General features: G+C 68.1%; 52 protein-coding genes, 1 pseudogene and 1 riboswitch (1 of these 54 cut by a window edge). Of the genes and pseudogenes, 37 read left to right on the forward strand and 16 right to left on the reverse strand.

What is annotated here, in order from left to right; genetic code table 11:
• Positions 1-30 precede the first annotated feature (30 nt).
• Entirely contained in the window at positions 31-1,227 is a 1,197-nt protein-coding gene (locus ASG63_RS06860) for a hypothetical protein (RefSeq protein WP_056213454.1), read from the reverse strand.
• Positions 1,227-1,457, reverse strand: coding sequence for a hypothetical protein (locus ASG63_RS25085; protein ID WP_156394101.1), 231 nt, complete (start codon positions 1,455-1,457; stop codon positions 1,227-1,229). Before ASG63_RS25085 ends, ASG63_RS06860 begins: the two co-directional genes overlap by 1 nt.
• Here ASG63_RS25085 and ASG63_RS25090 point away from each other — a divergent pair.
• On the forward strand, positions 1,440-1,877 hold the full coding sequence (locus ASG63_RS25090) for a hypothetical protein (RefSeq protein ID WP_156394102.1): 438 nt from the start codon (positions 1,440-1,442) through the stop codon (positions 1,875-1,877). The two genes, ASG63_RS25085 and ASG63_RS25090, sit on opposite strands and share 18 nt — an antisense overlap.
• Positions 1,878-2,036: 159 nt before the next feature.
• The gene (locus ASG63_RS06870) at positions 2,037-3,119 is read left to right on the forward strand and encodes a tyrosine-type recombinase/integrase (RefSeq protein WP_056213459.1); all 1,083 of its coding nucleotides are present in this window, start codon (positions 2,037-2,039) and stop codon (positions 3,117-3,119) included.
• A gap of 269 nt (positions 3,120-3,388) precedes the next feature.
• Here the strand turns inward: ASG63_RS06870 and ASG63_RS25095 are convergent, their stop codons facing one another.
• Positions 3,389-4,354, reverse strand: coding sequence for a hypothetical protein (locus tag ASG63_RS25095; protein WP_156394103.1), 966 nt, complete (start codon positions 4,352-4,354; stop codon positions 3,389-3,391).
• Between the two features lie 58 nt (positions 4,355-4,412).
• Positions 4,413-5,960, reverse strand: coding sequence for a DUF3696 domain-containing protein (locus ASG63_RS24015; RefSeq protein WP_200957531.1), 1,548 nt, complete (start codon positions 5,958-5,960; stop codon positions 4,413-4,415).
• Positions 5,961-6,400: 440 nt separating this feature from the next.
• Here ASG63_RS24015 and ASG63_RS06875 point away from each other — a divergent pair.
• The 4 genes and pseudogenes from ASG63_RS06875 (at position 6,401) to ASG63_RS06885 (ending at position 8,333) form a co-directional block, all read left to right on the forward strand.
• Positions 6,401-7,221: pseudogene (locus ASG63_RS06875) on the forward strand (IS5 family transposase).
• A gap of 297 nt (positions 7,222-7,518) precedes the next feature.
• Positions 7,519-7,683 (forward strand): ribosome modulation factor, encoded by a 165-nt coding sequence (locus ASG63_RS06880; RefSeq protein ID WP_056213461.1) that lies wholly within the window; start codon positions 7,519-7,521, stop codon positions 7,681-7,683.
• Positions 7,683-7,808, forward strand: coding sequence for a hypothetical protein (locus ASG63_RS26800; protein WP_274534723.1), 126 nt, complete (start codon positions 7,683-7,685; stop codon positions 7,806-7,808). Before ASG63_RS06880 ends, ASG63_RS26800 begins: the two co-directional genes overlap by 1 nt.
• Before the next feature lie 144 nt (positions 7,809-7,952).
• Positions 7,953-8,333: a hypothetical protein gene (locus ASG63_RS06885; RefSeq protein ID WP_056213463.1), complete on the forward strand. Its 381-nt coding sequence runs from the start codon at positions 7,953-7,955 to the stop codon at positions 8,331-8,333.
• A gap of 32 nt (positions 8,334-8,365) precedes the next feature.
• On the opposite strand, the gene ASG63_RS06890 is transcribed toward ASG63_RS06885, so the two are convergent.
• Complete coding sequence (locus tag ASG63_RS06890) at positions 8,366-8,542, reverse strand: hypothetical protein (protein WP_156389778.1); 177 nt, start codon at positions 8,540-8,542, stop codon at positions 8,366-8,368.
• Positions 8,543-9,587: 1,045 nt separating this feature from the next.
• Positions 9,588-9,776 (reverse strand): DUF2934 domain-containing protein, encoded by a 189-nt coding sequence (locus ASG63_RS06905; RefSeq protein WP_056213470.1) that lies wholly within the window; start codon positions 9,774-9,776, stop codon positions 9,588-9,590.
• Positions 9,777-9,947: 171 nt separating this feature from the next.
• A riboswitch (cobalamin riboswitch) is annotated at positions 9,948-10,163 on the forward strand.
• Positions 10,164-10,502: 339 nt separating this feature from the next.
• Between ASG63_RS06905 and ASG63_RS06910 the strand changes: the two genes are divergently transcribed.
• The 3 genes from ASG63_RS06910 (at position 10,503) to ASG63_RS06920 (ending at position 18,922) form a co-directional block, all read left to right on the forward strand.
• The gene (locus ASG63_RS06910; protein ID WP_082559205.1) at positions 10,503-12,725 is read left to right on the forward strand and encodes a TonB-dependent siderophore receptor; all 2,223 of its coding nucleotides are present in this window, start codon (positions 10,503-10,505) and stop codon (positions 12,723-12,725) included.
• A complete protein-coding gene (locus ASG63_RS06915) occupies positions 12,725-14,158 on the forward strand; it encodes a peptidase (protein WP_056213476.1) in 1,434 nt (477 codons plus the stop codon). Before ASG63_RS06910 ends, ASG63_RS06915 begins: the two co-directional genes overlap by 1 nt.
• A gap of 258 nt (positions 14,159-14,416) precedes the next feature.
• Positions 14,417-18,922, forward strand: a complete 4,506-nt coding sequence (locus ASG63_RS06920; protein WP_056213478.1) for an SdrD B-like domain-containing protein — start codon at positions 14,417-14,419, stop codon at positions 18,920-18,922.
• Between the two features lie 58 nt (positions 18,923-18,980).
• Here the strand turns inward: ASG63_RS06920 and ASG63_RS06925 are convergent, their stop codons facing one another.
• The 3 genes from ASG63_RS06925 to ASG63_RS06935 form a co-directional block, all read right to left on the reverse strand.
• Complete coding sequence (locus ASG63_RS06925) at positions 18,981-19,196, reverse strand: hypothetical protein (protein WP_056213480.1); 216 nt, start codon at positions 19,194-19,196, stop codon at positions 18,981-18,983.
• 364 nt (positions 19,197-19,560) lie between these two features.
• The gene (locus tag ASG63_RS06930; protein WP_056213482.1) at positions 19,561-20,436 is read right to left on the reverse strand and encodes an SDR family oxidoreductase; all 876 of its coding nucleotides are present in this window, start codon (positions 20,434-20,436) and stop codon (positions 19,561-19,563) included.
• An 84-nt stretch (positions 20,437-20,520) separates the two neighbouring features.
• Positions 20,521-21,129, reverse strand: coding sequence for a phosphatase PAP2 family protein (locus ASG63_RS06935; protein WP_244479573.1), 609 nt, complete (start codon positions 21,127-21,129; stop codon positions 20,521-20,523).
• Positions 21,130-21,482: 353 nt separating this feature from the next.
• Between ASG63_RS06935 and ASG63_RS06940 the strand changes: the two genes are divergently transcribed.
• Positions 21,483-22,145: a DUF2147 domain-containing protein gene (locus ASG63_RS06940; protein ID WP_056213487.1), complete on the forward strand. Its 663-nt coding sequence runs from the start codon at positions 21,483-21,485 to the stop codon at positions 22,143-22,145.
• Positions 22,146-22,224: 79 nt separating this feature from the next.
• Here the strand turns inward: ASG63_RS06940 and ASG63_RS06945 are convergent, their stop codons facing one another.
• The gene (locus tag ASG63_RS06945; protein WP_056213489.1) at positions 22,225-23,451 is read right to left on the reverse strand and encodes a serine hydrolase domain-containing protein; all 1,227 of its coding nucleotides are present in this window, start codon (positions 23,449-23,451) and stop codon (positions 22,225-22,227) included.
• A 271-nt stretch (positions 23,452-23,722) separates the two neighbouring features.
• On the opposite strand from ASG63_RS06945, the gene ASG63_RS06950 reads away from it, so the two are divergent.
• Positions 23,723-24,841 (forward strand): metallophosphoesterase, encoded by a 1,119-nt coding sequence (locus ASG63_RS06950; protein ID WP_056213491.1) that lies wholly within the window; start codon positions 23,723-23,725, stop codon positions 24,839-24,841.
• 81 nt (positions 24,842-24,922) lie between these two features.
• Here ASG63_RS06950 and ASG63_RS06955 read toward each other — a convergent pair whose 3' ends face one another.
• Positions 24,923-25,417 carry a DUF427 domain-containing protein gene (locus ASG63_RS06955; protein ID WP_056213493.1) on the reverse strand — a complete coding sequence of 165 codons (495 nt, stop codon included), beginning with the start codon at positions 25,415-25,417 and terminating at the stop codon, positions 24,923-24,925.
• 159 nt (positions 25,418-25,576) lie between these two features.
• Here ASG63_RS06955 and otsB point away from each other — a divergent pair, with 159 nt between their 5' ends.
• From otsB to ASG63_RS26375, 11 genes are all read left to right on the forward strand, one after another.
• Positions 25,577-26,332 (forward strand): trehalose-phosphatase, encoded by a 756-nt coding sequence (otsB, locus tag ASG63_RS06960; protein ID WP_056213495.1) that lies wholly within the window; start codon positions 25,577-25,579, stop codon positions 26,330-26,332.
• 61 nt (positions 26,333-26,393) lie between these two features.
• Positions 26,394-27,404, forward strand: coding sequence for a glucokinase (locus tag ASG63_RS06965; protein ID WP_056213498.1), 1,011 nt, complete (start codon positions 26,394-26,396; stop codon positions 27,402-27,404).
• A 14-nt stretch (positions 27,405-27,418) separates the two neighbouring features.
• The gene (locus ASG63_RS06970) at positions 27,419-28,171 is read left to right on the forward strand and encodes a DUF2459 domain-containing protein (RefSeq protein WP_082559206.1); all 753 of its coding nucleotides are present in this window, start codon (positions 27,419-27,421) and stop codon (positions 28,169-28,171) included.
• Between the two features lie 86 nt (positions 28,172-28,257).
• A complete protein-coding gene (locus ASG63_RS06975; RefSeq protein ID WP_056213500.1) occupies positions 28,258-29,787 on the forward strand; it encodes a Do family serine endopeptidase in 1,530 nt (509 codons plus the stop codon).
• 267 nt (positions 29,788-30,054) lie between these two features.
• Entirely contained in the window at positions 30,055-31,350 is a 1,296-nt protein-coding gene (locus ASG63_RS06980) for an aminotransferase class I/II-fold pyridoxal phosphate-dependent enzyme (protein WP_056213502.1), read from the forward strand.
• A gap of 122 nt (positions 31,351-31,472) precedes the next feature.
• Positions 31,473-31,904: a hypothetical protein gene (locus tag ASG63_RS06985; RefSeq protein ID WP_244479838.1), complete on the forward strand. Its 432-nt coding sequence runs from the start codon at positions 31,473-31,475 to the stop codon at positions 31,902-31,904.
• Between the two features lie 39 nt (positions 31,905-31,943).
• On the forward strand, positions 31,944-32,453 hold the full coding sequence (locus ASG63_RS06990) for a hypothetical protein (RefSeq protein WP_056213504.1): 510 nt from the start codon (positions 31,944-31,946) through the stop codon (positions 32,451-32,453).
• Positions 32,454-32,513: 60 nt separating this feature from the next.
• On the forward strand, positions 32,514-33,347 hold the full coding sequence (gene kdsA / locus ASG63_RS06995) for a 3-deoxy-8-phosphooctulonate synthase (RefSeq protein ID WP_200927193.1): 834 nt from the start codon (positions 32,514-32,516) through the stop codon (positions 33,345-33,347).
• Positions 33,348-33,535: 188 nt separating this feature from the next.
• Positions 33,536-33,865, forward strand: coding sequence for a hypothetical protein (locus tag ASG63_RS24025; RefSeq protein ID WP_082487217.1), 330 nt, complete (start codon positions 33,536-33,538; stop codon positions 33,863-33,865).
• Positions 33,866-34,074: 209 nt separating this feature from the next.
• Positions 34,075-34,626 (forward strand): hypothetical protein, encoded by a 552-nt coding sequence (locus ASG63_RS26370; RefSeq protein WP_244479839.1) that lies wholly within the window; start codon positions 34,075-34,077, stop codon positions 34,624-34,626.
• A gap of 190 nt (positions 34,627-34,816) precedes the next feature.
• Complete coding sequence (locus ASG63_RS26375; protein WP_244479840.1) at positions 34,817-35,998, forward strand: Hint domain-containing protein; 1,182 nt, start codon at positions 34,817-34,819, stop codon at positions 35,996-35,998.
• Between the two features lie 28 nt (positions 35,999-36,026).
• On the opposite strand, the gene queF is transcribed toward ASG63_RS26375, so the two are convergent.
• Positions 36,027-36,491 (reverse strand): preQ(1) synthase, encoded by a 465-nt coding sequence (queF, locus tag ASG63_RS07005; protein WP_056213513.1) that lies wholly within the window; start codon positions 36,489-36,491, stop codon positions 36,027-36,029.
• Between the two features lie 132 nt (positions 36,492-36,623).
• On the opposite strand from queF, the gene ASG63_RS07010 reads away from it, so the two are divergent.
• The 4 genes from ASG63_RS07010 to ASG63_RS07025 all read left to right on the forward strand — a co-directional run bounded on the left by ASG63_RS07010 (position 36,624) and on the right by ASG63_RS07025 (position 39,543).
• Positions 36,624-36,827 carry a hypothetical protein gene (locus ASG63_RS07010; RefSeq protein ID WP_056183260.1) on the forward strand — a complete coding sequence of 68 codons (204 nt, stop codon included), beginning with the start codon at positions 36,624-36,626 and terminating at the stop codon, positions 36,825-36,827.
• A gap of 206 nt (positions 36,828-37,033) precedes the next feature.
• Positions 37,034-38,323, forward strand: a complete 1,290-nt coding sequence (eno, locus tag ASG63_RS07015) for a phosphopyruvate hydratase (protein WP_056213515.1) — start codon at positions 37,034-37,036, stop codon at positions 38,321-38,323.
• A gap of 103 nt (positions 38,324-38,426) precedes the next feature.
• A complete protein-coding gene (locus ASG63_RS07020) occupies positions 38,427-38,837 on the forward strand; it encodes a thiol-disulfide oxidoreductase DCC family protein (RefSeq protein WP_056213613.1) in 411 nt (136 codons plus the stop codon).
• A 52-nt stretch (positions 38,838-38,889) separates the two neighbouring features.
• Entirely contained in the window at positions 38,890-39,543 is a 654-nt protein-coding gene (locus ASG63_RS07025) for a DUF1345 domain-containing protein (RefSeq protein WP_056213518.1), read from the forward strand.
• Between the two features lie 21 nt (positions 39,544-39,564).
• On the opposite strand, the gene ASG63_RS07030 is transcribed toward ASG63_RS07025, so the two are convergent.
• Positions 39,565-40,608 (reverse strand): endonuclease/exonuclease/phosphatase family protein, encoded by a 1,044-nt coding sequence (locus ASG63_RS07030; RefSeq protein ID WP_056213520.1) that lies wholly within the window; start codon positions 40,606-40,608, stop codon positions 39,565-39,567.
• Positions 40,609-40,721: 113 nt separating this feature from the next.
• Here ASG63_RS07030 and ASG63_RS07035 point away from each other — a divergent pair, with 113 nt between their 5' ends.
• The 4 genes from ASG63_RS07035 to ASG63_RS07050 all read left to right on the forward strand — a co-directional run bounded on the left by ASG63_RS07035 (position 40,722) and on the right by ASG63_RS07050 (position 47,095).
• On the forward strand, positions 40,722-42,098 hold the full coding sequence (locus ASG63_RS07035) for a pentapeptide repeat-containing protein (RefSeq protein WP_056213522.1): 1,377 nt from the start codon (positions 40,722-40,724) through the stop codon (positions 42,096-42,098).
• A 31-nt stretch (positions 42,099-42,129) separates the two neighbouring features.
• Complete coding sequence (locus tag ASG63_RS07040) at positions 42,130-42,900, forward strand: potassium channel family protein (protein WP_056213524.1); 771 nt, start codon at positions 42,130-42,132, stop codon at positions 42,898-42,900.
• A 192-nt stretch (positions 42,901-43,092) separates the two neighbouring features.
• Positions 43,093-46,077 carry a response regulator gene (locus ASG63_RS07045; RefSeq protein WP_056213527.1) on the forward strand — a complete coding sequence of 995 codons (2,985 nt, stop codon included), beginning with the start codon at positions 43,093-43,095 and terminating at the stop codon, positions 46,075-46,077.
• Between the two features lie 73 nt (positions 46,078-46,150).
• Positions 46,151-47,095, forward strand: coding sequence for an aspartate carbamoyltransferase catalytic subunit (locus tag ASG63_RS07050; protein ID WP_056213529.1), 945 nt, complete (start codon positions 46,151-46,153; stop codon positions 47,093-47,095).
• A 22-nt stretch (positions 47,096-47,117) separates the two neighbouring features.
• On the opposite strand, the gene purN is transcribed toward ASG63_RS07050, so the two are convergent.
• Together purN and purM are read right to left on the reverse strand one after the other, a co-directional pair.
• A complete protein-coding gene (gene purN, locus ASG63_RS07055; protein ID WP_056213532.1) occupies positions 47,118-47,792 on the reverse strand; it encodes a phosphoribosylglycinamide formyltransferase in 675 nt (224 codons plus the stop codon).
• Positions 47,792-48,859 (reverse strand): phosphoribosylformylglycinamidine cyclo-ligase, encoded by a 1,068-nt coding sequence (purM, locus tag ASG63_RS07060; protein WP_056213534.1) that lies wholly within the window; start codon positions 48,857-48,859, stop codon positions 47,792-47,794. The genes purN and purM overlap by 1 nt, the downstream gene beginning before the upstream one ends.
• 252 nt (positions 48,860-49,111) lie before the next feature.
• Between purM and ASG63_RS07065 the strand changes: the two genes are divergently transcribed.
• From ASG63_RS07065 to ASG63_RS26385, 7 genes are all read left to right on the forward strand, one after another.
• Positions 49,112-50,203 (forward strand): AI-2E family transporter, encoded by a 1,092-nt coding sequence (locus tag ASG63_RS07065; RefSeq protein WP_056213542.1) that lies wholly within the window; start codon positions 49,112-49,114, stop codon positions 50,201-50,203.
• A complete protein-coding gene (locus tag ASG63_RS07070) occupies positions 50,204-50,968 on the forward strand; it encodes a hypothetical protein (protein ID WP_056213544.1) in 765 nt (254 codons plus the stop codon).
• A 120-nt stretch (positions 50,969-51,088) separates the two neighbouring features.
• Positions 51,089-53,509, forward strand: a complete 2,421-nt coding sequence (locus ASG63_RS07075; RefSeq protein ID WP_156394106.1) for an RNA degradosome polyphosphate kinase — start codon at positions 51,089-51,091, stop codon at positions 53,507-53,509.
• 22 nt (positions 53,510-53,531) lie between these two features.
• Positions 53,532-55,079: an exopolyphosphatase gene (gene ppx / locus ASG63_RS07080; RefSeq protein ID WP_082559207.1), complete on the forward strand. Its 1,548-nt coding sequence runs from the start codon at positions 53,532-53,534 to the stop codon at positions 55,077-55,079.
• 52 nt (positions 55,080-55,131) lie between these two features.
• A complete protein-coding gene (locus ASG63_RS07085) occupies positions 55,132-55,461 on the forward strand; it encodes a hypothetical protein (RefSeq protein ID WP_056213546.1) in 330 nt (109 codons plus the stop codon).
• A 413-nt stretch (positions 55,462-55,874) separates the two neighbouring features.
• Positions 55,875-56,168 carry a methyltransferase domain-containing protein gene (locus tag ASG63_RS26380; protein ID WP_244479841.1) on the forward strand — a complete coding sequence of 98 codons (294 nt, stop codon included), beginning with the start codon at positions 55,875-55,877 and terminating at the stop codon, positions 56,166-56,168.
• Entirely contained in the window at positions 56,152-56,499 is a 348-nt protein-coding gene (locus ASG63_RS26385) for a hypothetical protein (RefSeq protein WP_244479842.1), read from the forward strand. The genes ASG63_RS26380 and ASG63_RS26385 overlap by 17 nt, the downstream gene beginning before the upstream one ends.
• A gap of 19 nt (positions 56,500-56,518) precedes the next feature.
• On the opposite strand, the gene ASG63_RS07095 is transcribed toward ASG63_RS26385, so the two are convergent.
• Positions 56,519-56,983, reverse strand: the 3' portion of a protein-coding gene (locus ASG63_RS07095) for an acetamidase/formamidase family protein (RefSeq protein ID WP_056213548.1). The gene runs 981 nt beyond the window's last position; only the last 465 of its 1,446 coding nucleotides appear in the window; its start codon lies off the right edge, out of view; its stop codon occupies positions 56,519-56,521.

Below are 56,983 nucleotides of genomic sequence, written 5' to 3' on the forward strand. Positions count from 1 at the left end.
TGCGCCATCACGCGCAGGCTGCCTAACCTCTCACCCCAGATGGACCAGAGCCTCCGCTCCTGAACACCGCTGAATGTCCCAAATCATCTGACGACGGACAAGGAAGACGGAGCCGCTCGTTGTCGGAGCCGAAGGCGACGCAAACCGCGTGACGATATCCCCTTTAGAGGAAGGGATTCCGTCACACGCGAACTCGCGCATCTCGCTCCTGACCTGCGCCATGAAGCGCGGATAGGCCGACAAGGCGAACGAGTTCCCGTTGATCAGGTCGAGTTGCGCCAGGAGATGGCGCTCTTGGTCGAGCCGGTAAGCCCTGGTCCTGGCAGCGGCATCGGAGTGCTCGCGCGGCCGACCCGCCTTGCCCTTGCGCGGCAACACGCCCATCCCCGGAAGCGGCATGACCTGGGCACCGGGGAACATGGCGGCCAACCACTCGGCCGTATCCCGGTCCATGACGATCACCCGCTTGGGCGTCGTGTCGTCCGGGTTGCGGATCGAGCAGCGCATCACCGCCTGATAGACAGCGGTTCGGTAGCAGCCCGTGCGCAACTCCTCGCCAGAGACGCCACGCCCCTCCATGAAGTGGAAGTGCGCGGGCGGCGGGTTGAGGGCAGAGAGCACCACCACGTTGTGGTAGCCCTGGAACGAGTTCAGTCCGTGCGGCGTGTTGGGCAGGCGCTTCGCACCGCCCCGTCCGAAGAAGGCGTCGTCGAGGTCCTTGTTGCCCATCCACACGAAGGGCTCCTCGCCGAGCAGGCCGACGACGGCTTCCTTCACACGCCGCAGGACCGTCGTGGGCAGGCCCGCGTCGTCCGTCACGGACCGATCACGGTAGCGCTTCGACCACGCTTCCTCGGCCGCGTAGAAGATGGTGATGCAATCGCCATGCTCGTGCTGGGTGTAGCGCAGGTCAGCCCGGAGGCTCTCTGCGACCGGCTCCATCACGATGTCCTGGGCCGTGAACAGGCGGAAGAACGTCGTCTCCGTCATGCAGGCGGAGGCGAAGGTGGCGCTCGCGAAGCCCGAGAACAGGGACGGTTCCATCAGCGAGTAGGTCGTGAGGGCCGCCCCAGCCTTCTTCCCCTGAGCCCAGCGCTCGTACTGATCCAGCTTGGCGTAGACCGTCCAGTCCTTGGACATGATGCGATGCGCCAGCCCCTCGAAGAGGCTCAGGACGTCATCCCCGTTCCCGTTGCGCGCAATCGCCGACAGGCTCTTCATGCTCATCACGCGTCCCCCTCGTCCGAAGCCATGTTCCGACGAACCGCTTCGAGGCGGCCGTAGATCGGCCCAGCCGGGGCAAGGGCGAGATGGGGCAGGAGCAGGTCACGCGTGTCGGGAAGGTTCAACTCCTCGAAGACGTCCGCCTGCGGCACCTCGTCCATGATGAGATGCCAGTGCCACTTCTCCGACAGAAAGGGGACCCGCAGGAGGGCAGCATGGGTGATGAACAGCACCTCACCCCGCCCAGGGACGGCCTCTTCGAAGTGCCGGACGATCTCGGCAACCACGGAACCGTCGAGGTCGGCGTCCCCGTGGATGGCACGGAGGGGATAAGGGGGATCGAGAAGGCGGAGTTCGTCCTCGACCGTCCGCTCAATGAGGTGCTTGGTCGGTTGAGCGAAGAGAACCTTGGAGCCGCACCGGGCGATCTGGTCAGCGTGTCGAGCAAGCGCGCGGGTCTTCCCGGCGCCAGCCAGGGCGTCAAAATAAAAGTATCCCATTATAGAAACCGTAAAATCTGCCTTGAACGGTCCCTGGCGGCTGCGCGGATTGCAGCGCCTGCGACAACGCCGAGCAGAAAATTGCTCGATCGCGATGCGTCGCAGGCGGATACGATCCGCCGCCAAGGGCCTGGAGCACCAAACGCGCTCTGACCTCGTTCTCTCAAAGGGCAGGGACCGGGGTCAATAAATCCGTGATGGCTGATTCGAGGATCGGGCCAGGGCCTTCTCAGACGCCCCGCCGCATTCGCTTGCGTGATTCCGGGATCGTGCTTCGCTGATCGTCATCAACGACCAGTGTGAGGGTTCCGAGTGGCGGGGGTCTACAAGCGCGGCGACGTCTGGTGGGTTCGATTCCGGATGGACGGCGTCCACGTTCGGCGCTCGGCAAGAACCCCGAAGAAGGCAGAGGCTCAGGTCTTCCTCCACCGCTTGATGGAGGAGCACGCCGAAGCCCTCCGTGGTGAGACGGTGCCCCGGCGTTTGCTGACCGAAGCGATGGATCGCTTCTTCGAGGAGGTCTCGCTCAAGCCAGGAACGATCGAGACCTACCGCTTCAACAGCAGGGTCGTCACCCGTCTCCTCGGCCACTTGCATCTCGATGAGATCGACCGACGCTCACTCTCCGAGTTCGTTGCAACGCGGAAGCGGACCAGCGTCACAGACGCAACCATCCGCCGCGATCTTGCCTTCCTCGGCTCAGTCTTCACGGCGGCGATCCGATGGGGCTGGGTGGACACATCGCCGGTCACGCGGTTCAGCAAGAAGTCTCTGAAGGAGAGCAGCCCACGGACGCGCTTCCTGACACGTCAGGAGTTCATGTGCCTGCACGAGTCCGCATCCCACGATCTCAGGCCGATCCTGGTGCTGGCCGTCGAGACCGGCATGCGTAAGGAAGAGCTTCTCGGCCTGAAGGTGAGCAGCATCGACCTGCGCCGTCGCGAACTTCACCTGACCGTCACAAAAACCGGCCGCCCGAGGCAGGTACCGTTGTCACCAGGAGCACTGCTGACGATAAGGGAGCTTCTGGAGCGACGCGGGCGCCCCCGCTCCTCCTTCCTGTTCTGCAAGCCTGACGGCACACGGATTGGTGATCCGAAGAAGGCGTTTGCAGGCGCGTGCCGCCGGGCGGCCATCACAGACTTCCGCTTCCATGATCTCCGGCACAGCTTCGCAAGCTGGTTCGTGCAAGATGGCGGTGACCTCTACCGGTTGAGCCGCATCCTGGGCCACGCAACGCTGCAAATGACAGCGCGGTACGGCCATCTCCGAACCGACGACCTCCACGAGGAGATCGAACGCGTGGGGCGTCGGCGGTCACACGGACGGTCACAGGAGCACCAGATCGAGGCTCCAAACACATCGAAAGAAGGAGGAAGACGTCATCCGCAGTGACGGAGTAAAGCGTTGCCCCGTAACGACTTTGCGTTCTGTAAGATGATGAAAAATAGTGGCGCGCCCGAAAGGATTCGAACCTCTGACCCCCAGATTCGTAGTCTGGCCCCCTCGTTTGCCCTGAGTTACTAAACCTTGCGATTTCAGTGTGTTAGCACAATTCATCATGCGTTTTGTGAATGGCGCGATCGAGCGTTTTGGTCACAATGCGCTGCAAGCTGCCCATACACCCTGGATATAAGAACCGGGCAGAATCACGGATCGGAATTTCATATCAACTTAAATGATGTCGAAACCAGCTTAAGTTCTGCCTCCACGACCTTACGTGCAGGCGAGTCATTTTTGATCGTAAAATCGGAAGCGCGATACGAACTATTGCCCTGAAATATTTCCAGGCCGGTATCTATAACTGCAACAAAGTCCTCGAACCTGATGTATCTGCCATGCTGAATTCTAGAAAAATCCTGGTCGGAAGCAACATGTACAACAGCAGACTGAACACTACCCCAATTTGAAAAATCAGCGGATATAGACTGGCTAATTGCTTGCGGGCTGCTTGAGGAACAACCCGTATATATGTGTACCGAATGCTTTTTTCCATCCAGAGCTAATTTATCTAAAACAAATTTTAAGCCGCTCAATCGATCCGCTCGATTTATATAATTTTCGCCACAGTACCGATCAACAATTGCTATATGCCGTGATGTTGCTGAGAGCATTCTTAGTCTTGAGTTCCAAGTATCGAGCGGAATGCTTCCAGTCGCGACGGTCTTATTTTTTAAAGCAATAGCTGCACGTATTTCAGCAGACTGCTCGGCGCAATCTACTCGGCAAAGCTCAACTGTGCAGGGCGGACAGCGACCACAAGCACTTTCATGATGAAGGCCAAATACAACAGCTTTGACGTCTTCCAAAAAAACAACCTTTGCAGGTGGGGAAGCACTTTGAATCCCTGATAAATCCTTAAAGACCTCTGGAGAACTCTTACTTAACCCAAGGCTTACGGTCCTTAGTGTCCTGATAGCAGCCAGCCATGGAGTACGGTAGCGTATAGGCATAGCCTGTACGACCGCCAAAAGGCTACTTGCCTCCACACCGGCCTCCGGAAAAGCTAGAATTCCCCCTTCGGCCCAAACTTGAATGAGCCGCTGATATGCTGAAGTAGTACGAGTTATGTCAGGATCATTGGCAGTCGAGACTAGCGACTCGGGGTCAACTAAAAATGGCACTAACATTCAAACACCTAGACGCATTAGCAGAACAATTAGGTTGGCCTAAAGGCGGATATTTAACCTAATCTATTTGAGTGAGTTTTTCTGTCGTTGCTTCCGTGGGTATGCGAGGAAATATCTCGCGGTAGGTTTCTTCAAAGAAACCATCAGGCCACTCATCTATGAATTCGCCATCATTATCGAGCCTGAGATGCAAAATTTCGCTTCCCATAGATTTCTGCACTGGATTTACGTATATTACCGAGACAGCATCAGGCGATAATTTTCCTTCTCTTATGCGCCGTTGAAGTCTTAACATGAGGGCTTCACTATGTGTCTCAACTATCCATTGATTTCCGTAACCCTTTTTGGAAATCTTCTCTGCTCCCTCTCCGATCGTAGTATCTACAAAGTAATCTGCGAGGTGACCTTGCAGGCGCGGATGAAGATGTATTTCTGGCTGTTCAACACATATTGTACGTTGCTGTGAGACCAATCCCTCGACAATAATTGGCAACAACTGGCCTATGCCGAACCCAACGTCGGACGGCGAGAATTCTAACTTTGTCCGTACATCGGTAAGGTTTATGGAAACTATTTCCCCGGAAGTTTCATTACCAAAATGTCGTGGAGTAAGTTTGTAGGGTATACCAAATCGTTCAAACCAATTATTGATTCGGCTTTTGATTTGTTTTTCTTGTGAGGCAATGACCTGTGGAGTGTTCTCTCCCTGTGTGCCCACAGTTTGGATGGTTCCTCCCTGCCTTACATAATGACGAGCAGGATGGCTTCTGAGCGGTCCAAGGTAGGAAATACTTGTAAGAATCCCAACAAATTCGCGCGATAGATAGTCGAGTGTTCCGGACGATGGTCCTATGAGACCACCAGCCGTTGAATACCTGATACCTTCCCCATCTTCCGAGACTATGGTTCTTGGAAGCTGACCGTCACCGACAATGAAACTGGAACTAACTTTTTCCAAAGCGCGCGAGTACAAGGGAGCATTCTCGATATTCCCAAGTCCGAGGCGTGTCTGGAGAAACTTGCTAGCGTTGAGCCTACGCCGCTCGATTGCAAACTTTAAAAAATTTTCTGCTGATTGAACACTTGACCATGAGAAAATGTCAGCCTCTGACCCATTTGTTTGACCGCTTTTGACCGATCTGGGGGGCTTCAATGCGCGACCTAACTTGATATCAAATCCAATAGTGCTTTCGGAGGACTGTAAGCCGTAAGTTATAGTGTCTAGTTGGCTCGAAGTCTGCCGCCCAGAGCCTCGTTCGCGCGCTGACTGAAAGATCATTTCTACACTTCGATCGGCATCATTCGGTAGAATAGCATTCATCCTCTCAGGGTTCGGCAGGTCTCTACTATACTTCACCCCGATTCTCAGCTTCGCCTTTGTGTTATGCCCATGGATGATTGACTTGAAAGTCCCAAGATCAACAAAATCACCGCGCGGGATAAGTTTTGTTGTTTGAAGCGTTTTGTCCGAAAAGGACTGTTTTAGAAGGATTAGGGATTGGATGATTGAGCTTTTTCCCCCTGAATTTGGTCCATAGATCAGTGTTATAGGAGCCAGCTTAATTGTATCTACTGAGCCAAAAGCTTTGAAGTTTTCGAGCTTCAATTCTTTTATCACTTGTCATCCCTATCTTGGAATTAGATTTTATTGGAACTTGGATTTACTTATTGATGCTAGGTGTCCCAGGATCATGCAGATAGAAGGTGTCCGGAAGGACTTCAATTAGGCTTATCGAGATTTTATAGCTAATTCAAGATGATGCCGATTCGAAGAGTAGTTCGCCCACTCAAATAGTCTTGCGAAGGAGTCCGCTAATAAATATTGAGCGATGTAATTTATGCAGAATGATAATTAGTTAATATCATTCTTAATCCACGCAGATCACGCATTTTTTGTTTCGAATCTATAAAAATATACCTGCTCCGTCCTTAGGGCATGTTTCAGAATGTGTAGAACAGTCCAGCTTTTGGGGTGAGCGACTAGCATTGCGGGCGTGGCGAGGGTGTCTGACGTTCACTCAGGAATCCGGATGTGGACGCCCGCCGATCTGTGATCGACCCGTCGCCCGCGCCGAGCTTGCGCGCGAAAGCCTGCCTTACGCAACCAGCCTCAGTGATGCCGAGTGGGCCGTCGTTGTCCCTCGGCTGCCCGCTCTGGCCAAGAGGGGCCGTCCGCGCTCTTAGCCGATGCGCTCGTTGCTCGACGGGATTCTTTACGTAGTCAGGATGGGCGGCGCGTGGCGGCACTTGCTGCACGGGTTTCCGCTCTGGCCCACGGTGCATCGCTGGTTCTTGCGCCTGTAGCAGGCGGGCGCGTTCGAGCAATTCCCCCTTGTCTTGACGATAGCGGATCGCGAGCGAGCCGAGCGCGAGGTTAAGACCGAGTGGTGCCATCATGGATGTCGAGGTCGCGCGTTTAGGCGGCGCGGGCGTCGAAGCTAGACGCGGCTACGATCCCGCCCGGCGCGTTGTCGGGCGCAAGCGCCACGGGCTCACCGACACGGACGGTCGTCTTCCGATCGCCGCCGTCTCACCCGCAAGCCTTCACGACAGTCATGGTGGCATCGCGCTGCTGCGCGCCTCGCGCCGTCTGTGGCCTTCCTGGCGCATTGCTTTCCCGACCGCGCATATCGAGGCGAGCGCGTCGGCACGGCGACCGCCATCACCGTTAAGATCGTCATTTTCCGGCAGGGGCAGAAAGGCTTCTCCGCTCAGCCCCGGCGCTGGGTATCGAACGCACCTTTGGTTGGATCAGCCGCTGCCGTAGACTGGCCCGAGATCACGAAGCGACGCCATCCTCCGCACTCGCTTTCTTCGTCTTGGCTGCCGCCATGATCCTCGTCAGACGGCTGGCACGAATGTTATGAAACGGTTCTTATATCCAGGGTGTATGGGCAGCTTGCAGCGCATTGTGACCAAAACGCTCGATCGCGCCATTCACAAAACGCATGATGAATTGTGCTAACRAGGGGCCAGACTACGAATCTGGGGGTCAGAGGTTCGAATCCTTTCGGGCGCGCCATTTCTTTCCAAAGCCTTTGCTGGGAAAGACAAATTCTCCACCTGACAGCGTGATGCGGATGCCGGCGGGACTCCGTCGCGCCGATGAGACGTGGACGCGTCGGGCCCTTGGAGGCCCTTTCGCGCGCCCTATCTTCCCGCCCATGACAGAGCCCCCGGACGACAACCTGGATCACTACGCGCTGGGGTTCTACGCCCCCGGCAAGGGCCTGCGCCGGGAGGACTGCCCCTATGCCGAGGGCACGCAGGCGCACGCCCAGTGGATGGCGGGGTATGACGCCGCCGTGAAGGCGGGGGAGGGCGCGTGATGGTCTTCCGCCTCCTCCACGTCCTGCGCCTCTGGACCCTCCTGTCCGTCCCGGCCGGCATCGTGATTGGCAAGCTTCTCAAGGCGAACCGCCGGGCGACCACCCGGCCCGTTGACCGCCCGTAGGGGCGCAGCGGCACCGGACCCCATCGGGAAAAACGCGCGCCCGCGTCGGCGCCGGCTGGCGGCAGGGTCCCGTCGTCCCCGGCGCCCGCCCCGGGGACGGCCCGTGGGGGTAGGGGGGACAGATCGGAAAGGTTCGAAACGCGCATGTCGCCACGTCTGACCGCCCTTTCGAGGCTCGTCCGCGCGGCGGCCTGGCTGAGCGTGGGGACCCTGGTCTGGCTCTCCTGGATTCCGCGGGATTGGGAGGCGCGCACCTCCCTGCCGGGTCAGGTCGAGCACGCCATCGCGTATGGCGGGACCGCCGGCCTGTTCGTCCTCGGCTACGGTGCCGGGCTGCGCTGGTGGCGGATCGGCGTGCCGCTCACCGTCCTGGGGGTCGTCATGGAGATCGGCCAGCGCTGGGTGCCCGGCCGGACCGCGCAGGTCATCGACGCTATGGCCAGCGGATCGGGCGCGCTCCTCGGCGCGCTGGGCGGCACGATCGTCGCCCGCCATCTGCTCAAGCCCGAGCCCCCGTTCCGGTAGGGCGCGCCGGCTCAGCCGGACGCCCCGAAGGTTCACGCCTTCCGGGGTTCGGCGGGCGAGGCCTCGGACGTCCAGAGCAGCGAAGCCGCGACATAGGACGCCTCCACCGCCACGAGCATCCAGACCGCATCGGTCAGGACGATCGCGAGGGCACGCTGCTCCAGGGCCCCCTCGATGCCGATCGCCACCGCCAGCAGCGATACGATCACCAGAAGACCCGGCAGGCGCACGGCCTGGCTTGCGGCAGCTCCAAGCGAGGCAAAACAGATCAGAAGCATTTGCGCACCAACGACACCGGAAGCCAGACTACCTAGGTATTGAGAGGACACAAGCGGAAATAAACAGCACTTTTGTGCTTTGCACAATTTCAGCTGCACTGCGGTCGTTAGTCCATTATCAACCTTAGCACTCCGTGAGCGACCCAACAGAGGAAGACGACCCAGGCTAGAGCCAGTCCGAACCCCAGCCCCAGGACCATGAGGGTCGAGACCCCGTGCCCGGCGCGGCGGAAGGCGGCCCGCCGCGGCGGGATCGCGGGCCCGTCGACACGCGGTTCGGGATCGTTGGTTTTCTCCGGCAATCGCTCGATAAAGAACCCGAAGGCGATCGCCGTCGCCCGCACGGGCCGTATCGCGCCCTAAGCCGTCGCTCAGCACCGACCGCGTCGCCCGCGCCCTCATGGCGCGCGGCACATCCGGTGCGGGCGCAGGCGACGCGGGAACGGAGCGTTCCCGAACGGGAAGTCCCGATCCACGGATCACGGCGCAGTCCGGGCTGTTTCCGACTAGCCCGGCGGCGCCGCCGGATCTGGCGCGTCGAACGGCGCCCCCGCCCGCGGCGTCGCGACGGCGCCGGCCGGGCCTGCGCCCTCCCCATGCTGTCCGAGGGGGGATGTCCCACGTGTCCGCTCACCGCCAACGCCCGGATTCGGCGGGGGTGTCGGAACCGGGCCGGGAGGGCGGTCGCTTCCTGAAGCCCCTGCGCGCGGCGCGCGGCCTATGCCGGCGCCCGCTCGCCAATGTGGTCGGGGCCGAATACGACACTGTCCTCTCGCAGCTGGAGACCGGACGGGGACGGGTCCCACCGAATTGCTACCGCGCCTGGGCGGCCGTCCGCGACGTCCCCGCCTAGGCCCTCGTCCGGGACCTGATGCGCGTCGACGGCCCGTTCACCCACGCGATCCTGTTCGCGGACCACGACGCGGTGGCGGCGAGCGGCTGAGGCGACCCGCCCCCGAGCCCGTCCCCGGCGCCGTCAGGGACAGGCGGCGTCCTCCTGCGCCGGTGCGGCCGACTTCGGGGCGTTGCGGGCGCGCTCGGCCCGCAGCTCCCGCTCGGCCATCAGCCAGAACTCGACCTCGAACCCCTCGGGGCGGTGGTTGCGCTCCCAGATCTCATGGGCGCGCTCGCGGATCCGCTCGAACGTGATCCCATCCTCGGACATCGTGCTCTCTGCTCCTTCAGTCTCGGTCACAGCGTCACAGCCCGGTTCTCCCTGCGGGGCCAACGCTCCACGGCGGGATTTGTCCCCCGATCCGCGTGAGGCCGCCCCGGTCGCCCCCTTCGCCGGGCAGGCTGCCGAACCCCGGGGGATTTGACGGCGGCGCCGGAAACGGCCTAGCTTACCCGCGACGGTTCCTCTTTAACGAGGATCAAAAGGGAACGCGGTGAGGGCGAGAGTCCGAGGCCGCGGCTGCCCCCGCAACTGTAAGCGGCGAGCTCCTCATCAACACGTCACTGGGTGAACGGTCCGTCAGGACCCGGGCCTGGGAAGACGATGGGAGGGCGGTGACCCGCGAGCCAGGAGACCTGCCGTCAGTCGTGGTCACACGCGAAACGCATCGGGCGGGGTGTCCTGGTGGGTGTCGGGGCGTTCGCTTGCCGCGAACGGACCGACCTCTTCGCGGTGACGTGCCACTCCGCGCGACTCGTCGCGTCAGCCGTCCCGTCGATGCCCGTCCTCGCCCGCAAGTCTTGCTCCCGCATGCTCCCTCCGGCCGCCCCGCGCGGCCCGGTGACGGCTGCGCCGCGGACACGCCGGCCCCGGGCCCCGCTTGCCAATTGTAATGTTATAACATTCAGTCTAGCGGAGACGGCAGGTCGGCCCCGACCGATGCCCGCGCCCTTGTTCGGTTGCCCCATGTCCGGTTGCCCCACATCCCGTTACCCTATGCCCGTCGCCCCCATCCCGTCCCGAACCGCGAACGCGCGCGGGTCGCGGCGAGGCCCGACCTTGCCGTCGCGACACGTCCTGCCCCTGGCGGCCCTGCTCGGCGGCCTGCTGCCGATCTCCGCCGAGGCCGAGACCCGGGAGGTCCCGCCGGCCGTCACCCTGGAGACCCTGGAGGTCGCGGGCTCCGGGCGGGGCGGCCCGGCGCCCGCCGAGGGGCTCAACCTGCGCAGCCCCGGCCGCAGCGCCAGCCGCCTCGGCCTGACGGCCCTGGAGACCCCCGCCAGCGTCGACGTGATCGCGGGCGAGACCACGCGGCTGCGCGGCCAGAACACGGTGGCGGAGGCCGTCACCCAGAACGCCACCGGCATCACCACGGTGGCGGCGCCGGGCAACGGCAACGGCGCCTTCACGGCCCGGGGCTTTTCCGGCCCGAACTCGATCCAGCAGCTCTACGACGGCACCCGCCTGTTCGTGGGCGCCGGCACCGTCACCTTCCCGTTCGACACCTGGAACGTCGAGCGCATCGAGGTGCTGCGCGGGCCGGCCTCCGTGCTCTACGGCGACGGCGCCATCGGCGGCGTGATCAATGTCGTCACCAAGAAGCCGGTCTTCACGCCCCTCAACGAGGCCCGCGCGGCGGTCGGCTCGGACGGTCTGGCGCGTCTGGCCCTGGATTCCGGCGGCCCGATCGGGGAGGCGCTCGCCTACCGCCTCAACATCAGCGGCAACCGGGCCGAGGGCTGGATCGCCCCGGACGGGAGCTTCCGCAACCTCGCGGTCTCGGGCGCCCTGACCCTGCAGGCGACGCCGGACCTCGCCGTCACCCTGAGCCACGATTTCGGCTATCAGGAGCCGGCCCGCTACTGGGGCACGCCCCTCGTCGACGGGCGCATCCGCGACGCCCTCCGGTTCAACAACTACAACGTCCGCGACGCCCAGATCCTCTGGACCGACAACTGGACGCAACTGCGCGCCGAGTGGACGCCGAGCGCCGACGTCACGGTCCGCAACACCGCCTACCGGCTCCAGAGCCGGCGCCAGTGGCGGGACGTGGAGCAATACGCCTTCAACCGCGGCACAGGCCGGATCGACCGCTCCGACTACCTCGAGATCTACCACCAGCAGGAGCAGATCGGGAACCGCCTCGACGCCACCTTCCGCGGCACCCTGTTCGGCTTCCGCAACGAATTCCTGGCCGGGTTCGACGTGAACCACATCGCCTTCCGGCACACCAACAACTTCTATTTCGACACCACCACCAGCGTCGATCCCTTCGCCTACGACCCGGGCCTGTTCCCGGCCGAGGGCCGCGCCCGGCCCGCCTACGCCACCAGCACGCGCCAGGCCTCGGTCTTCGCCGAGAACCGCCTGATCCTGTCCGACCAGGTCTCGCTCCTGGCCGGCGTGCGCTACGACGCGCCGGTGCTGCAGCGGACCGACCTCGTCACCGGCAACACCTTCGACCGCGACTTCCGGGCGCTGAGCTACCGCTTCGGCGCCGTCTACAACCCGACGCCGCTGCTGGCGCTCTATGCCCAGTACGCCACCGCCACCGATCCGGTGGGCAGCCTGATCTCCCTGTCGCAGAGTCTCGCCAGCTTCCGGCTCTCCACCGGCGAGCAGGTGGAGGTCGGCGCCAAGGGCGTGGCCTGGGACGGCCGGGCCGAGTGGACGCTGGCCGGCTACCGCATCGTCAAGGACAACCTGATCTCGGCGGTGCCGGGCCAGCCGACGCTCTCGACCCAGGTCGGGCAGCAATCCTCCCTCGGCGTCGAGGCGGCCCTGAGCCTGCACCTCTCCGAGGCCTGGCGCATCGACGCCAACCTGGCGCTGCTGCACGCCCAGTACGACACCTTCGACCAGGCGGTCGGCGGGGCGGTGGTGTCCTATGCCGGGCGCCAGCCCATCGACGTGCCGGAGCGCGTCGGCAACCTCTGGGTCACTTACGCCTTCGCCCCGGCCTGGGAGGCCCGGGTCGGCCTGCAGCACGTGGGCGAGACCTTCAGCGACTTCGGCAACCAGGCGAAGCGCCCGGCCTACACCCTGGTCAATGCCGGGCTCGACCACCAGGTCACGCCGGATTCGCGCCTGTCGCTGCGCGCCTACAACCTGTTCGACACGATCTACGCGATCAGCGGCAACGCGGTGAACGGGGTCGGCACCAACTGGCTGCTGGGCCGGCCGCGCTCCGTCGAGGTCGCCTACAGCGTCCGGTTCTGATGCGGGCCTCTCCGAAACGGGCCTTTCTGAAGCCCCTGAAGCGCGGGCTGATCCTCGGTCACCGCTGGCTCTGCATCGCCACGGGGCTGTTCCTCGCCGCCTGGGTGCTGTCGGGGCTGGTGATGCTCTACGTGGCGTTTCCGGCCCTGACGGAGGCCGAGCGCCTGTCCCGCCTCGCGCCCCTGGCCTGGGACCGGGTCCTCCTCGGCCCGGACGCGGCCCTGGCCCGGGCCGGGCTCGACCCGGCCCCCGGCGGCCTCAGCCTGTCCATGCGGGGCGGGGCGCCGGTCTATCAGGTCACCACCCGCGACGACGCCCGGCACGTGGTCTCGGCCGAGACCGGGCAGGCCCTGGGCGAGATCGACGGGGCGGCCGCCCGGGCGTCGTTCGGCGAGGGCGCCACCGTGCGGGCGGTGAGCCGCGACCCATGGACGGTGCGCGACCGCTACGACCCGGTGCGCCCCTTCCACGTGGTGGCGCTCGGGGACGCGGCCGGCACCGAGCTCTACGTTTCGGCCCGTACGGGCGCGGTCGTCCTCGACACCACCCGCCGGGAGCGCCTGTGGAACTGGCTCGGGGCGATCCCGCACTGGTTCTACCCCACGCCCCTGCGGGCGCGGGGCGAACTCTGGCGCGGCACCGTGCTCTGGGTCTCCGGCCTCGCCACCGCCGGGGTGCTGAGCGGCCTCGCCCTGGGGATCTGGCGCCTGCGCCTGCGCCGGCCCTACGCCGCGGGGGTGAGCCCCTATCGCGGCCTCGGGCGCTGGCACCACCTCCTCGGCACCCTCGGGGGCCTGAGCCTCCTCAGCTTCGTGGCGAGCGGCTGGCTCTCCATGAACCCGAACCACTGGTTCTCGCCCCGCACGCCCCCGGCGGCCCTGCAGGCGGCCTATGCCGGGCCCCCGGCCGCGGTCGGCCGCGCGGCCCTCGACGGCCTGGCGCGGCCGGGGATCGTCGAGGTCCGGTTCACGCAGGTCGGCGGCCAGCCCGTGCTGGTCGCCGCCGATGCCCGGGGCCGCCGGGTCGCGGTCCCGCCGCCCACGGAGGCGATCTTGCGCGCCGCCGCCGCCCGCGCCCGGCCGGAGGCCCGCATCGCCGCGACCGAGACGCTGACCGCCTACGACGCCTACTGGTATCCCCACCACGACACCCGGCCGCTGCCGGTGCTGCGGGTGCGCTTCGACGACCCGGCCGCGACCTGGCTCCACCTCGACCCCGAGACCGGCGCGCTCCTCGACCGCCTCGATGCCAGCGGCCGGCTCCAGCGCTGGCTGTTCGAGGCACCCCACCGCCTGGACTTCGGAAACCTGTTCCAGGCGCGCCCGGCCTGGGACGCGGTGATGTGGCTCCTCAACGGCCTCGGCGCGACCATCGCCCTCTCGGGCGTGGTGCTGGGCTGGCGCCGCCTGCGGCGCAGGGCGCGGCTCGGGTAGGGGCGCCGCGCCCCCCGCGACGCGATCATCGCCGCCGGATCTTCCACGCCCGCGCCGACATCCTCGCGCCCTGCTCTTGAGGCCCGGACGCGCCTGTGCTGATCGATGGGCCGGGCTCTTCGGAGCTATGGCAACATGACTCCGATAAATAGAGCGCCTTGTCACTATAGTCCATTGCCTCCAGGCAATAGACGCCTCACCCTAGACTGATAAAGCGGCGACGCGGCAAAGCGTCGTCAGCGATCAGGGGGGAAGGGCATGGCTGGCGCAACGCTGTCCGGGGCGGTCTTTACCGATGCCAACGGCAATGGCACGCGGGACGCCAACGAGACGGCCCTCGCGGGCGTCTCGGTCGACCTGCTCGCCGCCGACGGGAGCGGGGCCGCCCTGGAGACGGTCCGCACCGATGCGACCGGGGCCTACGCCTTCACCGCTCTCGCCGGCGGCGCCTACGCGATGCGCTTTACGCCGGCCGCGGCCGGATACCGGGGCAGCGCCGGGACGACGAACGCGAACGGCCAGACGCTCGTCACCAACGTGAGCGTCCCGAGCGACGCGAAGACGACCGTCGACGAAGGGTTCTACAAGACCGGAAGCATCGCGGGCATCATCTTTAACGACACGAACGGCAACGGCGTCTTCAACGCGGGCGAAGTGCTGACGAACGGCGTCTCGGTCGATCTGTACAACGACATCGGCGTCCTCCTGGCCAGCACGACGTCGAGCAACAAGGACCCCTTCAAGCCGGGCACCAACGGGGTCTACAGCTTCCAGAACCTCGCCCCGGGGACCTATACGGTCGCGGTGACCGCCCCGGACGGCAAGCTCACCAGCGGCGTGACCACGCTGAAGGAGGTCGTCACCAGCGGCGCGGTGATCGCGTCGCAGAACTTCGGTGTCCGGAACAATCCCCCGACGGTCAGCCTGTCCGGGACGATCTTCGCCGACGGAGACGGGAACGGACGCCAGGGCCCCGGCGAGGCGGGCCTCGCCGGCACCAGCGTGCTCCTCAGCGATGCGGCCACCGGATTCGCGCTCAAGACCACGGTCACCGACGCCGCCGGGCATTACAGCTTCGGGACGACGGCCGGGAGCTATCGCGTCACCGTGGCGACCCCGGAAGGCCTGAAGGGCACCACCACCACGACCCTCGCGACGGGCAGTCTCGCCAGCGGGGCCGCGAACGCGCAGCTGAATGTCGGGTTCGCGCCGGATCCGGTCCTCGACAAGACCGGCGCCATTCCGGCCGCCACGGTCCTCAACGTCGTCCTGCGCGGCCAGTCGAACACCTATTTCCCGACGCTGTACGGCGACCTGCCGAAGCTCGAGGCGGCCATCGAGGCGCAGCTCGGGTTCGACGGCGTCCGCCAGAAGGTCAACGTGATCGGCACGCGCGACAACGCCGACGGTGCCAACACGGAATGGCCGGGTACGGGGATGCTCACCGACTGGCTGAGCCCGGTCAACGGCGACTACCGCAACGGATGGACGGCGAACGCCCAGGAAATCGGCCTTCTCAGCACGATCGGGCAACGGTCCGCGGCGCAGAAGGCCGCGCCGACCGCGGTCGTCTGGCTGCACAACGAGAACGACAGCCAGAACGCGGCTCTCACGCCCGCCATGTGGGAGAGCGCCGTGCGCTACGAGGCCGGCCTCGTGCGCGGCGTGCTCGGCCAGGATGCCGCCACCGTCCCCTACCTGTTCGTCAACGCCATTCCGTTCCCGGCGCAGACGCCCGCGGTGCAGTCCACGCAGCCGGTCCAGAACCAGGCCATCCGGGTCGGGCAGGCCGAGCTGACGGAGGACAAGGGCTTCAACGCCGGCTACGCCGCGCGCCAGGCCAGCGACGTCGACATGGACGTCGATGGCCACGGCATCACCCGACAGCCGGGGAGCGTTCACTTCAGCCGCGCCGACGCGACTCAGATCTTCGATCGGATCGCCCTGTCGGTCGCCGAGACGTTCCGGGCCTCGGCGCTGCCGGGCTCGCCCCTGGCGCTCGCCTCCGGCGACATTGACGACGACGGCCCCCGGGTCGTGCGCGCCGAGCGCGTGGCCGGCGCCCCCGACCAGCTCCTGCTCACCGTCGCGTTCGACCAGGCCACGTCCCTGAAGGCCCTCGGCAGCGTCGCCGCCGCCGGCACCGGCTGGAGCCTGCGCCCCGACTGGAACGCCGCCGCCAGCCAGGCGCTCGCCACCAGGGCCGAGATCGTCGACGCCAGCCATCTGCGCCTCACCTTCGACCGCGACGTCCCCGCCGCCACCGAGCTGTTCTACGGATGGGGCGGCGCCCGCATCGCCCTGCCCGGACAGCCCGGCATCGGCGCCGCCATCTACGACGACAACGACCTGCCCCTCTGGGTCGACCCCCGCGGCCTCGCCGTCTCCCAGGCCGTCACCCAGGCGGGCCCGATCGCGGTCCAGTCCATCGCGGACAGCGGGCCCGGCATCGACGGCGGCGGCAACGGCCTGCTCAAGGCCGGCGCCGCCGTCACCCTCGCGGTCCAGTTCACCGACGCCGTCGCCGTGACGGGCACGCCCGTGCTGACCCTGAACACCGGCGCCACCGCCGCCTATGCGGGCGGCTCGGGAACCGGCACCCTGCGCTTCACCTACACCGTGGCCCCCGGCCAGACCGCGCAGGACCTGGCCGTCACCGGCATCGACCTGACCAACGCCACCCTGGCCGGGACCGACGGCAGCCCCGTCACCCCGGCCGGATTCGCCACGGCCATGCCCGGCACCCTCACCGTCGACACCACAGCCCCGTCCCTGGCCCTGACCCAGATTCCGGCGGCCACCATCCAGGCGACCTCCGCGGCCGGGGCCGCCGTGACCTTCGCCGCCACCGCCACGGATGCGGTCGACGGCACCGACCCCGTGACGTTTCGCGAGGGCACGACGGTGGTCGCCTCGGGGCAGGTGTTCGCCGTCGGCGCCCACACGGTCGACGCCACCGCGACGGATGCGGCCGGCAACGCGACGACGCGCAGCTTCAGCTTCACGGTGGCCGACACCACCAAACCCGTCATCGCCGTCACGGCCCCGGCGACGACGATCCAGGCGACCTCCGCGGCCGGGGCCGCCGTGACCTTCGCCGCCACCGCCGCGGATGCGGTCGACGGCACCGACCCCGTGACGTTTCGCGAGGGCACGACGGTGGTCGCCTCGGGCCAGACCTTCGGGCTGGGCCCCCACACCCTCACCGCCACCGCGACGGATGCGGCCGGCAATTCCGCCGATCCGGTCGGCTTCAGCTTCACGGTGGCCGACACCGCCAAACCCGTCATCGCCGTCACGGCCCCGGCGACGACGATCCAGGCGACCGCCGCGGCCGGGGCCGCCGTGACCTTCGCCGCCACCGCCGCGGATGCGGTCGACGGCACCGACCCGGTGACGTTCCGCGGGGGCACGACGGTGGTCGCCTCGGGCCAGACCTTCGGCCTCGGCCCCCACACCCTCACCGCCACCGCGACGGATGCGGCCGGCAATTCCGCCGATCCGGTCGCCTTCAGCTTCACGGTGGCTGGCACCCCGATCGCGGCGGCGGATACGGCCGCCCTCGACGCCCACACCTTCGCGACGGGGAACGTGCTCGCCAACGACGTCGATCTCGGCGGTGCGGCCCTGCACGTCACGGCCGTGCGCACGGAGGACGGCGCGACCACCGCCGTGCCGGCCAGCGGCACCGTCACCCTCGCGAGCCCCCACGGGGCCCTGACGATCGGCGCCGACGGGCGCTACGCCTATCTCGGGCGGAGCCCAGGGGCCGATTCCTTCGCCTGCACCATCGCCGACAGCGACGGCGCCACCGCCTCGGCCACCCTCACCACCGGCGTCGCGGCGCACGGCCCCGCTGCGGAGGCGACCTTCGCCTTCGCCTTCACGCAGGCGATCCTGACCTATCAGAACGGGGCGGCGGTGCTGACGGGGCCGGATGGCACGGTCCAGGACGTGACCGGCATCGGCCGCCTTCACTTCACCGACGGCACGATCGACGAGGCCGACGGATCCCCCCTCGTGGACGATCTGTTCTACCTCGCCCAGAACCGCGATGTCTGGCAGGCGCGCGTCGATCCCGATCGGCACTTTGCCGAATGGGGCTGGCGCGAAGGACGCGATCCCAACCCTCAGTTCTCGACATCGGGCTACCTGGCGGCCAATCCGGACGTGGCCGCGGCCGGTGTCGATCCGCTCACCCATTACGATCGGTTCGGCTGGCAGGAGGGACGCAATCCCTCGGCGGCGTTCGATACGGAGGCGTACCTGGCCGCCAACCCGGATGTCGTGGCGGCGGGGATCGACCCCCTCGCCCACTACCTGGAATACGGGCAAGTCGAGGGCCGCACGGCCCTGCCCGTCCCGCCCGCGGGGCCCGCCGCCCACCACCTCGATGGCGCGTTCGATGCCACCTACTATCTCGCGCAGTACCCGGACGTGGCCCGCGCGGCGGCGGCCGCCGGCGGTGATCCGGACAGCTTCGCCTTCGCGCATTATCTGCGGTACGGGGCCGTCGAAGGGCGCGACCCGGACGCCTACTTCTCGACGACGGGCTATCTGGCGGCCAATCCGGACGTGGCCGAGGCCGGGATGAATCCGCTGCTCCATTACGAGGCCTACGGCTGGCGGGAGGGCCGCAACCCCTCCGCCCTGTTCGACACGAAGGCGTACCTCGCCGCCAACCCGGACGTGGCCGCCGCGGGGATCGACCCGCTCGCCCATTATCTCCAGTACGGCCTCGCCGAGCATCGGGACCTCGCCTGACGGGGCACACGGCGTTCGGGCACCCGACGCCCGGGGAACACGGCCTCGTCGAGCCGGATCAACCCGGTGCGCGCCCCCGCGTGTCGCGGCAGAGGGCGGCCGCCTCGGCCATGGCCTCGCGGCCCTGGCGCAGGGCGGCCTCCGCGTCGGGCAGGGAATAGAGGGCGCTCCGCACCACCTGGTCCGCCTCCCGCACGGTCCAGCGGTACCGGGTGGCGTCCTCGGGGCAGCTCTCAACCTCCAGGGTGAGGGGACCCATCGCTTCGCGCGCCATCGTGACCTCCTGCGGTGCCGGGTTCGACGCCCGCGGCGGCGGGCGGACACTCGGGGAAGTCCATCCAGTCCGTGAAGGCCTCCGCCGGGTAGCTGTGCTGGCAGGAGGCGACGTGCCACGGCCGGGGATCGCCCAGGCCCGCCGGGTCCCAGCGGATCACCGCGCGCCGGTCCGGGTCGGACCGGTGGATCGCGATGATCCAGCGACCGTCATGCGGGGCCCGGTCCATCGCCCTCCAGGTGCGCATCCTGCTTCTCCCCCTCCGAGGCCACAGGAACGCGCGAACCGGCCGAACCGTTCGGCGAACCGTTGGGCGAACCCTTCGGAACGACCCCGGCGCCGAGGCCGGGGTCGGCAGGGTCCCTCAGAGGACCGGCATCGCCCCGGCGACGGTGACGAGGGCGCCGGAGGTGTAGCTGCTCTCGGCCGAGGCCAGCATTACGTAGGCGGAGGCGAGCTCCGCCGGCTGGCCCGGACGCCCGAACGGGACCTGGCTGCCGAAGGACTTGACCGCGTCCTCGCTCATCCCCGCGGGGATGAACGGCGTCCAGATCGGCCCCGGCAGCACGCCGTTCACCCGGATGCCCTTCTCGGCCAGCAGCTGCGCCAGGCTCAGGACCATGTTGCTGAGCGCCCCCTTGGTGGCGCTGTAGGCCATCAGCGAGGGCATCGGGTGCTTCGAATTCACCGAGGAGGTGAAGATCACCGAGGCCCCGGGCTTGAGGTGGGGCAGGGCGGCCTTGGTCACGTAGAACGGCCCGAACACGTTGGTGCGGAAATGGTCCTCGAAGACCGCGTCCTCGATGGCGTCGAGCCCCTGGTTCGGCTGCTGGAAGGCGCCGTTGTTCACCAGCACGTCGAGGCGGCCGAAGGCGGCGACCGTGCGCGCCACGAGGTCGCGGCCATGGGCCGGGTCCTTGAGGTCGCCCGGCAGCAGCAGGGCGCGCCGGCCCGCCTTCTCGATCCAGCCGGCCACCGCCTCGGCATCCGCCTGCTCCTCCGGCAGGTAGGCGATCGCCACGTCGGCGCCCTCGCGGGCGAAGGCGATGGCCACCGCCCGGCCGATGCCGGAATCGCCGCCGGTGATCAGCGCCGCCTGGCCCGTCAGCTTGCCCGAGCCCCGGTAGCTCGCCTCGCCGTGATCCGGCTCGGGCACCATCCGGTCGGTCTTGCCGGGAAAGCTCTGCGGCTGGCCCGCGAAGGGCGGGCCGGGATAGGTCGTCAGGGGGTTGTCGGTCACGCGGCGTCTCCGATGGAATGCCGCGTCAACCGGAGGTCGCGTCGCGGCGTTCCCGGCACGCGATGCCGCGCGACCTCGCCGCGATCATCCGGGTATACCGCGCGCCGCCAGACCGGCGACGCCGTCCCGCCCGAGGGCGATCCGGTGGTCCACCGCCTCGGCCGAAAGCCCGATCAGCGCCCCGGCGGCGACGTCCACCGGAAAGTGCGCGCCACGCAGGACCTGGACGGCCACGACCCCGAGGGCCGCCGCCGTCGCGACGCCGCGAATCTCGGGATAGGCCCGGCCGGCCGCCGTCGCCACCGCGACGCTCAGGGCCGAGTGTCCCGACGGAAACGACTGCCACGGCCCGACATTCGGCCCGAACCAGCCCTTCTCGTAGAGGCCCTCATCCATCAGCACGTTGGGCCGGGTCCGGTGCACGACCCGCTTCACGGTGGTCTTGGTGGCCGCCGCCAGGATCCCGGCGAGGAGCATGTGCCGGCCGGCCTCGGCCAGACGCGGGTCCCGCCGCAGCACGCCGAGGGCGAGGGTTCCGCTGGAGAGCGCCAGCAGCCACTTCCAGCCGCCCGCCTCGCTGGCCGCCGCCAGGGCCCGCACCCGGCGGGTGTCCTTGGCACGCGCCAGAGAGACGCCGAGACGGATGTCCGCCGCCTCGAGGCGCCGACCCATCCCGACCGATCCATCCGCCATCACGTCGTCCGCCATCCCCGAGAAGCACGGCCGTAAACGCGGTCCCCGGCGGATCGTTCGCGGCACGGCCGGCGATCGCGGGCGCCGGCGGTCCGTCTCCGCGCCAGAGGCCGAAGGGCCGGTTCGCCGTGGCACCCCGGCACGATCCAGCGAACATCAAGACTTCGCCCTCGGCCGGGCTCGGCCACGAAGATAAGGCCACGTCGTCACGACGAATCTGCAGGATTCGGTGCATGCCGGCCATGATCCCGTCACCTTCACGTCGGATGGCGAGGCATCACGTGACAAGCGCTTGCCGTCCTACGGACGAGGGCGGATCGCCACGGGGCGAGCGCATGAGGGTTGTTGGAAGCATGACGAATCGATCCACCATGGCGGGCGCCGCGCGCCGGCTGGCGCCCCTGGCCGGGCTCGTTGCCGCCGTTCTGCCGGGCCTCGCACTGGCTGCCGCCCCCAACGATGCCAGCGGCACCTGGCTCACCGAGGATGGGCGGGCCCGCATCCGCACCGAGAGGTGCGGCCCGCAGAACACCAACCTGTGCGGCTACGTCGTCTGGCTGAAGGTGCCCCTGAACGACCAGGGTCAGCCCCGCATCGACTTCAAGAATCCCGATCCGAAGAAGCAATCCCGTCCCTCCCTGGGCCTTCAGCTGATCATGGGCCTGAAGCCGCAGCCGGACGGCCATTACGGCGGCAAGATCTACAACGCCGACGAGGGCAAGTTCTACGACGTGACGATGTGGTCGGACCAGCCGACGGAGCTGTCGGTGCGCGGCTGCCTCCTCGGCTTCCTCTGCGGCTCGCAGACCTGGAACCGGGTCAACGACGTGGTGCCGGGCCAGCTCACCGGCCCGACCAACGGCCCGGGCGGCCCGCGCGCCGATGCGGAATGGGCCCCCAAGGCGGCGCCGAGCGCCGGAGCGGGTGCGCCCGCCGCGACCGGCACGGCCAAGGCGCCTGCGCCCAAGCCGGCGGCCAAGCCGAGTGCCGCTCCAGCGGCGGCACCGGCCGAGTAGTCCCGCGCCGCACGCGCGAGGGGTCGTGAAACGCCGCCGTCCCGCCAAGGGCCGGCGGCGGTTCGCGTTTCCGGGGCCTTCAATCCACCAGGGCCGCGTAGGTCAGCACGCGCAGCTCGCGTCGCAGCGGCAAGGCCGAGGAGGGGATGAGCTGCGTGAGCAGCACCACGGCGAGATCCTCGGCCGGGTCGACCCAGAAAGCGGTGCTGGCAAGTCCGCCCCAGGCCACCTCGCCCGGCGTGCCGACGATCTGGGCGCGGGCCGGATCGAGCATCACCGAGAAGCCGAGGCCGAAGCCGATCCCCGTATAGGCGGTCTCGGAAAAGCGCGGCTGGCCCATCGCCGCCAAGTCCCCGTCGAGGTGATTCATCAGCATGAGGTCGACGGTCTTGCGCCCGAGGAGCCGGGTGCCCTCGAGTTCGCCGCGCCCGAGGAGGAAGCGGCAGAAGCGCATGTAGTCGGACGCGGTCGAGACGAGGCCGCCGCCGCCCGAGGCCACCGCCGGCGGGCGGGCGAAGCGACTGCCGACCGCATCGTCGTAGAGCTTCAGCGTCCGGTCCCGGAACAGGCTGTAATTGGCGGCCAGGCGCGGCAGCTTGTCGGCAGGCACGGAGAAGTCCGTGTCGACCATGCCGAGGGGGCCGATCACGCGTTGGCGGAGGAAATCGGCGAAGTCCTGGCCGGAGACGACGGCCACGAGGTGTCCCAGGACGTCGGTGGCCACCGAATAGTTCCACTCGGCGCCGGGCTGGGCGAGGAGGGGCTGCCGGGCGAGCCGGGCCACCACCTCGGCGAGGCTCGCCTCCTGGGCCTCGCCGAAATCGACGCCGTTCTGGCGATAGAGCGCATCGACGAGGGTCGCCTCCATGAAACCGTAGGTCAGGCCGGAGGTATGGGTGAGAAGGTCGCGGATCGTGATCGGGCGCCGGGCCGGCTCACTGTCGAACTTTGCCCGGTTGCCGCCGGTGAGAACTCGCAGATCCGAAAATTCCGGCAGGAAGCGGGTGATCGGGTCGTCGAGTTGGAAGCGGCCCTCCTCATAAAGCATCATCACCGCCACCGAGGTCAGCGGTTTCGTCATCGAGTAGATGCGCGCGATGGTGTCGGGGGCGAAGGGCGCGTCGCGCGCGATGTCGGCCCGGCCATGGGCGCGGAAGAAGGCCGTCCGGTCACCGCGGGCCAGCATCACCGACAGGCCCGCGACCTTGCCGTCGTCGACGAGGCGCCGCATCCAGCCGTCGATCCGCTCCAGGCGGTCCGGGCAGAGCCCGAGGGCCCGCGGCTCGCTTGCGATCTCACCGTGCATCACACCTGCTCCGTCCCTGGCCACCAGCCCTGCCGACCGGCCCTGGCATAGCGGCGCGGCCGGACGGCGCAAACCCTGGCCTGCGCCGGAACGCCGACGCGATCACCCGACGCTCCGTCCCGCCTCGAAGGCCGCCCGGCGCTCCCCTCCCAACGCTTCCCTCCCAACGCTTCCCTTGCGGGTCGGTGGCGACCCCGAAGCGTCCCTCGGGCTCCGCAACGCCGAGCAGAAAACTTTGCGCTGGGCCCCTGCCGCGGTCCATGGAGCAGCCATGATCCACCTGATCTTCAGCCTGCCCTGCCTGTACGTCGTCACCCGGGGCGTCTGGCCGCTGCCCTGGCCGCTTGCGCTCAAGCTCGGTCTCGCCGCCCTCCTGCTGGTCGCCTCGCAGTACCACCTGTGGAGCCGCCTCTCCTCCGGGTCCGTCTTCTCGCCCGAGTTTCCGCGGCCCATCGTTATGCTGTTCAGCGGGGCGTTCGGTGCGATCATCCTGCTGGCGGTGCTGCTCTTCGCGCTCGACGCCGTCGCCCTGGCATCCCTGGCCCTGCCCGGCGGCGGTTGGGCGGTTTCCAGCGCCTGGCGCATCGGGGCGGCCCTGGCGGTCGCGGTCCTGGCGGCGGTCGCGGTGCAGCAGGCCGTGCGCGTGCCGCCCCTGAAGGATGTCACGGTCGCGGTCAGGGACCTGCCGCCGGGCTTCGAGGGATACACCATCCTCCATCTCACCGACCTGCACATCAGCCGCCTGTTCCCCGCGACCTGGGCACAGGCGGTCGTCTCGCGCGCCAACGGGCTCGGCACGGACGTGATCCTCGTCACGGGGGATTTCATCGACGGTTCGTTCGCGGCCCGGCAGGCCGACGTGGAGCCGCTGCGCGACCTGACGGCGCGGGACGGCGTCTGGGCCATCCCCGGCAACCACGAATACTTCTTCGACGTCAAGACCTGGATGCGCCACTTCGCCGGCATGGGGATGCACATCCTCGCCAACGCCCATGCGGTCGTGACCCGCGGCGGCGACGCGCTGGTGCTGGCGGGAGTCACCGATCGCTCGGCGCCCGCCATCGGCCATCCGGGGCCCGACCTCGACGGTGCCCTGGCGGGTGCGCCCACGGATGCGCCGATCGTGCTCCTCGATCACCAGCCGGCAAATGCCCCTCGGGCAGCCGCGCGCGGCGTGGCGCTGCAACTGTCCGGCCATACACACGGCGGCATGATCATCGGACTGGACCGGCTCGTGGCGCGCGGCAACAACGGGTTCGTCTCCGGCGCCTACCAGGTCGGCGGCATGACCCTCTACGTCAGCAACGGGACGGGCCTGTGGGCCGGCTTCGCACTGCGCCTCGGCCGCCCGTCCGAGCTGACCCGCATCACCCTGCGCCGCACGTCTTGAGGGGGCACGGATACCGGGCGTCGCGCAGGCAGTCCGACGGGGCCTGGATCGGCGGCGATGCCTTTCGGCCCAGCCCGCGCTTCACCACCCCATGGTGCCGGGGCCGCCCTTGAACGGGCCGACGATGGCGGGCGTGATCCAGCCGCCGTAGAAGCCGCCGGGCTGCGGCGTCACACGCGCGTCGCCGACGAAGCAGGCCTCCATCGGACCGGCATAGAAGGCGATGTAGCCCGCGATCGCGGTGAAGTCCGGCGTGGGGGCGGGGTAGGCCCAGGCCGCGCCCTCGGCGCGAAAGCCGCCCGCCGCGACGTCGTACAGGACGGCGCGCCCCTTCCACTCGCAGATGCCGGCCCGGCGAGCGGGCCCGAGCACGCCGGCCACCACATCGCCGGGCGGAAAGTAGTAGGTCGGCGGATGGCTGGTCTCCAGCACCCGGTATCCGGCACCGGTCTCGGCGATGGTCCGGCCGTCGAGCACGACCCGCAGCCGCTCCGGAACCCTCTCGAGGCGGGGCGGGCGCGGGTAGTCCCAGACGCTCTCCTCGTTCGGGCCGGGCGGGATCGGGGTGGGCCACATGCGATCGGGACCTTGCCTCACAGGGATCGGAAGGTCGGACAGATAGGGCAGGGTGTTGCGCCCGCCCTGTTTTCCGGCCTCCCGATTTCCCCTTCCCGCGTTTTCCCCCGGCGCAGGGCATGCTAGCGCAGGCCCGGATCAGACGAAGGGACAACCTGCGTGACCGACCCGACCGCCTTCGCCCTCTATCTCGACTTCGACGGCACCCTGGTGGAGATCGCGCCCAAGCCCGATCAGGTCCGGGTCGATCCCGCCCTCGCTCCGGCCCTGGAGCGTCTGCGCGCCCGGCTCGGGGGCGCCCTCGCCATCGTCACGGGCCGGCCCATCGGGGTGATCGACGATTTCCTGGTCCCCGCCCGCTTCGATGTCGCCGGCCTTCACGGCGTCGAACGGCGGGTCGACGGCATCGTCTCGGGCGGCTCCGCCGAGGATCACCCTGACCTGCGGGCCCAGGTGCCGGCCCTGCATGCGGCGGTCACCGCCCTTGAGCACGTCCTGATCGAAGACAAGGGCGCCTCCGTGGCGGTGCATTGGCGCCTCGCCACCCCGAGCGATGCCGCCGCGGCCGAGGAGGCCGTGAAGGCCGCTGCCACCGCCCTCGGATCCGCCTATCGGCTCCAGCTCGGCAAGGCGGTAGGCGAGATCGTGCCCGCCTCCGCCACCAAGGGCCATGCCATCCGGGCGCTCGCCGAGAACCCGCCCTATGCCGGCCGCCGGGCGATCTTTCTCGGAGACGACCTCACCGACGAGAAGGCCTTCGCCGTGATCAACGAGACCGGTGGCGTCAGCGTCCGTATCGGCGGGGCCGAGACGATCGCGTCTCGCCGCCTCATCGATCCGGAGGATGTGCGCCGTCTGCTCTACGCCTGGGCCGATGGAGCACAGATCGACCCAGACGCCCTGCCGGCCGCCTGAGCGGCGTCCCACGACCGATCCCTAATCCCCGTTCCCCGGGGCCCAGACGGAAGCGACGCGCATGTTCGAATTTCCCGTCCTCGTCGGCGATATCGGCGGCACCAACGCCCGCTTTGCCCTGGTCCCCGAAGCGGGGGCGAAGCCGGTCCTCCTCTCCCACGAGGAGACGGCCGGCCACCCCGATCCCAGTGCCGCCATCCGCGCCTCCCTGGCCAAGGGGAACGGCACCGCCCCACGCTCCGCCATCCTGGCGGTGGCGGCCCGGGTCGACGGGCCGGCGGTGCAACTCACCAATGCCCATTGGGTGATCGAGGGCGCGCGGATCGGGCAGGATTTCGGCCTGTCGCGCTCGGTGGTGGTCAACGACTACGTACCCGTGGCGGCAGGTGCTGCCGGGATCAGCCCCTCCGAGCTGACGCCCATCGGTCCGAACCGGGAGGAGGGCCGGGCCGGCGACCAGGGGGCGCGCCTCGTCCTCGGGCCCGGCACCGGGTTCGGTGCAGCGGCCCTGTTGCCGGTGGGCGGGCGCCTCGTCATCGTCTCGACCGAGAGCGGCCACGTGGATTTCGGGCCGAGCTCGCCGGCCGAGCTCGCCCTGTGGCCGCATCTGGAGCGGGTCGAGGGCCGCATCACCGTCGAAACTCTCCTTTCCGGCCCCGGCCTGACCCGGCTCCATGCAGGCCTGCACCGGCTGCGCACCGGCGCCGACGGCCCGCGCCTCGACCCGGCCGCGGTCACGGAGGCGGGGCTCACCGGCGCCGACCCGGACGCGGCGGCCGCCCTCAACCTGTTCGCCAAACTCCTGGGCCGCGTCTGCGGCGACCTCGCGCTCACGTTCCTGGCCACCGGAGGCGTCTATATCGGCGGCGGGATCGCGCCCCGCATCATCGACGTGCTCCGGCGCGGCGCCTTCCGCGCGGCCTTCGAGTACAAGCCCCCCTTCGTGGCGCAGATGGAGGCGATCCCCACGAGCGTCATCGCCGTGCACGATCCCGCGCTGACGGGCCTCGCCGCCCTCGCAAGCCAGCCTGACCGGTTCGACTATCACGGCCAGGTCTGGCAGGCGCCCTGACCGATCGCGCAGCCATGCGCACGGGTCGGTGGGGACTCGCTCGAATTGTCGCGGGCCTCGCCGCCCTGATCGTCACCCTGATCGGACTCGTCGTCCTCGCAGCGCTGCTGACGGCGCAGCGGGGCGACCCGGACCTTTATCCGCCGGCGGACGCGGACAGTATCGGCATCGCGCTGGTGTCGCACGGCTGGCATTCCGGCCTCGTGCTGCCGCGGGCCGCTCTGACGGGAGCGGGGAGCGGGCCGGCCCTCGCCAGCATCGCAACGCGGTTCCGCGCCTATCCGCAGATCGAGTTCGGTTGGGGCGAGGCCCGCTTCTACCGGGCGACGCCGACCCTGGCCCAGTTCGATCTCCGCCTCGCGCTCGCAGCCCTGTTCACGCCGGGCGGACGGGCCGGGGTGGTCCAGGTGGTCGGCCTCGAGCGGCCGGTGCGTGATAGCTTTCCCTATTCGGACCTCGTGCCGCTGCGGGTCTCGAAGCCCGGCCTCACGCGCCTTCTCGCTCGCCTGGAAGGAAGCTTCCGCCTCGTCGACGGACAGCCGGCCGCGGGCGGTCCGGGCCTCTACGGGCCGAGCCTGTTCTACGATGGGGCAGGGCGCTTCTCCTACGCGAACGTCTGCAACCACTGGGCGGCACGCCTGTTGCACGCCGCAGGCCTACCCATCACTCCCGTCCTCGATACCCACCCGGCGGGCCTCCTCCTCGACCTGCACTGGCGGTCCGGACTTGCCCCTCAGCCGCCGTCCGCGAACCTGTCCAAACCGTAATCTTCACGCCACGCCCGGGTCAGGCGGCGCCCTCTACAAACCGGATCACGGCCCGCCAATGGCGCCCCCCCGATCCGGAGACCCCTATGACCGCTCAGCCCAACCGTCTGCGCCGCAACGCCCTCGCCTCCGTCGCCGTGGCCGCCCTCGTGGCGACCGGCGCGGCCGGTGTCGGCCTGACCCAGCCGGCCGCGCCGGCCTACGCCCAGTCCCTTTCTAAGAACCCGATCGAGACCCCCGATCATCCGCCGGGCTCCTTCGCCAGCGTCGTCGACAAGGTGAAACCGGGCGTCGTCGCCGTGAAAGTGAAGCTCGACGACAGTGCCGATTCCGACGACGAGGACGGCCCCGGCCAGGGACAGCAGGTCCCGCCGCAGCTACGCGAATTCTTCAAGCGCTTCGGCCAGGGCGGACCGGGTCAGGGTGGTCAGGGCCAGGGCTTCGGCATGCCCAAGCGCCAGGGTCAACGCGGCGCCATGGGCTCGGGCTTCATCATCTCGGCGGACGGCTACGTCGTCACCAACAACCACGTGGTCGACAAGGCCAAGTCGGTGCAGGTGACCCTGGACGACAACCGCACCCTCGATGCGAAGGTGATCGGCAAGGATCCCAAGACCGACCTCGCCCTCCTCAAGATCACCGAGGGCGGCACCTTCCCTTACGTCTCCCTCAGCAAGTCGGCGCCCCGCGTGGGCGACTGGGTGGTGGCGATTGGCAACCCGTTCGGCCTCGGCGGCACGGTGACGGCGGGCATCGTCTCGGCCCGCGGCCGTGACATCGGCGCCGGCCCCTACGACGACTTCCTGCAGATCGACGCGCCGATCAACAAAGGTAACTCCGGCGGCCCGACCTTCAACGTCGGCGGTGAGGTGGTGGGCGTGAACACCGCCATCGCTTCGCCCTCCGGCGGGAGCGTTGGCCTAGCCTTCGCCATCCCGGCCGAGACCGTGCAGGCGGTGGTCGACCAGCTCCGGGCCGACGGCAAGGTGGCCCGCGGCTACCTCGGCGTACAGGTCCAGCCGGTGACGAAGGACATCGCCGACGGCCTCGGTCTCGACAAGGCCAAGGGCGCCCTCGTGGATCATGCCGAGGCGGGGACTCCGGCGGCGAAGGCGGGCCTGAAGTCCGGCGACGTGATCGAATCGGTCAACGGTGCCCCGATCAACGACGCCAAGGAGTTGTCCCGCAAGATCGCCGGCATCAAGCCGGGGGCCAAGGTCGAGCTGACCTACCTGCGCGGTGGCAAGACCGACACCGCAACGGTGGAACTCGGCGTGCTGCCCAACGACACCAAGGTGGCGAGCACCGACCGCGGCTCCTCGGCGAACGGACAGCCGCGGCTGGGCCTCAGCCTCGCCCCGGCCTCCGAGGTCGGTGCCGGCTCCGAAGGCGTGGCGGTGATGGAGGTCGATCCCGACGGTCCGGCTGCGGCCAAGGGCATCGAGCAGGGTGACATCATCCTGGATGTCGCGGGCTCCAGCGTCTCGCAGCCCTCGGAGGTGGCCGAGCGCGTCCGCTCCGCCGAGTCGAGCGGCCGCAAGGCGGTACTGATGCGGGTCAAGAGCGCCAAGGGCGTCACCCGCTTCGTCGCGGTGGCCCTGAGCAAGGCGGGCTGATCCGGGGTCTCCTCCGAGGGGGATCGAACGAGACCGAACGGCGGCCCACCCTGCGGGCCGCCGTTCGCCATGGTTCCTCCAGGCGCACGGACTGGACGCGCCGAGCCGACATCTGAGGCATGGACTCGGATCCGAGCCACCTGGCATGCCACGCAACCCTGAGACCGGGAGCCCCGCGCCCGCGCGGGGTGACGCGGGCGACGCGAGACGTCATGGTGCGCGCGCTTTTTGAACGCCCGCGCGGCCCCACCCGGACCTGAGCCCACCATGACGACGATCGCCGACCGCAGCACGGCCGACCTCGCGGACCTGCACGTGCAAGCTCGCAACGCCTACGACGCCTTCAAGGCCCGGGGCCTCAAGCTCGATATGACGCGCGGCAAGCCGGCGCCCGAGCAGCTCGACCTCTCCAACGGCATGCTCGCGCTGCCGGGCAACGGCGACTACACCACCGCGGCGAAAGAGGATGCGCGCAATTACGGCGGTCAGCAGGGCCTGCCCGAGCTGCGGGCCCTGTTCTCACACCTCATCGATGCGCCGGCCGATCAGATCGTGGTCGGCGGCAATTCCAGCCTGGCCCTGATGCACGACACCATCGTGTGGGCGCTCCTGAAGGGCGTGCCCGGCTCCGAGCGGCCGTGGTCGCAGGGCGAGACGCCGGTCTTCCTCTGCCCGGTGCCGGGCTATGACCGCCACTTCGCCCTCTGCGAGGAGTTTGGGATCCGCATGATCCCCGTGCCGATGACGGGGCAGGGGCCCGACATGGACGTGGTCGAGCAGCTGGTCGCCGACCCCGCCGTGAAGGGCATGTGGTGCGTGCCGAAATACGCGAACCCGTCGGGCGAGATCTTCTCCGACGAGACCGTCCGGCGCCTCGCCACGATGACGACCGGCGCTCCCGATTTCCGCCTGTTCTGGGACAACGCCTACGCGGTGCACCACCTCACCACCGATCGCCACCCGGTACGCGATATTCTCGCCGCCTGCGCCGAGGCCGGCCATCCGGACCGGCCCTTCCTCTACGCTTCGACCTCGAAGATCACCCTGGCGGGCGCCGGTCTCGCGGTCTTTGCCGGCTCGCCCGAGAACACGCGCTGGTTCCTCGCCCGTGCCGCCAAGCAGACCATCGGCCCCGACAAGCTGAACCAGCTCCGCCACGTGCGCTTCCTGCGCGACGCCGCCGGACTCCAGGCCCACATGGACGCCCACCGGGCCCTCATCGCGCCGAAGTTCGCGGCCGTACAGGAGGCCCTGGAGCGGCACCTGGCCGGAACCGGAGCCGCGCGCTGGACCCGGCCCGAGGGCGGCTACTTCATCACCGTCGAAGCCCGTGAAGGCACCGCCACCGAGGTGGTTCGGCTCGCCAAGGAAGCGGGCATAGCCCTGACACCGGCCGGAGCGACCTCGCCCTATGGCCGCGACCCGAAGGACAGCGTCCTGCGTCTTGCGCCAACCTTTCCCAGCCTCAGCGACGTGACGAAGGCAGCCGAGGGCATCGCCATCTGCATCCTTCTTGCATCCCTGGAGGCCGAGCACCGGGCCCGCGCGCGCTCGGCGGCCTGACCCCTCTGACGCAATCCGGAAACGTCGGCGCCGGATGATGCGGCGCCTATCCGGGAGGCAACGCGATGGTGGCCCTGAGGACGTTGACCCCGAGAACGCTGCAACGCGCCGGCGCTCATGTTTTGCCCGGCCTGGCTTTCTGCATCCTCATGGCCGAGGCGGCCCCGGCCCAGGCGCGCACCGCCTGGGCGTCCGGCACCTTCGTCTACGCCGACCTTTGTACCCTGCCGCAGACCGGCACGCGCAGCGGCCAGCGCATCACCCTGCGACGCTCACCGAACGGGGACGGGCTGACCTACGAGGGGGCCGAGCAGCGTGGCCCCCGCGCTGCCGCCGACGTCACCCTCGACGACGCCACCAAGGCGATCCGCTTCGCGGTTGAGACGGAGGTCGGGCCGCTCCACTTCCAAGGCGTCGCCGGCGCAGATGCTCTCACCGGCACCTTCGAGGACGAGGCGGGCGCACATGCGGTGTCCCTGCCGCGGGCCCTACGCTCCCATGCTCACGAGGCCTGCCACGGCGACACCACGGGTTCGATCACCCCGCGGCGGTAAGTGGTGGGCGCGGTCCGTCTCCTGCGCTAGATCGGACTGATGACGCTTTCCTTCCGGCTCGCCGCGATCCTGCTTTCCCCGATGCTGTACGCTGCGGCTCCGGCGGCGGCGGATGGCTGCGATGCCCTCGCCGCACGGATGATCCGCGCCACCGGGGCTTCCCTGGCCGGTCGCGAGGGGACACGCGCCGTATTCCGCGCAGCCGATGCCGAGCGGATGAGCCTCGATTGCCGGGCGCACCGGATGGCCTTCTCCGCCCTGGAACGGGAGCCGGCTCGCCGCTACTACGCGCTGATCGGCCTCGCCGCCGGGGCGCTCACCGGCGCGAAACCCGAGGCTGTCGAGACCCTCGCCCTCAGTCTGCACCAGGGCGCCCTGGTCACGGGACGCCCCCAGGAGGGCGTTGTAGGGCGCGCTGCGCTCCGCTGCGAGACGGCGCCCGATACCGACCCGTTCGTGTCGCCGCGGACCCTCTGCGTGCTGATCCCCAGCACCCGGGGCGTGCTTCGCCGCCATGCCGGCCTTCCCGTGGCAGCGCAGGCGGGCTAGACCGGCGCCATGCCTCAGATCGCTTCATCCGAGACCGCGTCTTCCACCGCTCCCATCGTGATGGCCGGTTCGGTCGCGTTCGCGAACCACCTACCCTTCGCGCTGATCGCCGGCCCGTGCCAGCTCGAGAGTCGCGATCACGCGGTCGAGATCGCCGATGCCCTGAAGGCGATGACCGACCGCCTCGGAATCGGCCTCGTGTTCAAGGCCTCTTTCGACAAGGCCAACCGGACCTCCGGCACCACCGCGCGCGGCCTCGGCCTCGCCGGGGCCCTGCCGATCTTCTCGGAGATCAAGGAGCGCTTCGGCCTGCCCGTCCTGACCGACGTGCACGAGGCAGCGCAATGCGCGGCTGCGGCCGAGGTGATCGACGTGCTCCAGATCCCGGCCTTCCTCTGCCGGCAGACCGACCTCCTTCTCGCGGCCGCCGCCACCGGCCGAGTGGTGAATGTGAAGAAAGGTCAGTTCCTCGCACCCTGGGACATGGCCCACGTGGCCGCGAAGGTGACCAGGGCAGGCAATCCCAACGTGCTGGTGACCGAGCGCGGCGCCTCGTTCGGCTACAACACCCTCGTCTCCGACATGCGCAGCCTGCCGATCATGGCGCAGGTGACCCACGGCGCCCCAGTGGTGTTCGACGCCACCCACTCGGTGCAGCAGCCGGGTGGTCAGGGCGCGACCTCGGGCGGTCAGCGAGAGTTCGTCGCCGTGCTCGCTCGCGCGGCCGTAGCGGTGGGCGTTGCCGGCCTGTTCATCGAGACGCATCCCGACCCGGACCAGGCCCCCTCGGATGGACCGAACATGGTGCCCCTGACGGCGATGCCGGCGCTGCTCGCCGAGTTGCAGGCCTTCGATCGCCTCGCCAAGGCGCGGATCGTCGGCCAGGCCCCCTGAGATTGAGGAAAACCGTCAATCTGGATCCGGCAAGTCCAGGCACGGGCTCGACAACTCCGGACGGCTGAAGCGATTCACCAAGGGCGAAGAACCACGTTGCGCTTTGTTCATCTGGGAAAGCGGACGGGAACGATCGGGACATCCTGACGTTGGAAGATCCAATTCGTTCTCGAATGCTGTGGGATACCATGCGCAAGCTCGCTCTGATTTCTGCCCTTACCCTTTCGCTCGGCGGTCTCGCCGCTGCCACCTCCGCCGAGGCCGGGCCGCGTGGCCATGGTTACGGTCATGGGGGCTACGGTCATGGCCATGCCTACGGCCATCGCGGCTATGGTCGCGGCTACGCGTATGGCGGTCGTCGTCGTGGGATCGGAACCGGCGCGGCCGTCGGTCTCGGCATTGCCGGTCTAGCGGCGGGCGCAATCGCTGCGGGCGCTGCGCGGGATTCCTATTATCGCGACGGTTATGCGCGTCCTGCCTATGGCTACGGCGCTCCCGCTTACGGTTATGGCTACTAAGCTCTTCATCGTCTGACAGCGAAGACCGATACGCAAACGCAAGCAGGGGCGGCCAACGAAAGTTGGCCGCCCCTGCTTGCGTTTGGACCCCGCCCGGAACTGCGAACCGTTCCGCTTCGCGCGCTCGCGGCCATATCGATTTTTGCGCCTCGTCCCACAAGCTTCGCAAGGGGGTTCGCGTCCGATCCCCACGGTGTGAGGAATGTGGAATGGCCATCTTGACGGACCTGAGTCCAGAACAGCGTGATGAAGTCACCTACCTGTCGGGTCTCGATGAGGATGGCCGGATTGGGAAGGACACTTGGTTCACTTGGAACTATGCGGACTTCAGCAAGACACAAGTATGGATGAACAAGTTCTACAATGACAGCGAGGGCACCCCTTTCGCAGCCACGAGCGAGGCTGGAACACCAGGGGGAACAGTCACCTACTCCTTCGGCGCCGGCCTGCCAGCTCAAAGCCAGGCCGCCTATACTTCCGCGCTGACGCTGTGGTCCGATATCGCGGACATCACGTTCAAATACGTTCCGACGACTGAGACGGCAAATGTGCTGCTCGAGAATCCAACCGCAGGGCCCGGCGTTACCTTCTTCCCGAACAACGGCCGCCAGCCGATCGGAGGCTCGGACATCCCATCACAGACCTCCCCCCAATGCCGCAGGCGGTCAAGCAACGATCCAGACATCCGCTTTTCCGGACTTAGGCCCGTCGAACATCTTCAGCCTCGAGAACTCCAACATCCTGGGAACCATAGCCCATGAGACGGGCCACCTCGTAGGCCTCGGTCACTCCGGACCGTACAACGGCGATACCGTGGAGGGGGTGCGAGGCCCGTACGACCAGAATCTCTGGACCTTGATGTCCTATTACGGAAACAGCGACCCGGCCTCGCCCTTCACGTCGCAGGGCCCCGTCGTGGCGGATTGGCAAGGAGGATGGGCTCAGACACCCATGCCCATCGACATCCTGGCCATCCAACGCTTCTACGGAGAATCCAAGACCGGCACCTTCGCCGGCGGTCAGACCTACGGCTTCAATACAAATATCGTCGGCGCATCCCGAGATTACTTCGATTTCACTAAGAACAGCACCCCCTTCGTCACCCTTTACAATCGGGGTGTCGACAACACTCTCGATGTCTCCGGATACAGCCAGGGCAGCCGAATCAACCTGAATCCCGGCACCTTCAGTACCGCCAGCGCCAACAGCTCCGTCACCAACAACATCGGCATCTCTTTCGGCACGCGGATCGACAAGGCGATCACCGGCGATGGCGACGACGTGATCATCGGCAATGGCAACAGCAACGTGGTCGACGGTGGCGCGGGTGATAACACCTTCATCGTCACGGGCTTGCGCATGAACTTCACGATCGACCGGACGGGCGCGCGTACCATCGTCACCGACAAGACCACGGGCGCCGTCGATACCCTGACGAACATCGGAAGGATCCAGTTCGCCGATCCCGTCTGCTTCACCACCGGAACGCGTATCGCGGTCGTCCGAGACGGCATCGCCGGCCAGGTCTTTATCCAAGATCTACGCTTGGGCGATATGGCGGTGACCGCGACGGGCGGATCCCGCCCAATCCGCTGGATCGGCCGGCGGGAGGTCCGGCCCGGTGCCTATCCCGTGCCTGCGACGCAATGGCCCGTACGCATCCTGGCCGGAGCGTTCGGCACGGATGCCTGCGGTCAGGCCGTCCCGGCCCGAGACCTGCGCCTGTCGCCCGGACACCCGGTGCTGATCGGCGCCGATGCGGCGAACGCGGGCGGCGTGCTGGTGCCGATCATGAACCTCATCGACGGCATCGCGATCTGCCGAGAGGCTGTTTACCGGGTGACCTACTGGCATGGGGAACTCGACCGGCACGACATCCTGCTGGCGGAAGGCCTGCCGGCCGAATCGTACTTCGAGAGCGGCGCGCGCGCCTGGTTCGGCAGCGACACCAGGCAGGGCTGGTGGAGGGACGTCGACGGGACCGGCAGTCCGCTATCCGGCCGCTGCCGCCCGGTGGCGTTCGACGGTCCGATCGTCGAGGCTGCGCGCTGCCGGATCGGCAGCGCCTTGCGCCTGCGTCTGGCCGCACAGGCAGCCTGGCCTTGCATCGAGACGCGGACGATGGCGGCCTGAGCCGAGGCCGCTCTCAAGGGAACGGTTCTCAGCGGGCCCGGTAGGGTGGCACACCGGGATCCGGAAGCCAGACGGACTTCGGCGGCTCGCCCGTCTGCCAGAACACGTCGATGGGAATACCGCCGCGTGGGTACCAGAAGCCGCCGATGCGCAGGTAGCGGGGCGCCAGCAACTCGGTGAGGCGCAGGCCGATACCCACCGTGCAATCCTCGTGGAAGGCTCCGTGATTGCGGAAGGCCGTCAGATAGAGCTTCAGCGACTTCGATTCGACCAGCCACTGATCCGGTACGTAGTCGATCACCAGGATGGCGAAATCCGGCTGGCCGGTGACCGGGCACAGGGAGGTGAATTCCGGCACGGTGAAGCGGGCCAGATAGTCGGTGGTCGGATGTGGGTTCGGCACCCGGTCGAGTCGAGCCTCGTCCGGGCTGCCCGGCGGGGGCGTCATCTGTCCAAGTTGCAGGCTCTCGGCGCCTGAAGGCGGTGGCGTCATGGGCAAAATCTTCCGAAGACGAGGAGCGGACCACGTCGTAGGCGTCAGGCCTTATGACGAAATCCAATCATTTCGCCAGTCATGTGTCACCGACGAGTGGCAGGCGCGGGGTCCGCGTGCCATATGGAACGTATGAGCGACGAAAACACGGCTACCTACCCCTACACCCTGGAGATCCAGCCGCCCAAGGCGCCGGGCAGTCCATACCAGTGGGCGATTCGCCGGAAGGGGAAGCTGATTCAGCGATCCGACCGCAATCATCCCACCGAAGCCAAGGCGCGCGAGAACGGGATGGCCCAGATCGAGTTGCTTCTATCGGGCGCCGGAGACCGCTGACGCGATCCGGTCCAGACGGGACGCGGGAGATTCTGTCGGCCCGAAGGCAGCGGGTTACCGAGGGCGCTTGCCGGACGCGAAGTGTTGGCGGATAAGCCTCGGCGGGATCACCCCATCCCCGATGCGGCCAAATGGCGGCGTCCGGGAGGGGCCCGGCCTCACGCGATTGAGGCCTCGACAAGCCGAAACGTCCGGAAGGCGCCTGCATGACCGCGATCACCAACATCGCCGCCCGTGAGATCCTCGACAGCCGAGGCAACCCGACCATCGAGGTCGACGTGCTGCTCGAGGACGGCTCCTTCGGCCGCGCAGCCGTGCCGTCAGGCGCCTCCACCGGCGCGCACGAGGCGATGGAGCTGCGCGACGGCGACAAGGGCCGCTACGGCGGCAAGGGCGTGCGCAAGGCGGTCAACGCCGTGCAGTCCGACATCCTCGACGCCATCGGCGGCATGGATGCCGAGGACCAGATCGCCATCGACGAGGCGATGATCGAGCTCGACGGCACCCCGAACAAGAGCCGCCTCGGCGCCAATGCGATCCTCGGCGTCTCGCTGGCCGTCGCCAAGGCTGCTGCCGAGACGGCCGGACTGCCGCTCTATCGCTACATCGGCGGAACGCAGGGTCGGGTGCTGCCCGTACCGATGATGAACATCATCAACGGTGGCGCGCATGCCGACAATCCGATCGACTTCCAGGAATTCATGATCATGCCGGTGGGCGCATCGTCGCTCGCCGAGGCTGTTCGCATGGGCGCCGAGGTGTTCCACACTCTGAAGGGCGCCCTGAAGAAGGCCGGCCACAACACCAACGTGGGCGACGAGGGCGGCTTTGCCCCGAACCTGCCTTCGGCCGAGGCTGCCCTCGACTTCGTGATGCAGTCGATCCAGGCCGCCGGCTTCAAGCCCGGTACCGACATGGTCCTGGCCCTGGACTGCGCCGCGACGGAATTCTTCAAGGACGGTGCCTACCACTATGAGGGCGAGGGGCAGACCCGCGATATCGAGGCACAGGTCGCCTACCTCGCCGGCCTCGTGGATGCCTATCCGATCCTGTCGGTCGAGGACGGCATGTCCGAGGACGACTGGGAGGGCTGGAAGCTGCTCACCGACCGGGTCGGCGACCGTTGCCAGCTCGTGGGCGACGACCTGTTCGTGACCAACGTCACCCGCCTCTCGCGGGGCATCGCCGAGCAGACCGGCAACTCGATCCTGGTGAAGGTCAACCAGATCGGGTCGCTCACCGAGACGCTGGCGGCCGTCGATATGGCCCAGCGCGCCGGCTACACCGCCGTGATGTCCCACCGCTCCGGCGAAACCGAGGACTCGACCATCGCCGACCTCGCGGTCGCGACGAATTGCGGACAGATCAAGACCGGCTCGCTCGCCCGCTCGGATCGGTTGGCCAAGTACAACCAGCTGATCCGCATCGAGGAGGGCCTCGGCTCGCAGGCGCTCTATGCCGGCCGCAACGCCCTGAAGGCGCTCGCACGCCGCTGAAGGCCTCGCAAGCGCGCCTGCAAAGGTGCCTGAGTGAATCCGACACGGCCGCGAAGTCCTTCGCGGCCGTGTTTCGTTGCAGGCCGTGCCCTATGTCTCGTCCATGTCCACCTACCAGACCGCGCGCCCCGCGCTGACCGTCTATTACGACGGCGCCTGTCCTCTCTGTGCCGCGGAAATCCGGCTGTACCGGCGCTCCGAGGGGGCCGAGCGCATCGCCTGGGTCGATGTCGGGGCCGAAGGCCCTGCGGAACTCGGACCCGGCCTCACGCGGGGTGCGGCCCGGGCGCGCTTCCACGTTCGGCGCCCCGATGGTGCCCTGGTCTCGGGGGCCGCCGGATTCGTCGCGCTCTGGGCCGTGCTGCCGCGCTGGCGCTTCCTCGCGTGGCTCGCCCGCCTACCGGGCGTGCTCGGTCTGGGCGAGTTCGCCTACCGCCTCTTTCTGCCGTTGCGGCCCTGGATCGCCCGGCGCGTTCGGGGCGGTGGACCACGCTGCGACAAGGCTTGCGGATAGGGCGCGCGTGGGCGCAGGAGCGGGGACGGAGCTCACTCCTGCGAGGCGGCGCATGCTCAATCCCATCCAGGCCTTCTGGCTCCGGCCGCGCCTCCTCGTCAGCGTCGGGCTCACCCTGGTGCTCGCCCTGATCCTGCCCTTCGCCGACCTGTCGGTCCGGCTTCTGATCGGTTGGTGTCTCGGGGTTCTCGTCTATTGCGGGCTCATCGTCGGCAAGGCCGCACGCCAGTCACGGGATTCCCTGCGGGCCGAGGCCTCGCGCCTTGATGACAGCGCCTTCACGGTCACGCTCTTCGCGATCCTGGCGGCGGCGGCGAGCTTCGGCGCCGTGGCCATGCTGGTTCTCGGAGGAAGCGGCAGCGAAGCCTATCGCCTGACTCACCTGGCCCTCGCGGCCGCCACGATGATCTGTGCCTGGCTCTTCGTGCAGGTCGTGTTCACGGTGCACTACGCGCACCTCTACTACGGCGCCGATGCCGACACGTCCCGCGGCGGCCTCGACTTCAACGGCGACGAGAACCCAGACTTCTGGGACTTCTTCTACTTTTCCGCGACGATCGGGGCGACGTCCCAAACCTCGGACACCGACATCACCAGCAAGGCGATGCGCCGGGTCGCCACGGTGCAGACGATCTATGCCTATGTCTTCAACACAAGCGTCCTAGCGCTGGCGATCAACATGGCGGCGGGTGTCGCCCAGCATTGAGCCTACAGGCGGCGCCGAACATCAGGGCGCGGCCTCCAGGGCTTCTCGAGCGTCCGCGTGATCGTCCACCGTAGCCTCCGGTGCCTCCTGCAGGTCCGGAGCTCGATCGCTGCGGCACAGGCTGATGAGGATCGGGAAATGGTCGGACTGGATATGGGGCAGGCGCTCGATCCGGCCAAGCAGGAAGTCGGCGCTGAAGAAGATATGATCGAGGGGCCAGCGCAGCAGCGGCCACTTCGCGTTGAAGGTCGGATAGAGACCGCGCCCGATGCGCGGATCGAGGAGCCCGCTGATCCGCTGGAAGAGGTCGTTGGTCTTGGACCAGGCGACGTCGTTGAGATCCCCCGCCACAACGGCGGGACGCCCCTCCGCCTTCACCTCGCGGGCCACCAGGACGAGCTCGGCGTCGCGTGCGGCGCTGCTCTGGCCCGGGTGGGGCGGGCGCGGATGCACGCCGAAGAACGTGAAGGTCTCGCCGGAACGCAGGGTCACACCGGCGCGGACGGAGGGGACGTCGTCCTCCAGGAGGAAGCGCACCTGCGGGTCGGTGAGGGGGAGCTTCGAATAGAACATCAGCCCGTAGGTGTTGCCCTGCGGCTGGGCCAGCACGTGAGGATAGCGGGCCCGCAGGGGTTCGAGCGCCTGCGCCCAGGCTGCGTCGGTCTCGACCAGCAGCAGCAGGTCGGGGTCCTGAGCGGCGATGAGATCGAGGATCGGTGCGTAGGCGCGGTTGGACTCGAGCACGTTGGCGATCATGATCGACACGCCGGCGTCGGAGCGGCAGGCGCCGGCCTCCGCGGCCACGGCCTGCGGCGAGGACAGACGCGTGAACGGGTAGATGCAAGCCACTTGGTAGGCTAGGGCTGCCACGAGGCCCGCGGCGAGCATCAGCCCCGGGGCATCGCGGGCGACGAGAAGCAGGCCCAGGATCACCGGCACGATCAGGGCCGCAATCTGCAGTCGCGGAAAATCGAAGGTGCGGATGAAGCCGGAATTGCTCGGAACGAACGGCAGGAGCGTCGCCGCCACGAGGAGCACGCCGAAGGCCTTCAGGCCCAGTGCCATCCATGTCCCCGCCACACTTCACCTCCCGTGCCGTCGCCGGCACGCCGTGGCCGAGCGTTGCGAAACGTCCCAGGGCCGGAATGGTGCCCGCATGGCCCACCGGGAGGTCGGTCATGGAGCCTGACGCCGAGGAGACTGCCGCAGCGCGCGCACGGGTCGACGCGCTCCTCGCCCGCCTCGAATCCGCAGCCTTCATCGGCTTTTCCGGTGGCGAAGCCCGCGACCTCGGCGGCCTGCCCCTAGGGCGAGAAGCCCTGGCGGCCCGGCTCGGCGAGACCCCGCAACCACCGGCCTGGTGGGACCCGAAGCAGGCCGGATTCGCCCTCGCCGGTGCCGATCTCAGCGACGCGCACCTTGAGGACACGGATCTCACCGGCGCCAACCTCGCGGGGGCCAATCTCGCCGGGGCCCTCGGACGCTCTGCGGGCTTCGCCGGCGCCACGGTGGAGGAGGCGAATTTCGCCGGTGCCGATCTCAGCGGCGCCCGCTTCACCGGCATTGCCGGCGGCGAAGCCAATTTCGACGACGCCATGCTGGAGGATGCGCATTTCGGGGGCGCTGCGATGCGATTCGCCAAGCTCCGCCGGGCGCTCCTCGACGGCGCCAATTTCGACGGCGCAGACCTCTGGGGGGCCGACTTCACCGGTGCAGATGCCGACTACACGCATTTCCGCGGTGCACGCCTGGACGAGGTCAAGCTCGTGGGCGTCAACCTGACCTACGCGGATTTCGAGGGCGCCAGCCTGAAGAAGACCCAGCTCAGCGGGTCACGCCTGCGAGGGGCCAACCTCACCGGGGTGAAGCTCGACGGGGCCGACCTGTCCGGGGCCGACCTGTCCGAGACCAGCCTGGTGCGGCTCAATCTTTCCACCTGCGACCTGCGCCATGCGCGCTTCGCCGGGGCCTGGCTCAACGGCACCCGGATGCGGGTGGACCAGCTCGGCGGCGCGGTGGGCGAAGAGATCGCCCGGGACTACGTCGCCGCGCAGGCGAGCTACCTCGCCCTGGAACAGAACTTCAAGAGCATCGGCAGCCAGGATGCGGCGAGCTGGGCCTACAAGCGGGGCCGCCGGATGGGCCGGTTCCACGCGGGCGCCCAGGCACGGGCGGCCTGGGAGAAGCGCGTGGGCCCGGACCTCGCCCGCCACGGCTATCAATGGGTTGCCGACCGCTTCGTGGAGTGGCTCTGCGACTACGGCGAGAGCCTGTCGCGCATCGCCCGCGCCTTCGTCATCCTGATCTTCGTCTTCGCGGTTCTCTACGGCTTGACCGGTGGCCTGATCCCGGAGGGGGGCGACGGGCGGGCGACCTACAATCCCCTCGATCTCGTGAGCTACAGCGCGCTGAACATGATGACCGCCAATCCCCCCGAAATCGGCGTGAAGCCGGTCGGCCGCGTCACCAACCTGCTTGTGGGGATCGAGGGCGCGGCCGGCATCATCCTGATGGGCCTGTTCGGCTTCGTTCTCGGCAATCGGCTGCGGCGCTGATCGACCAACCCCGATCGGCCGTTCTGCCGCCATGACCTCACTCACCGCGCGCCTCGCCGGACTCTACGAAGGAAATACCGACGGGGCGCATCGCTTCCGCTACGGCCTCCTCGTGTTGGACGTGACCACCGTCGCCTACGTCGTGGTGACCTCGTTCCTGCCGCGCGCGCCCTGGATCGAGGGAATCGACGTCGTCCTCGGCCTCGTCGTCCTCCTCGACTTCCTGGCGCGCCTCGCCATCAGCCGGAACCGGGCGCAGGAATTCCTGCACCTCTCCACCTGGGCGGACATCGCCGCGGTGGTATCGTTCCTCGCGCCGGTGGTGGGGGAGGGGGTCGGCTTCCTACGCATCCTCCGGACCCTGCGCCTCCTGCGCACCTACCAACTCCTCGATCGCCTCCGCGCCGACAGCACCGTCTTTCGCGCCAACGAGGACGCGATCCTGGCCGCCACCAATCTCGCGGTCTTCGTCTTCGTGATGACCGGGATCGTCTACGCCACGCAGCACGGCAGCAACCCGGCGATCGGCAACGCCATCGACGCGCTCTATTTTACTGTGACCTCGCTGACGACCACCGGCTACGGCGACATCACCCTGCCGGGCCCGACCGGACGCCTGATCTCGGTCGTCGTCATGATCTTCGGCGTGACGCTGTTCCTGCGTCTCGCCCAGGTGCTGTTCCGCCCCCCCAAGGTACGGTTTCCCTGCCCGGCCTGCGGCCTGCAGCGCCACGACAGCGATGCGGTTCACTGCAAGGCCTGCGGCACGCGTCTCGCCATCCCGGACGAAGGTGCCGATTGAGCGGATATCGCACCGGGCGCGGCGAGCCCCAGGATGAACGGAAACGGCGCCGGCGCGTTTGCGAGCGTCGGACCCGTGATCCTGTTCCTCCCATCCTGTCGTGGTGGGGCTGGAGCGCAACACCATCGCCGCCGCGACCACGCCGGCCCTTCCTCCCGCCCGCCCGGGCGTCAACCCCGTGAACCGCATCGCATGACCAGCGCCTACCCGAAGCGTCCCGATCGTGGTTGGCGCAAGCCCCGCATTCTCGCGGGCCTGCCGAGTTCCCCCCTCGCCCTGGTGCTCATCGGCATCGCGGTAGCGGCCGGCATCGGAAACTATCTGGCCGGTGAGGCCAGCCGCACCGAAGCGGCGCGCCAGCACGCGATCCTCAGCGAGAGCGAGCGCCTGCTGTCGAACATGGTCGAGCTCGAGACCGGCATGCGCGGCTACGTGCTGTTTGGTGAGGAACCCTACCTCGAGCCCTATCAGGCGGCCCAGAACACCATCGACGGGCAGCTCGATACCATCGAGACCCTGACGAAGCAGACCGATGCCCAGGCGCCCGAACACATGCGCGACCTGCGCCGTTTCGTGGAAGCGAAGCGGAACTACGCCGCCCACGTCATCGACCTGCGCCGGAACCGGGGCTACGACGCGGCCGTCTCGCTGGCTCGCCTGGGGGAGGGCAAGCGCACCATGGACGGCGTGCGGGGGGCCGCCAAGGGTGTCCAGAACCACGCTACCGCTGTCCTCGCCGTCAGCGAGGAGCGGGACCGGGTGCTCTCACTCGTGCTGCTGCTGGTGTCGATCGCCTCGGCCCTGGGTGCGGTCGGGCTGCTCGGGCGCCTCGCCTTGGTACGCCGTCGCGACGAGCAGCGCACCGCCGCCCTCCTCGACGGCGTCTTCGCCAACGCACCCGTCGGCCTCGGCTTCCTCGACCGTGACCTGACGATTCAGAACATGAACCGGGCGCTCGCCACCATGAATGAGCGCGGATTCGGCGCCGATCTCGGTGCGCCGATCTGGGCGAACGTACCGACGCTGCAGGAGCAGCTCATCCCGAAGCTCAAAGCCGCCCGCGACGAGGGCTTGGTGACCACCAACGTCGACGTGGCGGTGCCCACCCCGAGCGCACCACGCGGGGTGCGCCACTTCCAGATGAGCTTCTATCCCCTGCGCGGACGGACCGGCTCCGCACGCACCGGCGGCGCCCAGGCCGACGGCGTCGGACTCGTGGTCTCGGACGAAACCCTGCGCAAGCTCTCCGAGGAGCGCATGCGCCACAGCGAGGAGCGCTTCCGCTCCCTCACCGAGGCCACCACCGCCATCGTCTGGACGACCAATCCGGAAGGCGGATTCGAGGTGACCCCCTCCGAATGGACCCGCTTCACCGGTCAGACGCCCCAGGAGGCCGCCGGAGCCGGATGGCTGGGCTCGATTCATCCCGACGACCGCGAACGCACCAACGCGGCTTGGCTGCAGGCCCTGGAAACCCTCGCGCCCTACGAGATCGAGCACCGTGTCCGCCGCCAGGACGGGGTGTGGCGGATCATGTCGGCCCGTGCCGTCCCGATCCTGGAAGAGAACGGCAGCATCCGCGAATGGGTCGGCACCCATTCCGACGTCACCGCCCGCAAGGAAGCGGAACTCGCCCTGGAGGCCGCCAAGGAGGCGGCCGAGGAGGCCAACCGCGCCAAGAGCCAGTTCCTGGCCAACATGAGCCACGAGTTGCGGACCCCGCTCTCGGCGGTGATCGGCTATTCCGAGATGCTGCAGGAGGAGATCGAGGATCTCGGCGAGGAGGGACTCCTCGCCGACATGCGCAAGATCGAGGCGAACGCCCGCCACCTGCTGGGCCTCATCAACGATGTCCTCGACCTTTCGAAGATCGAGGCCGAGCGCATGGAGATCTATGCCGAGGCCTTCCCGGTAGCCGAGACCGTGCGCGACGTCGCCGCCACCGTGGAATCGCTGGTCGACAAGAAGGGCAACAGCCTGGCCCTCGAGATCGCGGACGACCTCGGCGAGGCGCAGACCGACCAAACTAAGCTGCGCCAGTGCCTCATCAACCTCCTGAGCAATGCGGCGAAGTTCACCGAGGCCGGGCGCATCACCCTGGGGGTCACCCGCACGGCGCGCGAGGGGGCCAACTGGCTCGTCTTCCGCGTGACGGACACCGGTATCGGCATGACCCCCGAGCAGCAGGCCAAGCTGTTCCAGCGCTTCACCCAAGCCGACGCCTCGACCACCCGCCGGTTCGGCGGCACCGGCCTCGGCCTCGCCATCACCCGCGCCTTCGCCGAGATGCTGGGTGGCCGCATTGAGGTGGAGAGCGAGGAGGGAGCCGGCACGACCTTCACCCTGGCGGTGCCGGCGACCTACGTGCCTCCAAACCCGCTCGCGGCGGCTCATCAGGACCACGACTCTCTTCACCGGACCGGCGAGGCACGACCGATCGCCGGCGGCCATGTCCTGATCATCGACGACGACGCCGCGACGCGCGATCTCCTGGCGCGCTTCCTGGAACGCGACGGCTTCACCGTGGCCACCGCCCGTGACGGGCGCGAGGGCGTGGAGCGGGCTCGCGAGCTCAAGCCCCGGGTGATCCTCCTCGACGTGACGATGCCGCGCATGGATGGCTGGTCGGTGCTGCGTACCCTGCGGGCCGACCCGGAACTCGGCGCGACCCCGATCATCATGGTGACGGTGCTCGACGAGCAGAACCTCGCCTTCTCGCTGGGCGCCACCGACTACCTGCAGAAGCCGATTGAGTGGGGCCAGCTCAAGTCGGCCATGGAGCGGTTCAAGCCCTCCGAGCACAAGGGCCCGGTGCTGATCATCGATGACGATCCGGATGCCCGCGAGCGCCTCTCCGCGATGCTGACCCGCGAGGGCTGGCGCGTCGCCTCGGCCGAGAACGGCGTGGCCGGCCTGGAGGCGACGGCGGCCAAGAAGCCCTGCCTCATCCTCCTCGACCTGATGATGCCGGAGATGGACGGCTTCGGCTTTCTGAGAGCCTTGCGCGAGCAGGCCGAGTGGCGCGATATCCCGGTCGTCGTCCTCACCGCCAAGGACATCACGGCCGACGACCGCAGGCGGCTCGCGGGGCGTGCGGATCGGGTCCTGCAGAAGGGCGGCCTGAGCCTGACGGATCTGGCCGAATCCCTACGGCCGCTGGTGGCCCCCGGGGTCTGACGACGCCAGCCCGGCGGGCGCTCCGCGCGCGCTTGCCGGCCCCTGCGGGGCGGCCTATAGCCCTGGACCCACCATGACAGCCGCCCCTCCCAGCTTCCCCCACCGGCACCTGCTCGGGATCGAGGGGCTCACCCGACCCGACATCGAGATCCTCCTCGACCGGGCGGAGGACGCCGTAGCCCTCTCGCGTCAGGTCGAGAAGAAGCGCACCACCTTGCGCGGCCGCACCCAGATCAATCTGTTCTTCGAGCCCTCGACGCGGACGCAGAGTTCCTTCGAGCTCGCCGGCAAGCGCCTTGGAGCCGACGTGATGAACATGTCGGTGGCCTCGTCCTCGGTGAAGAAGGGTGAGACCCTCATCGACACCGCCGCCACCCTCAACGCCATGCGGCCCGATATCATCGTGGTGCGCCATCACGCGGCCGGCGCCGTGCACCTCCTGGCCCGCAAGGTCGACTGTGCGGTGGTCAATGCCGGCGACGGTGCCCACGAGCACCCGACGCAGGCGCTCCTCGACGCGCTGACGATCCGGCGCAACAAGGGCCGGATCGAAGGTTTGCGGGTCGCGATCTGCGGCGACGTCCTGCACAGTCGCGTGGCCCGCTCGAACCTCATCCTGCTGCAGGCCCTCGGTGCGCGGGTCCGGGTGATCGGACCCTCGACCCTGCTGCCCACCGGCATCGAGCGCTTCGGTGTCGAGGTCTTCACCGACATGCGCAAGGGCCTGGAGGGCTGCGACATCGTCATGATGCTGCGCCTGCAGCGCGAGCGCATGAACGGCTCCTTCGTCCCCTCCGTGAAGGAATATTTCCGCTATTTCGGCCTCGATGCCGACAAGCTGCGGCTGGCCGCACCCGACGCCCTCGTGATGCATCCGGGCCCGATGAACCGCGGCGTCGAGATCTCTTCGGAAATCGCCGACGGGGCGCAGTCGCTCATCAGAGAGCAGGTCGAGATGGGCGTGGCCGTTCGCATGGCGGTGCTGGAAGCCCTGGCGACGCATCTGCCGAACGCGTGAGGCGGCTGCGGCGTCTGCCCGCCTACAGGCTGAGCAGCGCCCCCTCCACCTCCGGCACCTCCTCCGAGAATACCACCCGCGCGCCATCGAGTCGGGCCTTTCCGCCCGCGACGAGAGCCAGGGCTTGGGGATAGAGCCGGTGCTCCTGCACCAGGATCCGAGCGGCGAGGGCGTCGGAATCGTCGCCGGGCCGGACCGGCACGGCCCCCTGCGCGATGATGGGGCCGGCATCGAGCTCGGGCACGACGTAATGCACGGTGCAGCCATGCAGCCGCACCCCGGCGGCGAGCGCCTGTTCATGGGTCTGCACGCCCTTGAACAACGGCAGCAGGGAGGGATGGATGTTGATCATCCGGCCGGCCCAGGTCTCGACGAACCCGGCGGTGAAGATCCGCATGAATCCGGCGAGACACACGAGGTCGATGCCGGCCGCCTCCAATTCGGCGTTCAGCGCGGCGTCGAAGGCCTCCCGGCTCGAATAGGCCCTGTGATCGAGGGCACGGGTCGGGATGCCACGCTCGGCGGCGTAGGTCAGGCCGGGCGCTTCGGGCCGGTTGGATGCCACCAGCACGATCTCGGCGGGGTAATCCGGCGCCTCGGCCGCCGCGATCAGCGAAGCCATGTTCGAGCCGCGCCCCGAAATGAGGATCGCGACGCGGGTCTTGCCTCCGACCGATGATGTCTGCGCGGCCGCCATCAGAAGGCGAGCCGGCCTTCGAAGGTCACGGGCTCGGCCCCACGCGGGGTGATGCGGCCGAGGCGGACCGGGGAGGCGCCACCAAGGTCGAGGGCCTTCGACACGGCGCTCACGCTCTCGGGTGCCACCACCACGACCATCCCGATGCCGCAGTTGAAGGTGCGCAGCATCTCGGATTCGGCAACTCCGCCGACCTCCGACAGCCAGCCGAAGACCGGGGGCGGGATGATCGCGTCGAGGTCGATGCTGATGCCGACGCCGTCGGGCAGCACCCGGGGCAGGTTGTCAGGGAAACCGCCGCCGGTGATGTGGGCGAGGGCCTTGATCCCATCGGTGGTGCGCAGGGCCGCCAGCAGCGGCTTGACGTAGATCTGGGTTGGCTCCAGCAGGGCCTCGCCGAGGGTCCGGGTAGGCTCGAAGGGCGCGGGATCATCGTAGGACAGGCCGCTCTTCTCGACGATGCGGCGCACCAGCGAAAAGCCGTTGGAATGGACGCCCGAGGACGGCAGGCCCAGGACGACATCGCCGGGCACGATGTTGCCGCGCGGCAGCAGGGTCCCGCGCTCGGCCGCCCCGACGCTGAAGCCGGCCAGATCGTAATCGGAGCCGTCGTAGAGGCCCGGCATCTCGGCAGTCTCGCCACCGATCAGCGCACAGCCGGCGAGCCGGCACCCGGCCGCAATGCCGCGCACGATGTCGGCGCCCACCCCCGGCACCAGCTTGGCGGTAGCGAAATAGTCGAGGAAGAACAGCGGCTCGGCGCCCTGTACGATGATGTCGTTGACGCACATAGCCACGAGATCGATGCCGATGGTGTCGTGCCGGTTCGTCTCGATGGCAATCTTTACCTTGGTGCCGACGCCGTCATTGGCCGCCACCAGGATCGGATCCTTGAAACCTGCGGCCTTCAGATCGAACAGGCCGCCGAACCCGCCGATCTCGGCATCCGCCCCCGGCCGGCGCGTGGCGCGCACCAGCGGCTTGATCGTCTCGACCATGGCGTTGCCGGCATCGATGTCGACGCCCGCGTCCGCGTAGGTCATTCCGTGTCTGGGCTCGCCGGTCATCCGCGCCGCTCTCCGAAGGTCCGTGTTCCGCGACCTCTAACCGCTCCCGCGCGCCTTCGCGAGTCCGTCCTCGCAGCGAGCGCATCGCAGGTCGCGGGGATTCGCACCGAGGTCCGCAGCCGAGGCTCCGACAGCGGCGCACGCGAAACGTCGGCATGCGCCCTGCAGCCTTGACCGCGTCCCCTCCCGTTCCCACTGTTGATCCGCGAACGGCGACGTCGCGCACACGACGATTGGGACGGGGAACGGCCGATGCGCGGCAGGGCGATGATCGGGCTGATGGCCTTCGTGGGCGTCGCCCTCCTGCTCTATCTGCTCGCCGACGTCATGCTGCCCTTCGTAGCGGGCCTCGCGTTGGCCTACCTCCTCGACCCGATCGCGGACCGACTCGAGCGCCTCGGGCTCGGGCGGCTCTCGGCCTCGCTCCTCATCCTCGCGGTCTTCGTCGTCGGGCTCGTGGTGGCCCTGCTTCTCGTGGTGCCGCTCGCCGCCAATCAGGTCTCCGCCCTCGTGGCGACTCTGCCCGGCATGGTCTCGCGGCTGCAGGGCATCCTCGCCGAACGGGCCGGCCCACTGCTGCAGCGGGTGGGAGGCGCCGACGTGCTCACCGATCTGCAGTCGCAGGTCGGCACCTTGGTGGGACAGGGCGGCACCTGGTTCCTGACCTTCCTGAAATCCTTGTGGTCGGGCAGCCAAGCGCTGATTTCCATCGCGTCGCTCCTCGTCGTCACGCCCGTGGTGGCATTCTACCTCCTCGTCGATTGGGACCGGATGATCGCGACCCTCGACGGCTGGGTGCCTCCCCGGCATCGCCCGGTGGTCCGGCGCCTCGGGCGCGAGATCGACGGGGCGGTGACGGGGTTCGTCCGCGGGCAGACCCTGGTCTGCCTCATCCTCGGCACCTTCTACGCCGTCGGCCTCTTCTTCGTCGGATTGAACTTCGGCGTCCTCATCGGCTTGATCGCCGGCTTCCTCACCTTCATCCCCTACGTGGGGACGCTGACCGGCTTCCTGCTCTCGGTCGGGGTCGCCCTGGCGCAGTTCTGGCCAGGTTCCGACTGGCTGCATATCGGCCTGACCATCGGGGTGTTCGTGGTGGGACAGTTCCTCGAAGGCAACATTATCTCGCCCAAGCTCGTGGGCGAATCGGTGGGTCTTCACCCGGTCTGGTTGATGTTCGCACTCCTCGCCTTCGGCTCGCTGTTCGGATTCCTCGGGCTGTTGCTGGCCGTTCCGGTGGCGGCGTCCATCGGCGTGCTGGTCCGCTTCGTCCTAGAGCGTTACCTCCAGAGTCCGCTCTACTACGCGGACGCACCCGCGCTCCTGTCGAAGCCTGAACCCTGAATGGCAACCCGCGACACCGTCCCCCCGAAGCAGCTGGCCTTCGACCTGCCGGCCGACCCGCGCTACGGCCGCGAGGACTTCCTCGTAGGCCCGGCCAACGAGGCCGCCTATACGCTGGTCGAGGCTTGGCCCAACTGGCCCGACACGGTGTGCCTGCTCACCGGACCACCGGGGAGCGGCAAGAGCCATCTCGCCTCGATCTGGGCGACCCGCTCCCACGCCTGGACGGCCCAGGCTTCGGAGATCACCGCCGCTACGGTGCCGCGCTTCCTCTCCAACGGCGCCCTGGTGATCGAGGACATCGACCGAGTGGGAGCGGACGGGAGCGCGCCCCGCGACGAGGCGGCCCTGTTCCACCTCCTCAACCTCGCGCGCGAACGGGGCTGCCCGGTGCTGGTCACTTCCGCCACCTCGGTGGAGGGGCTGGGCCTAGCGACGGCGGACCTGCGTTCCCGCCTGCGCCTCGCCCCCGGCGCCACCATCCTGCCCCCGGACGACGCCCTGTTGCGCGCGGTCCTCGTCAAGCTGTTCGTCGACCGGCAGTTGGTGGTGGATCTCGCCATCGTGGAGGCTCTGGCCCTGCGGATCGACCGCTCCCTCGGGCGCGCCCGAGAAGTGGTCACCGCCCTGGACCGGGATGCCCTCAGCCGGGGTCGACGCATCACCAAGCCACTGGCGCTGGCAGTGCTGGAGCGCCTCGGCTTCGGGGCCGAAGAACCGGAGGACGAGGACGAGACGGATCCCGGGGATCATGCCCCGATCTGACGGCGGCCTGGCTACACGACCAACGGCCGAAGACCGTCATGCAACCGTCACAAACGCCGGCCCGGCCCATGCTACGACGCCGACCCTCGAAGACCTGTAGGAGACGAACTCTTGGCGGACATGGACTCGGACACGACCGCATCGGATGCCGGAACCCCGCGTGTCACCGAGGGCCGCACGCGGGCTGCCCGGCCCGCCGCCCGGCGGACCGGGCAGCCCGCAGCGGTAGCCTCCAAACCTCAGCCGGGGAAGCCGATCCGGGACACGCTCGCGGATGCCAAGGCGCCCGTATCCAATGCCCTGCCCGATGCCGATCTCGACCTGCCGCCTCCCGGAGACCTGCCGCTCTCTCCCGCCGACGGCCTCCCAGGTGCGGAGGCGCGTGATTCCGTGCGGGAGGCAGGGCTCGCCCTGCGCCACTCGCCCGAGCGCTTCGTCAACCGCGAACTGTCCTGGCTCCAGTTCAATCGCCGGGTGCTGGAGGAGGCCTCGAACGCCAACCACCCCCTCCTGGAGCAGGTCCGGTTCCTCTCAATCTCGGCCAACAACCTCGACGAATTCTTCATGGTGCGCGTCGCTGGCCTGCACGACCAGGTTCGTGCCGGTCTCGTCCTGCCCTCGCAGGACGGCCTGACCCCGGCCGAGCAGCTGGCGCGGGTGGGGACCGAGGTCTCTCGCCTCGCCCTCGACCAGCAGGCGCGCTGGCGCGAGCTGCGCGGTGAACTTCTCGGCGTTGGCATCGAGCTCATGGAACCCGCGGGCCTGACCCAGGATCACAAGGCGTGGCTGGAGGACTACTTCCTCAACCACGTCTTTCCGGTCCTGACGCCGCTCGCCATCGATCCGGCGCACCCGTTCCCGTTCATCCCGAATCTCGGCTCCACCATCGCACTGATGCTGGTGCGCCCCCGCGACGGCCGGACCCTGCGCGCGTTGATCCGTCTGCCGGCGGTGCTCGACCGCTTCGTGCGCCTGCCGGATGCCGAGAACGATGCGACCGCCCGCTTCATCGCCATCGAGCAGGTCATCGTGCTGTTCACCGGGCGGCTCTTCCCCGGCTATGCCTTGCGCGGACAGGGCGCGTTCCGCGTCATCCGCGACTCGGACCTCGAGATCGAGGAGGAGGCCGAGGATCTCGTCCTGCATTTCGAGACGGCCCTCAAGCAGCGCCGCCGCGGCGTCGTCATCCGGCTGGAGGTCGAGGCCGGGATGCCCGAGGACCTGCGTGCCTTCGTGGCCGACGAGCTCGAGATCAGCAGCGACGCGGTGATCTTCGTGGAGGGGATGCTCGCCCTCAACGAGCTGTCGCAGATCGTCGGCATCGATCGGCCGGACCTGAAGTTCAAGTCCTACAACCCCCGCTTCCCCGAGCGCATCCGCGAGAGCGGCGGCGACGTCTTCGCGGCGATCCGACAAAAGGACTTCATCGTCCACCACCCCTACGAATCCTTCGACGCGGTGGTGCAGTTCCTCGCCCAGGCCGCCCGCGACCCCAACGTGGTGGCGATCAAGCAGACGCTCTACCGCACCTCCTCGAACTCGCCGATCGTCGCGGCCCTGGCGGAGGCCGCCGAGCTCGGCAAGTCGGTGACGGCGCTGGTCGAGCTGAAGGCCCGCTTTGACGAGGAGGCCAACATCCGGTGGGCGCGCAACCTGGAGAAGGCCGGCGCGCAGGTCGTGTTCGGCTTCATCGAGCTCAAAACCCATGCCAAGCTGTCGATGGTGGTCCGGCGCGAGGGCGACCGCCTCGTCACCTACTGCCACGTCGGCACCGGCAACTACCATCCGATCACCGCGCGCATTTACACCGACCTGTCCTTCTTTACCGCCGATCCCGCCGTGGCGCGGGACGTCAGCCGGATCTTCAACTTCATCACCGGCTACGCCGAGCCCGCCGAGCTGGAGCGGATGTCGGTCTCGCCGTTGACCCTGAAACCGCGTCTCTTGGAGAACATCGAGGCGGAGGTGGCCCACGCGAAGGCCGGACGCCCCGCCGCGATCTGGATCAAATGCAACTCGCTGGTCGACCAGCAGATCATCGATGCGCTCTACGACGCCTCACAGGCGGGGGTCCAGATCGACTGCGTGGTGCGCGGCATCTGCTGTCTGCGCCCGGGAATCCCGGGGCTGTCGGAGACGATCCGCGTCAAATCGATCGTCGGGCGCTTCCTGGAGCATGGACGCATCTACTGCTTCGGCAACGGTGTCGGGCTGCCCCACCCCAAGGCCGTCGTCTACATCTCGTCAGCCGACCTGATGAGCCGGAATCTCGATCGCCGCGTCGAGGCGCTCCTGCCGATCACCAATCCAACGGTGCATCAGCAGGTGCTGGACCAGATCATGCTGGCCAATCTCCTCGACAACCGCCAAAGCTGGCGTGTACTGGCGTCTGGTGCCAGCGAACGGATCCAACCTGCCGAAGGGGAGGAGCCGTTCAATGCGCACAAGTATTTCATGACGAATCCGAGCCTCTCCGGGCGCGGCAAGTCGTCGAAGAAGTCGAGCCCGCGCGCCCTGAGCCGACGCGCGCAGCGTGGCTGACGGATCGTCCAGAGGAGCCCGCATGGGCCTCGACCCAGCCCGCCCCGCGCCCGTCCAGGGCATCCCCTTGTCCGGGGCCGGGGACCACATCGAGCCGGTGGCGATCATCGACATCGGCTCGAACTCGGTACGGCTTGTCGCCTATGACGGCCTGACCCGGGCGCCCACTCCGCTCTATAACGAGAAGGTGCTGTGCGGCCTCGGCCGCAACGTGCTCTCCACGGGCCGCCTCAACGAGGAGGCGGTGCGCCGGGCACTGGTCGCGCTCGCGCGCTTCCGCGTGCTGTGCGAAACCATGCGCGTGTCGCGCACCTTCGTTCTGGCCACCGCCGCCGCGCGCGACGCCGAGAACGGCCAGGAATTTCTCGCCGCGGCGGAAGCCGCTTGCGGCCAGCGCATCGAACTGCTCTCCGGCCGGCGCGAGGCCGAGCTCTCGGCGCTCGGCGTCATCTCGGGCTTCCACGCGCCCGACGGGGTCGTGGGCGACCTCGGCGGGGGCTCCCTGGAACTGGTGGATGTGCGCGGGGCCACGGTGGGGATGGGCGTGACGATGCCGCTCGGCGGCCTTGCCCTCCAGGATCTCTCGGGTGGCTCGGTCAAGAAGGCCCTCAAGATCGTCCGCGAGAACCTGAAGAAGGCGGCGCCCCAGCTGGAGACCCTGCGCGGGCGCAGCTTCTACGCCGTCGGGGGGACGTGGCGCGCGCTCGCGCGGCTGCACCAATCGGCCCGGGGATACCCGCTGCACGTCATGCACGGCTACAGCGTCGAGCCGTCGGACGAGCTGAACTTCCTCGAAGTGGTGGAGCGCACCGACGCGGCCCTGCTGCAGGATGTGGAGAGCGTCTCCGAAGCGCGCCGTCCCCTCCTCGCTTACGGGGCCGTGGTGCTGGAAGAGATCATCCGGATCGGACGTCCGCGCGAGCTCGCCGTCTCCGCCAGCGGCGTGCGCGAGGGCCTGCTCTACGAGCAGCTCGACCGCGACGCACGCCTTGCCGACCCGCTTCTGGCGGCGGCGGCCGAATTGAACACCTTGCGTGCCCGCTCGCCGGGCCATGCGGAGGACCTCATCACCTGGAGCGACCGCTTCATCGCCAGCCTCGATCAACCGGAGACCGCCGACGAGCGTCGCCTGCGCCACGCAGCCTGCCTCCTGTCCGATATCGGCTGGCGGGCGCACCCGGATTACCGCGGCGAGCAGAGCGTCAACGTGATCACCCACGCGGCTTTCGTCGGGATCGACCATCCAGGCCGGGCCTATCTGGCACTGGCCATCTACTTCCGCCACGAGGGAATCGCCCCCGAGAAGGCGAGCCCGATGCTGCGCAACCTGGCGGGCCCCCGCCTGTTCGAGCGCGCCCGTCTGCTCGGCGCCCTGCTGCGCCTCGCCTTTCCCCTCTCGGCCGGCATAGCGGGAGCCCTCGGGCGGATTTCCGTCACCATCGAGAGTGGCCGGGTGACGCTGACCCTTCCTGCGGACCTGGGTTCCCTTCCCGGTGATCGGATCCTCAACCGGGTGCGCGGTCTCGGTCGCCTGTTCGGCCTCGAAGGCCGGATCGTCGCAGCGGATTGAACCAAAACACAAGCGGAACCGTTTTCCGCGTCCGGCAAGGAGAATTACGGACATGAAGTCACTCTGTGCAGCGGCGGTTCTGGGGCTGACGGTCCTCGGCTCGGTGAGCCCTGTCCTGGCCCAGCCCTACCGCGGATACGAAGACGGCTATCGCGGCCGCGACGACGGATATCGGGGTAGGGACGACGGATATCGCGATCGCGATGGCGATTTCCGGGACCGCGGCCGCGGCTCCGGCCGACGGGACTATGGCTTCGACGAGGCCGAATACCTGCGCTGCAACCCCGATGTCCGCCGGGCCGTCAATCGCGGCCAGATGGAATCCGGCGCCGCACATTATCGGGTCTTCGGCCGTCGGGAAGGTCGGCGCCTGAGCTGCTGACGCACGCGATCGAAGTCGGCAACTCGGGGCGACGTCTCCGAGGGGCCGGCCCCGGTGCTGAGCCCAGGCTCCGTATAACTTCGTTCGGAGGGCACGAGCTGGGAGGCGGCAGCGAGAGCCGCGGCTCCGCCTCGATTAATCTGTCTGTGCGGTCGAGACATCCCCGAGCAAAGACCGGGAGCCGCCGGACCGCCCGGATCGCGGGCTCAAGCCTCTCGCTCGGAACGTGGCGCTCACGACCGGGACCTGCCCCGGTCGGTTCGGGGCGGCCCCTTGAGTCAGAAGGGCCTGACAGCGATGACGTGTTTCCAGGATCATTTTTCGGCCCATGCGGCCGAGTATGCGGCGCACCGACCGACCTAATCAGGGGGGCCCTGGCCGATGCGCTCGCGGATGCCGCGCCGGGGCAGTCCGTGGCCCTCGATTGCGCCTGCGGCACCGGGCAGCTCTCAGTCCTGCTTGCCGATCGATTCGAACACGTCATCGCCACGGATGCGAGCACCGCGCAGGTTGCCCCTGCGAGGCCACATGCCCGCGTCGCCTACAGCGTGGCGCCCGCCCGAGCGGAGCGGTCAGCCGGCGGCGCGCGCGACCTCGTGCCGGTCGCGCAGGCAGCCCACTGGCTCGAACTCCCGACCTTCTACACCGAGGTGCGACGGGTCGCGCATCCTGGCGCTCACCACATACTGGGTGCTGCACATCGATGATGCGGCGATCGATGCCGTGACGCAGCGCTTCTATGGCGGAACCCTCGGCCCCTATTGGCCGCCCGAGCGCCGCCACGTCGAAGACGGCTATCGCACGCTCCCGTTCCCCTTCCCGGCCGTTGCGATGCCAGAACTTGCCATCAGGCTGTCCTGGGGACGCTCCGAGCTGATCAGCTACACGGAGACCTGTTCGGCGGTCCGGGCATTGGAAACGGCGTTGGGCCGGGCGCTCATCACGGCATTCCAAGATGCCCTGGCCGCGGCCTGGGGCGCCCCCACCGTGCAGCGGGACATTCGTTGGCCCCTGTCCGTGCGCGCCGGTCGACTCTGACCGGCGCGAAGGCTGCGGATCAGGTTACTCGCACCGGGAAGATCGATTTCTTCACGATGGCGTGGACGCCCCAATTGCCGTCCACCACCTGGGTGATGCCGAAATCCACCGCGACGGACATGAGGGAGATCGCTTCGTCCTCGGTCAGTCCGTGTCCATGCATCAGGAACCGGCGCATCTTGCGGAAGGCATCGCGCATGGCGAGGTCGATGGAGGATTGGGCGAAGATCGCGGTCTGCGCGTCGGGCCCGAGATCGGCCAGATAGTTCGGGTAGCTGAAGCCCGAGAGCACCCAATCCTCGGCCGTCTCGATCATCGGGAAATCGAGGGTCTCGAGGGCCGTGCCCGGAAGGTCCGCCTTCTTGTGCAGGATGAACTGGAAGGTGCCGGTGAGCGAGCACTCGATGGCGGTGCCGCAGAGTTCGGAATCGCCCTGGCTCGCATGGGGGTCACCCACCGAGAACAGGGCGCCCGGCACGGCGAC

Source organism: Methylobacterium sp. Leaf94, assembly GCF_001426045.1.
Classification (GTDB): domain Bacteria; phylum Pseudomonadota; class Alphaproteobacteria; order Rhizobiales; family Beijerinckiaceae; genus Methylobacterium.

Excerpts from the sequence above, each read along its gene's own strand:
- ASG63_RS06860 (WP_056213454.1), bottom strand. The coding sequence starts at position 1,227 with ATGAGCATGAAGAGCCTGTCGGCGATTGCGCGCAACGGGAACGGGGAT.
- ASG63_RS25090 (WP_156394102.1), top strand. The coding sequence starts at position 1,440 with ATGGGTGATGAACAGCACCTCACCCCGCCCAGGGACGGCCTCTTCGAA.
- ASG63_RS25095 (WP_156394103.1), bottom strand. The coding sequence starts at position 4,354 with ATGTTAGTGCCATTTTTAGTTGACCCCGAGTCGCTAGTCTCGACTGCC.
- ASG63_RS06880 (WP_056213461.1), top strand. The coding sequence starts at position 7,519 with ATGACAGAGCCCCCGGACGACAACCTGGATCACTACGCGCTGGGGTTC.
- ASG63_RS26800 (WP_274534723.1), top strand. The coding sequence starts at position 7,683 with ATGGTCTTCCGCCTCCTCCACGTCCTGCGCCTCTGGACCCTCCTGTCC.
- ASG63_RS06885 (WP_056213463.1), top strand. The coding sequence starts at position 7,953 with ATGTCGCCACGTCTGACCGCCCTTTCGAGGCTCGTCCGCGCGGCGGCC.
- ASG63_RS06905 (WP_056213470.1), bottom strand. The coding sequence starts at position 9,776 with ATGTCCGAGGATGGGATCACGTTCGAGCGGATCCGCGAGCGCGCCCAT.
- ASG63_RS06910 (WP_082559205.1), top strand. The coding sequence starts at position 10,503 with ATGCCCGTCGCCCCCATCCCGTCCCGAACCGCGAACGCGCGCGGGTCG.
- ASG63_RS06915 (WP_056213476.1), top strand. The coding sequence starts at position 12,725 with ATGCGGGCCTCTCCGAAACGGGCCTTTCTGAAGCCCCTGAAGCGCGGG.
- ASG63_RS06920 (WP_056213478.1), top strand. The coding sequence starts at position 14,417 with ATGGCTGGCGCAACGCTGTCCGGGGCGGTCTTTACCGATGCCAACGGC.
- ASG63_RS06925 (WP_056213480.1), bottom strand. The coding sequence starts at position 19,196 with ATGGCGCGCGAAGCGATGGGTCCCCTCACCCTGGAGGTTGAGAGCTGC.
- ASG63_RS06935 (WP_244479573.1), bottom strand. The coding sequence starts at position 21,129 with ATGGCGGATGGATCGGTCGGGATGGGTCGGCGCCTCGAGGCGGCGGAC.
- ASG63_RS06940 (WP_056213487.1), top strand. The coding sequence starts at position 21,483 with ATGACGAATCGATCCACCATGGCGGGCGCCGCGCGCCGGCTGGCGCCC.
- ASG63_RS06945 (WP_056213489.1), bottom strand. The coding sequence starts at position 23,451 with ATGCACGGTGAGATCGCAAGCGAGCCGCGGGCCCTCGGGCTCTGCCCG.
- ASG63_RS06950 (WP_056213491.1), top strand. The coding sequence starts at position 23,723 with ATGATCCACCTGATCTTCAGCCTGCCCTGCCTGTACGTCGTCACCCGG.
- ASG63_RS06955 (WP_056213493.1), bottom strand. The coding sequence starts at position 25,417 with ATGTGGCCCACCCCGATCCCGCCCGGCCCGAACGAGGAGAGCGTCTGG.
- ASG63_RS06965 (WP_056213498.1), top strand. The coding sequence starts at position 26,394 with ATGTTCGAATTTCCCGTCCTCGTCGGCGATATCGGCGGCACCAACGCC.
- ASG63_RS06970 (WP_082559206.1), top strand. The coding sequence starts at position 27,419 with ATGCGCACGGGTCGGTGGGGACTCGCTCGAATTGTCGCGGGCCTCGCC.
- ASG63_RS06975 (WP_056213500.1), top strand. The coding sequence starts at position 28,258 with ATGACCGCTCAGCCCAACCGTCTGCGCCGCAACGCCCTCGCCTCCGTC.
- ASG63_RS06980 (WP_056213502.1), top strand. The coding sequence starts at position 30,055 with ATGACGACGATCGCCGACCGCAGCACGGCCGACCTCGCGGACCTGCAC.
- ASG63_RS06990 (WP_056213504.1), top strand. The coding sequence starts at position 31,944 with ATGACGCTTTCCTTCCGGCTCGCCGCGATCCTGCTTTCCCCGATGCTG.
- kdsA (WP_200927193.1), top strand. The coding sequence starts at position 32,514 with ATGGCCGGTTCGGTCGCGTTCGCGAACCACCTACCCTTCGCGCTGATC.
- ASG63_RS24025 (WP_082487217.1), top strand. The coding sequence starts at position 33,536 with ATGCGCAAGCTCGCTCTGATTTCTGCCCTTACCCTTTCGCTCGGCGGT.
- ASG63_RS26370 (WP_244479839.1), top strand. The coding sequence starts at position 34,075 with ATGGCCATCTTGACGGACCTGAGTCCAGAACAGCGTGATGAAGTCACC.
- ASG63_RS26375 (WP_244479840.1), top strand. The coding sequence starts at position 34,817 with ATGCCCATCGACATCCTGGCCATCCAACGCTTCTACGGAGAATCCAAG.
- queF (WP_056213513.1), bottom strand. The coding sequence starts at position 36,491 with ATGACGCCACCGCCTTCAGGCGCCGAGAGCCTGCAACTTGGACAGATG.
- ASG63_RS07010 (WP_056183260.1), top strand. The coding sequence starts at position 36,624 with ATGAGCGACGAAAACACGGCTACCTACCCCTACACCCTGGAGATCCAG.
- eno (WP_056213515.1), top strand. The coding sequence starts at position 37,034 with ATGACCGCGATCACCAACATCGCCGCCCGTGAGATCCTCGACAGCCGA.
- ASG63_RS07020 (WP_056213613.1), top strand. The coding sequence starts at position 38,427 with ATGTCCACCTACCAGACCGCGCGCCCCGCGCTGACCGTCTATTACGAC.
- ASG63_RS07025 (WP_056213518.1), top strand. The coding sequence starts at position 38,890 with ATGCTCAATCCCATCCAGGCCTTCTGGCTCCGGCCGCGCCTCCTCGTC.
- ASG63_RS07030 (WP_056213520.1), bottom strand. The coding sequence starts at position 40,608 with ATGGCACTGGGCCTGAAGGCCTTCGGCGTGCTCCTCGTGGCGGCGACG.
- ASG63_RS07035 (WP_056213522.1), top strand. The coding sequence starts at position 40,722 with ATGGAGCCTGACGCCGAGGAGACTGCCGCAGCGCGCGCACGGGTCGAC.
- ASG63_RS07040 (WP_056213524.1), top strand. The coding sequence starts at position 42,130 with ATGACCTCACTCACCGCGCGCCTCGCCGGACTCTACGAAGGAAATACC.
- ASG63_RS07045 (WP_056213527.1), top strand. The coding sequence starts at position 43,093 with ATGACCAGCGCCTACCCGAAGCGTCCCGATCGTGGTTGGCGCAAGCCC.
- ASG63_RS07050 (WP_056213529.1), top strand. The coding sequence starts at position 46,151 with ATGACAGCCGCCCCTCCCAGCTTCCCCCACCGGCACCTGCTCGGGATC.
- purN (WP_056213532.1), bottom strand. The coding sequence starts at position 47,792 with ATGGCGGCCGCGCAGACATCATCGGTCGGAGGCAAGACCCGCGTCGCG.
- purM (WP_056213534.1), bottom strand. The coding sequence starts at position 48,859 with ATGACCGGCGAGCCCAGACACGGAATGACCTACGCGGACGCGGGCGTC.
- ASG63_RS07065 (WP_056213542.1), top strand. The coding sequence starts at position 49,112 with ATGCGCGGCAGGGCGATGATCGGGCTGATGGCCTTCGTGGGCGTCGCC.
- ASG63_RS07070 (WP_056213544.1), top strand. The coding sequence starts at position 50,204 with ATGGCAACCCGCGACACCGTCCCCCCGAAGCAGCTGGCCTTCGACCTG.
- ASG63_RS07075 (WP_156394106.1), top strand. The coding sequence starts at position 51,089 with ATGGACTCGGACACGACCGCATCGGATGCCGGAACCCCGCGTGTCACC.
- ppx (WP_082559207.1), top strand. The coding sequence starts at position 53,532 with ATGGGCCTCGACCCAGCCCGCCCCGCGCCCGTCCAGGGCATCCCCTTG.
- ASG63_RS07085 (WP_056213546.1), top strand. The coding sequence starts at position 55,132 with ATGAAGTCACTCTGTGCAGCGGCGGTTCTGGGGCTGACGGTCCTCGGC.